This window comes from Blastococcus sp. SYSU D00820 (genome assembly GCF_054050695.1).
Window position 1 is genome coordinate 1 of the sequence record NZ_JBJGZW010000004.1, and the last position, 56,015, is coordinate 56,015.

The 56,015-nt window shown below is 75.1% G+C and carries 55 protein-coding genes (1 of these 55 running past the window's edge); 39 read left to right on the plus strand and 16 right to left on the minus strand.

Annotated elements, in window-relative coordinates; translation table 11 throughout:
* Positions 1-176 precede the first annotated feature (176 nt).
* The 3 genes from ACI79R_RS06790 to ACI79R_RS06800 are packed head-to-tail and all read right to left on the minus strand — an operon-like array spanning position 177 to position 2,256.
* Entirely contained in the window at positions 177-596 is a 420-nt protein-coding gene (locus tag ACI79R_RS06790) for a nuclear transport factor 2 family protein (RefSeq protein WP_456572828.1), read from the minus strand.
* Positions 593-1,390, minus strand: a complete 798-nt coding sequence (locus ACI79R_RS06795) for an SDR family NAD(P)-dependent oxidoreductase (RefSeq protein WP_456572829.1) — start codon at positions 1,388-1,390, stop codon at positions 593-595. The genes ACI79R_RS06790 and ACI79R_RS06795 overlap by 4 nt, the downstream gene beginning before the upstream one ends.
* Positions 1,387-2,256, minus strand: coding sequence for a TIGR03619 family F420-dependent LLM class oxidoreductase (locus tag ACI79R_RS06800; protein WP_456572830.1), 870 nt, complete (start codon positions 2,254-2,256; stop codon positions 1,387-1,389). The genes ACI79R_RS06795 and ACI79R_RS06800 overlap by 4 nt, the downstream gene beginning before the upstream one ends.
* Before the next feature lie 215 nt (positions 2,257-2,471).
* Between ACI79R_RS06800 and ACI79R_RS06805 the strand changes: the two genes are divergently transcribed.
* A complete protein-coding gene (locus ACI79R_RS06805) occupies positions 2,472-3,383 on the plus strand; it encodes an IclR family transcriptional regulator (protein WP_456572831.1) in 912 nt (303 codons plus the stop codon).
* Between the two features lie 30 nt (positions 3,384-3,413).
* On the opposite strand, the gene ACI79R_RS06810 is transcribed toward ACI79R_RS06805, so the two are convergent.
* Positions 3,414-3,971, minus strand: a complete 558-nt coding sequence (locus ACI79R_RS06810) for a flavin reductase family protein (protein ID WP_456572832.1) — start codon at positions 3,969-3,971, stop codon at positions 3,414-3,416.
* 258 nt (positions 3,972-4,229) lie between these two features.
* Between ACI79R_RS06810 and ACI79R_RS06815 the strand changes: the two genes are divergently transcribed.
* The 10 genes from ACI79R_RS06815 (at position 4,230) to ACI79R_RS06860 (ending at position 16,054) form a co-directional block, all read left to right on the plus strand.
* The gene (locus ACI79R_RS06815) at positions 4,230-5,132 is read left to right on the plus strand and encodes an alpha/beta fold hydrolase (RefSeq protein ID WP_456572833.1); all 903 of its coding nucleotides are present in this window, start codon (positions 4,230-4,232) and stop codon (positions 5,130-5,132) included.
* On the plus strand, positions 5,129-6,823 hold the full coding sequence (locus tag ACI79R_RS06820; protein ID WP_456572834.1) for an FAD-binding protein: 1,695 nt from the start codon (positions 5,129-5,131) through the stop codon (positions 6,821-6,823). Before ACI79R_RS06815 ends, ACI79R_RS06820 begins: the two co-directional genes overlap by 4 nt.
* A 19-nt stretch (positions 6,824-6,842) precedes the next feature.
* Positions 6,843-7,892 carry a 2Fe-2S iron-sulfur cluster-binding protein gene (locus ACI79R_RS06825; protein ID WP_456572835.1) on the plus strand — a complete coding sequence of 350 codons (1,050 nt, stop codon included), beginning with the start codon at positions 6,843-6,845 and terminating at the stop codon, positions 7,890-7,892.
* Positions 7,893-8,129: 237 nt separating this feature from the next.
* Positions 8,130-9,059, plus strand: coding sequence for an acetaldehyde dehydrogenase (acetylating) (locus tag ACI79R_RS06830; RefSeq protein WP_456572836.1), 930 nt, complete (start codon positions 8,130-8,132; stop codon positions 9,057-9,059).
* Positions 9,060-9,088: 29 nt separating this feature from the next.
* Positions 9,089-10,144, plus strand: coding sequence for a 4-hydroxy-2-oxovalerate aldolase (dmpG, locus tag ACI79R_RS06835; protein WP_456572837.1), 1,056 nt, complete (start codon positions 9,089-9,091; stop codon positions 10,142-10,144).
* A gap of 8 nt (positions 10,145-10,152) precedes the next feature.
* Positions 10,153-11,337: an acyl-CoA dehydrogenase family protein gene (locus tag ACI79R_RS06840; protein WP_456572838.1), complete on the plus strand. Its 1,185-nt coding sequence runs from the start codon at positions 10,153-10,155 to the stop codon at positions 11,335-11,337.
* A 41-nt stretch (positions 11,338-11,378) separates the two neighbouring features.
* A complete protein-coding gene (locus ACI79R_RS06845) occupies positions 11,379-12,299 on the plus strand; it encodes a VOC family protein (RefSeq protein ID WP_456572839.1) in 921 nt (306 codons plus the stop codon).
* On the plus strand, positions 12,296-13,762 hold the full coding sequence (locus tag ACI79R_RS06850) for an FAD-dependent oxidoreductase (protein ID WP_456572840.1): 1,467 nt from the start codon (positions 12,296-12,298) through the stop codon (positions 13,760-13,762). The genes ACI79R_RS06845 and ACI79R_RS06850 overlap by 4 nt, the downstream gene beginning before the upstream one ends.
* Entirely contained in the window at positions 13,759-14,511 is a 753-nt protein-coding gene (locus tag ACI79R_RS06855) for an SDR family NAD(P)-dependent oxidoreductase (RefSeq protein ID WP_456572841.1), read from the plus strand. Before ACI79R_RS06850 ends, ACI79R_RS06855 begins: the two co-directional genes overlap by 4 nt.
* A 4-nt stretch (positions 14,512-14,515) precedes the next feature.
* Complete coding sequence (locus ACI79R_RS06860) at positions 14,516-16,054, plus strand: FAD-binding protein (RefSeq protein WP_456572842.1); 1,539 nt, start codon at positions 14,516-14,518, stop codon at positions 16,052-16,054.
* A gap of 58 nt (positions 16,055-16,112) precedes the next feature.
* Here ACI79R_RS06860 and ACI79R_RS06865 read toward each other — a convergent pair whose 3' ends face one another.
* From ACI79R_RS06865 to ACI79R_RS06875, 3 genes are all read right to left on the minus strand, one after another.
* Positions 16,113-16,901, minus strand: coding sequence for an SDR family NAD(P)-dependent oxidoreductase (locus ACI79R_RS06865; protein ID WP_456572843.1), 789 nt, complete (start codon positions 16,899-16,901; stop codon positions 16,113-16,115).
* A 78-nt stretch (positions 16,902-16,979) separates the two neighbouring features.
* Positions 16,980-17,258, minus strand: a complete 279-nt coding sequence (locus tag ACI79R_RS06870) for a hypothetical protein (RefSeq protein WP_456572844.1) — start codon at positions 17,256-17,258, stop codon at positions 16,980-16,982.
* Positions 17,258-18,415, minus strand: coding sequence for a Rieske 2Fe-2S domain-containing protein (locus tag ACI79R_RS06875; protein WP_456572845.1), 1,158 nt, complete (start codon positions 18,413-18,415; stop codon positions 17,258-17,260). The genes ACI79R_RS06870 and ACI79R_RS06875 overlap by 1 nt, the downstream gene beginning before the upstream one ends.
* 264 nt (positions 18,416-18,679) lie before the next feature.
* On the opposite strand from ACI79R_RS06875, the gene ACI79R_RS06880 reads away from it, so the two are divergent.
* Both ACI79R_RS06880 and hsaA read left to right on the plus strand, forming a co-directional pair.
* Positions 18,680-19,516, plus strand: a complete 837-nt coding sequence (locus tag ACI79R_RS06880) for a mycofactocin-coupled SDR family oxidoreductase (protein ID WP_456572846.1) — start codon at positions 18,680-18,682, stop codon at positions 19,514-19,516.
* A gap of 167 nt (positions 19,517-19,683) precedes the next feature.
* Positions 19,684-20,850, plus strand: a complete 1,167-nt coding sequence (gene hsaA, locus ACI79R_RS06885; RefSeq protein ID WP_456572847.1) for a 3-hydroxy-9,10-secoandrosta-1,3,5(10)-triene-9,17-dione monooxygenase oxygenase subunit — start codon at positions 19,684-19,686, stop codon at positions 20,848-20,850.
* Between the two features lie 462 nt (positions 20,851-21,312).
* Here hsaA and ACI79R_RS06890 read toward each other — a convergent pair whose 3' ends face one another.
* The gene (locus ACI79R_RS06890; protein WP_456572848.1) at positions 21,313-22,902 is read right to left on the minus strand and encodes an FAD-dependent oxidoreductase; all 1,590 of its coding nucleotides are present in this window, start codon (positions 22,900-22,902) and stop codon (positions 21,313-21,315) included.
* A 167-nt stretch (positions 22,903-23,069) separates the two neighbouring features.
* Between ACI79R_RS06890 and ACI79R_RS06895 the strand changes: the two genes are divergently transcribed.
* Positions 23,070-23,738 carry a TetR family transcriptional regulator gene (locus ACI79R_RS06895; RefSeq protein WP_456572849.1) on the plus strand — a complete coding sequence of 223 codons (669 nt, stop codon included), beginning with the start codon at positions 23,070-23,072 and terminating at the stop codon, positions 23,736-23,738.
* A gap of 52 nt (positions 23,739-23,790) precedes the next feature.
* Positions 23,791-24,567, plus strand: a complete 777-nt coding sequence (locus ACI79R_RS06900; protein WP_456572850.1) for an SDR family oxidoreductase — start codon at positions 23,791-23,793, stop codon at positions 24,565-24,567.
* A gap of 58 nt (positions 24,568-24,625) precedes the next feature.
* On the opposite strand, the gene ACI79R_RS06905 is transcribed toward ACI79R_RS06900, so the two are convergent.
* Positions 24,626-25,552, minus strand: a complete 927-nt coding sequence (locus tag ACI79R_RS06905) for a 3-oxoacyl-ACP reductase (protein ID WP_456572851.1) — start codon at positions 25,550-25,552, stop codon at positions 24,626-24,628.
* Between the two features lie 200 nt (positions 25,553-25,752).
* On the opposite strand from ACI79R_RS06905, the gene ACI79R_RS06910 reads away from it, so the two are divergent.
* The 4 genes from ACI79R_RS06910 to ACI79R_RS06925 all read left to right on the plus strand — a co-directional run bounded on the left by ACI79R_RS06910 (position 25,753) and on the right by ACI79R_RS06925 (position 29,468).
* A complete protein-coding gene (locus tag ACI79R_RS06910; protein ID WP_456572852.1) occupies positions 25,753-26,913 on the plus strand; it encodes a steroid 3-ketoacyl-CoA thiolase in 1,161 nt (386 codons plus the stop codon).
* Between the two features lie 33 nt (positions 26,914-26,946).
* Positions 26,947-27,069, plus strand: a complete 123-nt coding sequence (locus ACI79R_RS06915) for a hypothetical protein (protein ID WP_456572853.1) — start codon at positions 26,947-26,949, stop codon at positions 27,067-27,069.
* A gap of 267 nt (positions 27,070-27,336) precedes the next feature.
* Positions 27,337-28,743 carry an amidase gene (locus ACI79R_RS06920; protein WP_456572854.1) on the plus strand — a complete coding sequence of 469 codons (1,407 nt, stop codon included), beginning with the start codon at positions 27,337-27,339 and terminating at the stop codon, positions 28,741-28,743.
* Entirely contained in the window at positions 28,740-29,468 is a 729-nt protein-coding gene (locus ACI79R_RS06925) for a sulfite exporter TauE/SafE family protein (protein ID WP_456572855.1), read from the plus strand. The genes ACI79R_RS06920 and ACI79R_RS06925 overlap by 4 nt, the downstream gene beginning before the upstream one ends.
* Before the next feature lie 67 nt (positions 29,469-29,535).
* Here the strand turns inward: ACI79R_RS06925 and ACI79R_RS06930 are convergent, their stop codons facing one another.
* Entirely contained in the window at positions 29,536-31,179 is a 1,644-nt protein-coding gene (locus ACI79R_RS06930; RefSeq protein ID WP_456572856.1) for a class I adenylate-forming enzyme family protein, read from the minus strand.
* 243 nt (positions 31,180-31,422) lie between these two features.
* Here ACI79R_RS06930 and ACI79R_RS06935 point away from each other — a divergent pair, with 243 nt between their 5' ends.
* The 7 genes from ACI79R_RS06935 to ACI79R_RS06965 are packed head-to-tail and all read left to right on the plus strand — an operon-like array spanning position 31,423 to position 38,451.
* Complete coding sequence (locus tag ACI79R_RS06935; protein ID WP_456572857.1) at positions 31,423-32,727, plus strand: NADH:flavin oxidoreductase; 1,305 nt, start codon at positions 31,423-31,425, stop codon at positions 32,725-32,727.
* Positions 32,728-32,765: 38 nt separating this feature from the next.
* Complete coding sequence (locus ACI79R_RS06940; protein WP_456572858.1) at positions 32,766-33,932, plus strand: acyl-CoA dehydrogenase family protein; 1,167 nt, start codon at positions 32,766-32,768, stop codon at positions 33,930-33,932.
* Positions 33,929-34,909, plus strand: coding sequence for a bifunctional MaoC family dehydratase N-terminal/OB-fold nucleic acid binding domain-containing protein (locus tag ACI79R_RS06945; protein WP_456572859.1), 981 nt, complete (start codon positions 33,929-33,931; stop codon positions 34,907-34,909). Before ACI79R_RS06940 ends, ACI79R_RS06945 begins: the two co-directional genes overlap by 4 nt.
* Positions 34,909-36,036: an acyl-CoA dehydrogenase family protein gene (locus tag ACI79R_RS06950; RefSeq protein ID WP_456572860.1), complete on the plus strand. Its 1,128-nt coding sequence runs from the start codon at positions 34,909-34,911 to the stop codon at positions 36,034-36,036. Before ACI79R_RS06945 ends, ACI79R_RS06950 begins: the two co-directional genes overlap by 1 nt.
* On the plus strand, positions 36,033-36,467 hold the full coding sequence (locus ACI79R_RS06955; protein ID WP_456572861.1) for a hypothetical protein: 435 nt from the start codon (positions 36,033-36,035) through the stop codon (positions 36,465-36,467). Before ACI79R_RS06950 ends, ACI79R_RS06955 begins: the two co-directional genes overlap by 4 nt.
* Positions 36,464-37,639, plus strand: coding sequence for a lipid-transfer protein (locus tag ACI79R_RS06960; RefSeq protein ID WP_456572862.1), 1,176 nt, complete (start codon positions 36,464-36,466; stop codon positions 37,637-37,639). The genes ACI79R_RS06955 and ACI79R_RS06960 overlap by 4 nt, the downstream gene beginning before the upstream one ends.
* On the plus strand, positions 37,636-38,451 hold the full coding sequence (locus ACI79R_RS06965; RefSeq protein ID WP_456572863.1) for a MaoC/PaaZ C-terminal domain-containing protein: 816 nt from the start codon (positions 37,636-37,638) through the stop codon (positions 38,449-38,451). Before ACI79R_RS06960 ends, ACI79R_RS06965 begins: the two co-directional genes overlap by 4 nt.
* A 33-nt stretch (positions 38,452-38,484) precedes the next feature.
* On the opposite strand, the gene ACI79R_RS06970 is transcribed toward ACI79R_RS06965, so the two are convergent.
* A complete protein-coding gene (locus tag ACI79R_RS06970; RefSeq protein ID WP_456572864.1) occupies positions 38,485-39,255 on the minus strand; it encodes an SDR family oxidoreductase in 771 nt (256 codons plus the stop codon).
* A gap of 419 nt (positions 39,256-39,674) precedes the next feature.
* Here ACI79R_RS06970 and ACI79R_RS06975 point away from each other — a divergent pair, with 419 nt between their 5' ends.
* The 6 genes from ACI79R_RS06975 (at position 39,675) to ACI79R_RS07000 (ending at position 45,679) form a co-directional block, all read left to right on the plus strand.
* Positions 39,675-40,991 (plus strand): ABC transporter substrate-binding protein, encoded by a 1,317-nt coding sequence (locus tag ACI79R_RS06975; protein WP_456572865.1) that lies wholly within the window; start codon positions 39,675-39,677, stop codon positions 40,989-40,991.
* Positions 40,992-41,109: 118 nt separating this feature from the next.
* Positions 41,110-43,416: a branched-chain amino acid ABC transporter permease gene (locus ACI79R_RS06980; protein WP_456572866.1), complete on the plus strand. Its 2,307-nt coding sequence runs from the start codon at positions 41,110-41,112 to the stop codon at positions 43,414-43,416.
* Complete coding sequence (locus ACI79R_RS06985) at positions 43,403-44,134, plus strand: ABC transporter ATP-binding protein (protein WP_456572867.1); 732 nt, start codon at positions 43,403-43,405, stop codon at positions 44,132-44,134. Before ACI79R_RS06980 ends, ACI79R_RS06985 begins: the two co-directional genes overlap by 14 nt.
* Positions 44,131-44,874 carry an ABC transporter ATP-binding protein gene (locus tag ACI79R_RS06990; protein WP_456572868.1) on the plus strand — a complete coding sequence of 248 codons (744 nt, stop codon included), beginning with the start codon at positions 44,131-44,133 and terminating at the stop codon, positions 44,872-44,874. The genes ACI79R_RS06985 and ACI79R_RS06990 overlap by 4 nt, the downstream gene beginning before the upstream one ends.
* Before the next feature lie 5 nt (positions 44,875-44,879).
* Positions 44,880-45,236: a hypothetical protein gene (locus ACI79R_RS06995; RefSeq protein WP_456572869.1), complete on the plus strand. Its 357-nt coding sequence runs from the start codon at positions 44,880-44,882 to the stop codon at positions 45,234-45,236.
* A gap of 92 nt (positions 45,237-45,328) precedes the next feature.
* On the plus strand, positions 45,329-45,679 hold the full coding sequence (locus ACI79R_RS07000) for a TFIIB-type zinc ribbon-containing protein (protein WP_456572870.1): 351 nt from the start codon (positions 45,329-45,331) through the stop codon (positions 45,677-45,679).
* Here ACI79R_RS07000 and ACI79R_RS07005 read toward each other — a convergent pair.
* Together ACI79R_RS07005 and ACI79R_RS07010 are read right to left on the minus strand one after the other, a co-directional pair.
* Positions 45,660-46,853 carry a cation:proton antiporter gene (locus ACI79R_RS07005; RefSeq protein ID WP_456572871.1) on the minus strand — a complete coding sequence of 398 codons (1,194 nt, stop codon included), beginning with the start codon at positions 46,851-46,853 and terminating at the stop codon, positions 45,660-45,662. The genes ACI79R_RS07000 and ACI79R_RS07005 overlap by 20 nt on opposite strands.
* A 13-nt stretch (positions 46,854-46,866) precedes the next feature.
* On the minus strand, positions 46,867-47,349 hold the full coding sequence (locus ACI79R_RS07010; RefSeq protein WP_456572872.1) for a cation:proton antiporter regulatory subunit: 483 nt from the start codon (positions 47,347-47,349) through the stop codon (positions 46,867-46,869).
* A 79-nt stretch (positions 47,350-47,428) separates the two neighbouring features.
* Between ACI79R_RS07010 and ACI79R_RS07015 the strand changes: the two genes are divergently transcribed.
* The gene (locus ACI79R_RS07015) at positions 47,429-48,268 is read left to right on the plus strand and encodes a hypothetical protein (protein ID WP_456572873.1); all 840 of its coding nucleotides are present in this window, start codon (positions 47,429-47,431) and stop codon (positions 48,266-48,268) included.
* 6 nt (positions 48,269-48,274) lie between these two features.
* Here the strand turns inward: ACI79R_RS07015 and ACI79R_RS07020 are convergent, their stop codons facing one another.
* The 3 genes from ACI79R_RS07020 to ACI79R_RS07030 all read right to left on the minus strand — a co-directional run bounded on the left by ACI79R_RS07020 (position 48,275) and on the right by ACI79R_RS07030 (position 51,677).
* Positions 48,275-49,672 (minus strand): MFS transporter, encoded by a 1,398-nt coding sequence (locus tag ACI79R_RS07020; protein ID WP_456572874.1) that lies wholly within the window; start codon positions 49,670-49,672, stop codon positions 48,275-48,277.
* A complete protein-coding gene (locus tag ACI79R_RS07025; RefSeq protein WP_456572875.1) occupies positions 49,669-50,841 on the minus strand; it encodes a 4-hydroxybenzoate 3-monooxygenase in 1,173 nt (390 codons plus the stop codon). Before ACI79R_RS07025 ends, ACI79R_RS07020 begins: the two co-directional genes overlap by 4 nt.
* 62 nt (positions 50,842-50,903) lie before the next feature.
* On the minus strand, positions 50,904-51,677 hold the full coding sequence (locus tag ACI79R_RS07030) for an IclR family transcriptional regulator (protein WP_456572876.1): 774 nt from the start codon (positions 51,675-51,677) through the stop codon (positions 50,904-50,906).
* A gap of 68 nt (positions 51,678-51,745) precedes the next feature.
* Here ACI79R_RS07030 and pcaH point away from each other — a divergent pair, with 68 nt between their 5' ends.
* From pcaH to ACI79R_RS07060, 6 genes are all read left to right on the plus strand, one after another.
* Positions 51,746-52,492 carry a protocatechuate 3,4-dioxygenase subunit beta gene (gene pcaH, locus ACI79R_RS07035; protein ID WP_456572877.1) on the plus strand — a complete coding sequence of 249 codons (747 nt, stop codon included), beginning with the start codon at positions 51,746-51,748 and terminating at the stop codon, positions 52,490-52,492.
* Positions 52,492-53,160 carry a protocatechuate 3,4-dioxygenase subunit alpha gene (pcaG, locus tag ACI79R_RS07040; protein WP_456572878.1) on the plus strand — a complete coding sequence of 223 codons (669 nt, stop codon included), beginning with the start codon at positions 52,492-52,494 and terminating at the stop codon, positions 53,158-53,160. Before pcaH ends, pcaG begins: the two co-directional genes overlap by 1 nt.
* Positions 53,161-53,182: 22 nt before the next feature.
* A complete protein-coding gene (gene pcaB / locus ACI79R_RS07045) occupies positions 53,183-54,511 on the plus strand; it encodes a 3-carboxy-cis,cis-muconate cycloisomerase (RefSeq protein ID WP_456572879.1) in 1,329 nt (442 codons plus the stop codon).
* Positions 54,508-55,281, plus strand: coding sequence for a 3-oxoadipate enol-lactonase (pcaD, locus tag ACI79R_RS07050; protein WP_456572880.1), 774 nt, complete (start codon positions 54,508-54,510; stop codon positions 55,279-55,281). Before pcaB ends, pcaD begins: the two co-directional genes overlap by 4 nt.
* Complete coding sequence (gene pcaC, locus ACI79R_RS07055) at positions 55,278-55,688, plus strand: 4-carboxymuconolactone decarboxylase (protein WP_456572881.1); 411 nt, start codon at positions 55,278-55,280, stop codon at positions 55,686-55,688. Before pcaD ends, pcaC begins: the two co-directional genes overlap by 4 nt.
* A 78-nt stretch (positions 55,689-55,766) precedes the next feature.
* Positions 55,767-56,015, plus strand: partial view of a benzaldehyde dehydrogenase gene (locus tag ACI79R_RS07060; RefSeq protein WP_456572882.1) — the start only. It continues 1,212 nt past the right edge of the window; the window shows 249 of its 1,461 coding nt (coding positions 1-249); it begins with the start codon at positions 55,767-55,769; the stop codon falls past the right edge of the window.

Genomic DNA, 56,015 nt, shown 5'->3' on the forward strand with positions numbered 1-56,015 from the left:
CATACAATCGATGTATGACTTACCGCTCTCGCGTGCTAGACGGGATGACGTCTGTGATGAAACGTCACCGCTGGGGCGGGCATGGGGGCGGGGGGGGGCGGCGCCCCCCCCCCCCCCCCCCCCCCCCCCCCCCCCCCCCCCCCCCGCCGCCACCTGTGCCGATGCGGCGGGGAAGCTCAGCCGGGCTGGAGGACGGCGAAGTCGCCGAGGCCGATCTGCAGGTCGAACACCCGCCGGGTCAGCCGCCAGCCCTCGGCGGTGCGCACCCAGCGGTCGTCGTACTCGCCCATGCACTCGAAGAACCGGCCGGCCTGCGCGCCGGCGCCCTGGTGGTACACGCGGGCGTAGGTGAGCGTGCGGGCGGTGTCGCCATCGACCTGCACGCGGACGTTGCCGAGCAGGTGCTGGGAGGGCCCGCAGCCGCCGAGGTGGGCGCGGGTCCGCGCGACGATCGCTTCCCGGCCGTGCGCGCCGTAGCCGACGGCGTCGGGGGCGAAGGCCGCGCCGATCGCCGTCCAGTCCCGCCGGTCCAGCGCCGAGGCCAGCTCCGCGAGGGCGGTGGCCAGTACCCGGTGGTCGCTCGTGCCGTCGCTCATGCCGTCGCGTCCAGGTCCGGCACCCAGGAGACCCCGTTGACGTGCGCGCCGCCGTCGACGAACAGCGTGTTGCCGGTCAGGTAGCGGCAGTCCTCGCTGGACAGGAACACCACCACCGGGGCGATGTCGGCCTCGGGGTCGCCCATCCGGCCCATCGGGTTGGCCTGCTCGGCGGCCGCGGTGAGCTGGGGGTGGGCGGCCGTCATCCGCTCGAACGCGGCGCTGCGGGCCCCGGGGCAGACGGCGTTGACCACGACGCCGGTCGGGGCCCACTCGCGGGCCGCGGTGCGGGTCAGCGTGCGCAGCGCCTCCTTGGCGGCGTTGTACTCCAGCGTGCCCATGTGCGCGTTGACGCCGTTGAGCGAGCACATGTTCACCACCCGGCCCCAGCCGGTGGCGGCCATGTGCGGGAACGCCGCCCGCATGGCCCAGAACGGCCCGTAGAAGCCGGTGCGCAGCCCGCGGTCGAGCTGCTCGTCGGTCTTGCGCTCCACGCGGCCGACGGTGCCCGCGCCCCAGGCGTTGTTGACCAGCACGTCGATCCGGTCCCAGGTGTCCACGGCCGCGGCGACCATCCCCTCGACCTGCTCCCGGTCGGAGACGTCGACCGGCAGGAACCGGGCGTCGGCGCCGGCGGCGGTCAGCTCGTCGGCCGCGGCCTGCCCGGTGACCGGGTCGAGCTCGGCGACCAGCACCCGCGCGCCCTCGGCGCCGAACCGGCGCACCACCCCGCGGCCGATCCCGGCTCCGCCGCCGGTCACGACGGCGACCCGGCCGGCCATCCGGCCGCTCACGCCGCGCCCGTCCGCACGCGGTCGCCCAGCTCGGCCAGCGCGGCCAGCTGCTCGCAGTAGTGCGTCACCGACTCGGCGGCGAGGTGGGCGTTGACCGTCGTCGCGCCGGCGTCGCGGGCCCGCCGCAGCGCGGTCGCTGCGGCCTCGGGGTCGCCGGCGGGGTCGAGGGGGCGGCCGGCGGAGAGCACCACCTCGAAGCCCTCGGGCACGTCGGCGTCGGCGAGCATCGCAGCCATCTCGGCGAAGGACAGGCCGAAGGGCACCCAGCCGTCGGCCAGCGTGGTCGCCCGGCGCAGCGAGCGGCGGGTCCGCCCGCCGATCCACAGCGGCACCCGGGGTTGCACGGCGTGCGGCTCGACGACGAAGCCGGAGTACTCGTAGAACGGCCCGGACCAGGCCGGCTCGCGCTGCCCGAGCGAGGCGCGCAGGGCGGCCAGCGCGTCGTCGGCCCGGGCACCGCGGTCGCGGAACGGCGCGTCCAGGAGCGCGAACTCCTCCTCGAGCGTGCCCACCCCCAGCCCCAGGGTCAGCCGGCCTCCGCTGATCCGGTCGAGGGTGCCGTAGCGCTTGGCGATCGCCAGCGGATGGTGGTAGCCGAGCACCAGCACCTGGGTCACGAAGCGCAGCCGCGTGGTGCGCGCGGCCAGGTAGCCGAAGGTGGCCAGCGGATCCCAGTAGGTGCCGCCGCGCTGCTCGGCGACCGGCACCGGCACCGCCACGTGCTCGCTGCAGGTCAGGTGGGCGAAGCCGAGCCGGTCGGCCACCTCGGCCACCTGCCCCAGCTCCTCGATGCCGGCGGAGCGTTCCCAGGGCGAGAAGCTGCCCGGGAGCGCCACGACGACCGGGCTGACGATCCCGATCTGCACGCGTCCTCCTCGACGGTGTCGGCGCCGGGCTCCGGCGCCGTCCGGGGACGTTGCTAGCCCAGCGGCGGGAGCGGTCGCGAACTCCTCCCGATGACCGGGAGGGCGACACGACGCGGCAGCGGGTGCACACGGACGGTGGTTCCGTGTGACGCAGGTCGCTGGTACCGTCGCACTCGAACAAGAATTCATTGCAGTTCTGTCCGGGACGGAGTCCAATGTCCGTACTCACCGTCGCCCCCGAGACCGCGTCCGCCGACCGCCGCGAGCGGCCCGAGCTGCCGCCCTCGATGGTCGAGCGGATGACGCTCATCCTCGATGCCTTCGACGGCCGGTCGACCCGGCTGACCCTCGAGGACGTCGCCCGCCGCACCCACCTGCCCCGGTCCACCGCGCACCGCATCCTCGACCAGCTGGTGCGGCTGAACTGGCTGGAGCACACGCCCTTCGGCTACCGGCTCGGCCAGCGGGCGCTGGGCCTGGGCGGCCGGGACGGCGGCTACGAGGAGATCCGGGTGGCCGCGGCCCCGCTGCTGCACGAGCTGCAGATCAAGACCGGGATGGTCGTGCACCTCGCCGTCCTCGACGGGGCGGAGGTCTACTACCTCGACAAGGTCGGCGGCCGCTTCGCCGCGGCGGTGCCCTCCCGGGTCGGCGGCCGGGCCCCCGCGCACTCCACGGCGCTCGGCAAGGCGATGCTGGCCTGGCTGCCGCCGGAGCAGGTCGACGTCCAGGTCGGCCGGGCCATCGGCCGGATGACCAGCCGCACCATCGCCGACCTGAACACGCTGCACCAGGAGCTCAACCGCATCCGCCAGCGCCGCGGCCTGGCCTTCGAGCGGGGCGAGTGCGTCGCGCAGATCGCCTGCGTCGCCGCCGCGATCCGCGGCCCGGAGGGCCCGCTGGCCAGCATCTCCCTGGTCGGCGACATCACCATGCAGCTGGAGAAGGTGGCCCCGCTCGTGGTCGACGCGGCCCGCCAGGTCTCGCTGACCCTGCACCCCAACCTCGAGGCGCCCCGGCGGGTGCGCACCGGCCCGGCCGCCCCGGCGGCCGCCGCCGACCCGACGTGGTCGCCGCAGACGCTGAACCGGCTCATGGCCGTGGGGCAGGACGGCGGCTGGCTCTGACCCGACGCCGGCCGGCGGCCGCTGGGGGGCTCACCCCCAGCGGTCGCCCCGGGCCCACGGGTCCGGAGCCGGCGCGGCCGGCTCGGGGTCGACGCCGAACCGGCCGCGGAAGAACACCATGGGACGCCGGTCGGCGACGGTCTCCAGCTCCAGCACCCGGCCGATGACGACGTCGTGGTCGCCGGCGACGTGCACCGCCGCCACCTCGGCGTGCACCCGCAGCAGCACGTCGTCCAGGACCGGGACGCCCCAGGCCGAGCGTCCGTGGGCCAGCCCCTCGTACTTCAGCCCGCGGGACGAGCCGAACCGGTTGCAGACGTCGATCTGGTCCTCGGCCAGCACGTTGACGCAGAACCGCCCCGACCGGCGGATCCGCGGCCAGGCCCGGCCCCGGTGGTCGGCGCAGAACAGCACCAGCGGCGGGTCGAGGGACACCGACGCGAACGACTGGCAGGCGAAGCCGAGCGGCTCGCCGCCGTCGGTGCCGGTCACCACGGTCACCCCGCTGGCGAAGGCGCCGATCGCGGCGCGCATCTCGGCCGGCGTCGGCGGGGCCGGCTGCCCGGTCAGCGGCTGGGTCATGGTCATGGCCGGACGGTAGGAGCGCCGGCGGTCGCCGGCCGTCGCGCACTCCCGGTCACCGGCACGGCCGGGCGCGGACGCGGCGCCGGCGTCCGGGACCGGGCGCCCGCTGCACCTCGTCCCGCTGTCCGGGACGCCGCCTCCGGCGGCCCGACCCCCGCTGCCTACGGTGCCCCGGCGCCGTCGGGCGCCGCCCGTCCCGCGCGCCCGCGCGATCCCGATCCGCCGTCCACCACCCCCTCCGCGCTGGGAGAGATGCACGCGATGAGCGACCTGACCTACGAGTCCACGCTGCGGGAGCTGCCGACCGAGCAGGGGGTGCTGCGCTACCACGAGGCCGGCGAGGGCCCCCCGCTGCTGATGCTGCACGGCTCCGGCCCCGGCGTGACCGGGTGGCGCAACTACCGGGGCAACCTCGCCCGGTTCGCCGAGCACTTCCGCTGCCTGGTGCTGGAGTTCCCCGGCTTCGGCGTCTCCGACCCGACCGAGGCCCACCCGATGCAGGCCGCGCCGGCCTCGGTGACGCGCTTCCTCGACGGCCTGGGCCTCGAGCGGGTCGACGTCATCGGCAACTCCATGGGCGGCATCGTGGCGGCCAACGTGGCGATCGCCGCGCCCGACCGGATCCGCCGGCTGGTCACCATCGGCGGCATCGGCCGGAACGTCTTCTCGCCCAGCCCGGGGGAGGGGATCGAGCTGCTCATGCAGTTCACCGACGACCCCACCCGCGAGCGGCTGGTCGCCTGGCTGCACTCCATGGTCTACGACCGCCGGCTGGTCACCGAGGAGCTCATCGAGGAGCGGTGGACCCAGGCCACCGACCCCGAGACGCTGGCCGCGGCCCGCCGCATGTACAGCCGGGCCGCGATGACCGCCTCCTTCCGGGCCGCCGCGGCCTCGGACGCCCCGCCGTACTGGGCGATGCTGCACAAGATCAAGGCCCGCACGCTGATCACCTGGGGCCGCGACGACCGCGTCTCCCCGGTGGACATGGCGCTGCTGCCGATGCGCACCATCCCCGACGTCGAGCTGCACGTGTTCCCCAACTGCGGGCACTGGGCGATGATCGAGGCCAAGGAGGCCTGGGAGTCCGCGGTCCTGGCCTTCCTCACCCGCGAGGACACCGAGGGGGCCACCGACGGGGCCACCACCGGGGCCACCGCGTGACCGCCGCCGAGCAGTCCTGGGACGAGGAGTACGACTTCGTCGTCGTCGGCTCGGGGGGCGGCGGCATGGCCGCCGCGCTCACCGCCGCCGACGCCGGCCTGTCGGTGCTCGTCGTCGAGAAGGGCAAGAAGTTCGGGGGCAGCACCGCGATCTCCGGCGGCGGCATCTGGATCCCCAACAACCCGACCCTGCGCGCCGAGGGCCACGACGACAGCCGCGAGTCCATCCGCCGCTACCTCGACCTGCTCACCGAGGGCCGGGTGCCGGCCGCGCGGCTGGACGCCTTCGTCGACAACGGCGAGCCGGCCATGGAGCTGCTGTGCCGCAGCCGGTGGATGCGGTTCAGCTGGACCAAGGGCTACGCCGACTACCACCCCGAGCTCGAGGGCGGCCGCCCGCTGGGCCGGTCGATCGAGGCCAAGCCGTTCGACACCCGCAAGCTCGGCGACGACGAGAAGTACCAGCGGCCCAACAGCATGAAGGGCCCGCTGGGTCTGTGGGTGACCGCGAAGGACTACCACGACCTCGCGATGGTCAAGCGGACGTGGCGCGGCCGGTGGGCCTCGGTGATCGCGGCCTGGCGGGTGTCGTCCAACGTCGTCCGGCGGCGGCACATGGCCACCGGCGGGCGCGCGCTGGTCGCCCGGATGCGGATGGCCCTCAAGGACGCCGGCATCCCGCTGTGGCTGAAAAGCCCGGTGACCCGGCTGGTCACCGACGCCGCGGGCGCGGTCCGCGGCGTCGAGGTCGACCGCGCCGGCACCCCGGTGCGGGTCGGCGCGCGGCTCGGCGTCCTGCTGGCCACCGGCGGCTTCGACCACGACCCGGAGATGCGCGCCCGGTACCTGCCCGAGGGCGGGCAGGCCGACTTCAGCGCCGGGGCCCGCGAGAACGTCGGCGACGGCATCCGCATGGGCCAGCAGCTGGGCGCCGCCGTCGACCTCATGGACGACGCCTGGTGGATGCCCTCGGTCCGCCACCCGCTCGGCGCGGTCATCCCGCTGGTCTCCGAGCGGTGCATCCCGCCGTCGGTGATCGTCGGTGCCGACGGCCGGCGGTTCACCAACGAGTCGGCGCCCTACGTCAACTTCGTGCACGACCAGCTGGCCGGCGGGCACGTGCCGGCCTGGTTCGTCATGGACGCCAAGGCCCGGTCGCGGTACCCGTTCGCCCAGATCCTCCCGGGGATGCCGATCCCCAAGGAGTTCTACGAGCAGGGCATCGCCTTCCGCGCCGACACCCTCGGGGAGCTGGCGGGCCGGATCGGCGTCCCCGCCGACGCGCTGACCGCGACGGTCGAGCGGTTCAACGGGTTCGCCCGCGCAGGGAAGGACGCCGACTTCGGCCGGGGCGACTCCGCCTACGACCGGTACTACGGCGACCCGACGCTGCAGAACCCCAACCTCGACGTCATCGACAAGGCGCCCTACTACGCCTTCCGCATCGAGGCCGGCGACCTCGGCACCAAGGGCGGTCTCGTCTGCGACGAGGCCAGCCGGGTGCTGCGGGCCGACGGCAGCGCCATCCCCGGGCTGTACGCCACCGGCAACACCTCGGCCTCGGTCATGGGCAACGAGTACGCCGGTCCCGGCGCGACCATCGGCCCCTCGATCGTCTTCGGCTACATCGCCGCCCGGCACGCCGCCGAGCAGGCGAGGACGGCCCGCACCGCCCTCGCCCCCTCGGCCTGACCGCACAGGAGCTCCACCCATGTCCCAGCCGGGTCCCCAGCAGGTCCGGGTCGTCGAGGTGGTCCGGGAGACCGCCGACGCGCACTCGCTGGTGCTCGAACCGGTCGACCCGAGCGCCTTCCGCTACCGGCCGGGGCAGTTCCTCACCGTCCGGGTCCCCACCGACCGTCCGGGAGGTGCGGCGCGCTGCTACTCGCTGGCCAGCTCGCCGCACCTCGAGGAGCGGCTGAAGGTCACCGTCAAGCGCACCGCCGGGGGCTACGGCTCCAACTGGCTGTGCGACAACGTCACCGAGGGGGCCACCCTCGACGTGCTGCGGCCGGCGGGGACGTTCACCCCCCGGTCGCTGGACGACGACGTCCTGCTCGCCGCCGGCGGCAGCGGCATCACCCCGGTGATGTCGATCCTCAAGTCGGTGCTGGCGGCCGGCACCGGCCGGGTGACGCTGATCTACGCCAACCGCGACGAGTCGTCGGTCATCTTCCGCGACGAGCTGCTCACCCTCACCAAGGAGCACCCCGACCGGCTGGTCGTCCTGCACTGGCTGGAGTCGGTGCAGGGCCTGCCGACGGCCGCGGCCCTCCGGGCGCTGGCCGCCCCGTGCCTGGACCGCCAGGTGTTCGTCTGCGGGCCCGGCCCGTTCATGGACCTCGTCCAGACCACGCTGGCCGAGGCCGGGGTCCCGCGCGACCACCTGCACGTCGAGCGGTTCACCTCGCTCACCAGCGACCCCTTCGCCGAGGTCGTCGAGGTCGAGGTGGTCGCCGAGGCGCTCGGCGAGGACGGGTCGCCCCCGGCCGAGGTCGAGGTCGAGCTGGACGGCGAGCGGCGCACCGTGCCCTGGCCGCGGACGCAGAAGCTGCTCGACGCGCTGCGGGCGGCCGGCCTCGACGCGCCGTTCTCCTGCCGCGAGGGCTCCTGCAGCGCGTGCGCCTGCGTCGTCCTCGAGGGCGAGGTGACCATGGAGCACAACGAGGTCCTGGACGCCACCGACCTCGCCGACGGCCTGGTCCTGGCCTGCCAGGCGCTCCCGGTCAGCGACCGGTTCTCGGTCACCTACGAGGCCTGATCCGGGCGCCCGGACGGCCCCTCCCACTCACCGGGAAGCACTCCCCGGGGCGCGTCCGGCGGGTGCGACGGTTCCCCCGTCCCACCCGCCGTACGCACGACGAGAGGCCCGGATGCCCAGCCCCAGCGACCGCCAGGCAGGCGCCGACCGGCCGGAGGCCGCGGGTGCCGGCGTGCCCGGTCGCGAGGCGGTCGGCTCCTCGTCCCCGTCCTTCTCCTCCTCTGGGGGTTCCGCCTCGTGACCACCACCACCGGCCGGGCGACCGCCGCCATCGTCGGCTCCGGCAACATCGGCACCGACCTGATGTACAAGCTGCTGCGCTCGGAGGTCATCGAGCCGCGCTGGATGGTCGGCGTCGACCCGGCGAGCGAGGGCCTGGCCCGCGCCGCCGACCACGGGCTGGTCGCCTCCGCCGACGGCGTGGACTGGCTGCTGGCCCAGGACGAGCGGCCCGACCTGGTCTTCGAGGCCACCAGCGCCTACGTGCACCGCGCCAACGCCCCCCGCTACGCAGAGCTCGGCATCCAGGCCGTCGACCTCACCCCGGCCGGCATCGGCCCGGCGGTGGTGCCGGCGGTCAACCTCGGCGCCCACCTCGACGCCCCGAACGTCAGCCTGATCACCTGCGGCGGCCAGGCCACGATCCCGATCGTCGCCGCGGTCTCCCGCGTCTGCGAGGTCCCCTACGCCGAGATCGTGGCCAGCGTCGCCTCGCCGTCGGCCGGCCCGGGCACCCGCGCCAACATCGACGAGTTCACCAAGGCCACCTCGCGCGGCATCGAGGTGATCGGCGGCGCCGCCCGCGGCAAGGCGATCATCATCCTCAACCCGGCCGAGCCGCCGATGCTCATGCAGGACACCGTCTTCTGCGCCATCCCGCTCGACGCCGACCGCGACGCGATCGCCGACTCGGTCCAGCGGATGGCCGCCGACGTCGCCGGCTACGTGCCCGGCTACCGGCTGCGGACCGAGCCCCAGTTCGACGACCCGACCCCGATGAGCGGCGGGATGGCCCGCGTCGCGGTGTTCATCGAGGTCGAGGGCGCCGGCGACTTCCTGCCGCCCTACAGCGGCAACCTCGACATCATGACCGCCGCCGCGACGGCCGTGGGCGAGGGCTTCGCCACGCGGCTGCTGGCCGGGCGCGTCCCCGAGCCGGCGCTGTAGCGCCGGCGTCCAGGAGAGAAGGACCCGCGATGACCGCCTCCGACCCGATGAGCTCGGCCCAGCCCTACAGCGCCGACCTCGACATCCGCATCACCGACTCCTCGCTGCGCGACGGCTCGCACGCCAAGCGGCACCAGTTCACCGTCGAGCACGTCGAGTCGATCGTCGCCGCCCTCGACGACGCCGGCGTCCCGGTCATCGAGGTGACCCACGGCGACGGCCTGGGCGGCTCCTCGTTCAACTACGGCTTCAGCCACACCCCCGAGCAGGAGCTGATCAAGGCCGCGGTGAAGACCGCGCGGCGGGCGCGGATCGCCTTCCTCATGCTGCCGGGGCTCGGCGTCCAGGACGACATCCGCGAGGCCGCCGGCAACGGCGCGTCGATCTGCCGGATCGCCACGCACTGCACCGAGGCCGACATCTCCGTCCAGCACTTCGGGCTGGCCCGGGAGCTGGGCCTGGAGACCGTGGGCTTCCTGATGATGAGCCACAGCCAGCCGCCGGAGGTGCTGGCGGCGCAGGCGCGGATGATGGCCGACGCCGGCTGCCAGTGCGTCTACGTCGTGGACTCGGCGGGCGCGCTGATCATGGAGCAGACCAGCGACCGCATCGCCGCGCTCGTCGCCGAGCTCGGGGACGACGCGCAGGTCGGCTTCCACGGCCACGAGAACCTCGGTCTGGGGGTGGCCAACTCCGTGCTCGCGGTGCGGGCCGGGGCCCAGCAGATCGACGGATCCACCCGGCGCTTCGGCGCCGGGGCGGGCAACACCCCGGTCGAGGCCTTCGTGGCGGTCGCCGAGAAGCTCGGCATCCGCACCGGCGTCGACACGCTGAAGATCATCGATGCCGCCGAGGACGTCGTCCGCCCGGTGATGGACGGGGAGTGCCTGCTCGACCGGCTCTCGCTGACCATGGGCTACGCCGGGGTCTACTCCTCCTTCCTCAAGCACGCCGACCGCCAGGCCCAGCGCTACGGCGTCTCCGGCGCGGAGATCCTCATCGAGGCCGGGCGACGCAAGCTCGTCGGCGGCCAGGAGGACCAGCTCATCGACATCGCCGTGGCACTGGCCGCGGGGAAGAACTGAGGTCTGACATGTCGTCCAACCCCGTCCTCGACCGCATCCAGGAGCAGGCCGAGGCGATCGCCGCCCAGGGCCCGACCAACGAGAAGCTCGGCAAGCTCAGCGACGACGCCGCCAAGGCGCTGCGCGAGTCCGGCGTGATCCGGATGCTGCAGCCGGCCACCCACGGTGGCCTCGAGACGCACCCCCGCGACTTCGCCGAGGTGGTCATGGCCACCGCGGCCCTCGACGGCTCCAGCGGATGGGTCGCCGGCATCGTCGGCATCCACCCGTGGGAGATGGCGATGGCCGACCCCCGCGTGCAGGAGGAGATCTGGGGCGAGGACCAGGACACCTGGATCGCCTCGCCGTACGCACCGATGGGCATCCTGCGCCCGGTCGACGGCGGCTGGATCTTCAACGGCCGGTGGCAGTTCTCCTCCGGCACCGACCACTGCGACTGGATCTTCCTGGGCGGCTTCCTCGGCGACGAGCAGGGCCAGATGCTCATGCCGCCGCAGAGCTACCACGTGATCCTGCCGCGGTCGGACTACACCATCGTCGAGGACAGCTGGGACGTCGTGGGCCTCCGGGGCACCGGCTCCAAGGACATCGTCGTCCAGGACGCCTTCATCCCCGAGTACCGGGTGATCCCCTTCGCCGACGTCATCGACGGCTCGGCCTACAAGCGGGCCGGGCTGACCAACCCGATCTACCACGTGCCGTTCTCCGCGGCCTTCCCACTGGGCATCACCTCGGCGGTCATCGGCATCGCCGAGGGGGCGCTGGCCCACCACATGGCCTACCAGCGCACCCGCGTCCAGGTGACCGGCACGAAGATCAAGGACGACCCGTACGCCCTCTACGCGATCAGCGAGGCCGCCGGCGAGATCGCCGCCTCCCGCGCCGCGCTGCTGGACAACATCACCCGGATGTACGACCTCGCCGCCGCCGGGCACGAGTTCACCCTCACCGAGCGGGCCGTCGGCCGGCGCACCCAGACCCAGGCCGCCTGGCGCGCGGTGCGCGCCGTCGACGAGATCCTCGCCCGCTCGGGCGGCAACGGGCTGCGGATGGACAACCCTCTGCAGCGGTTCTGGCGGGACGCGCACATGGGCCTGGTGCACGCCATCCACTCGCCCGGCACGGTCTACCACGCCTCGGCGCTGAGCGAGCTCGACGTCGAACCGCCCGCCTCGCTGCTCGTCATGATCTGACGCCCGTCCCGACGCCCCCCGACCACGAGATTGGACAGAGGATGACCACCGAACTCCGCGGCCTCGGCTACGTCGAGGTCCAGACCACCGACATCGACCGGTGGCGCGAGCTCACCGTCGAGGCCCTCGGCTTCGGCGTCGGCACCGGTCCCAACCCCGACGCCCTCTACCTGCGGATGGACGAGCGGCGGGCCCGGATCATCGTCCGCCCGGCCGACGTCGACCGCGTCGTCGCCGTGGGCTGGGAGGTCCGCGACCAGTTCGCCCTGGCCCGCGTGGCCGCGGCGGTCGAGGCCGCGGGCGTCGGCGTCAAGCAGCTCACCCCCGAGCAGTGCGACGACCGCGGCGTCGAGGCCGGCATCACCTTCGACGACCCGGCCGGCATGCCCGTCGAGGTCTTCTTCGGGCCGATCCTCGACCACAGCCCCTTCCCGACCGTGCACGGGCAGAAGTTCGTGACCGGGGAGCAGGGCCTGGGCCACGTCGTCCTCCCGACGACCGACCAGGAGGCCACGGTCCGCTTCTACACCGAGGTGCTGGGCTTCCTGCCCCGCGGTGCGATGCGCATGGGCGGCCCGAAGTCGCCGATCCGCATCCGGTTCATGGGCATCAACAAGCGCCACCACAGCCTCGCGGTCGCCCCGGCGCCGCACGGCGAGGCCCCCGGCGTCATCCACATCATGGTCGAGGTCGACAGCCTCGACGCCGTCGGCCGGGCGCTGGACGCCGTCCACGAGCACGGGTTCTCGCTGTCGTCGACCCTGGGCCGGCACACCAACGACAAGATGGTGTCCTTCTACGTCCGCGCCCCCGGCGGCTGGGACATCGAGTACGGCACCGAGGGGATGCTCGTGGACGAGTCGCACTACACCGCCGAGGAGATCACCGCGGACAGCTACTGGGGCCACGACTGGTCCGGTGCCGAGCCCCTGGCGGCGTTCGTGCCGCGCGCCGGCGCGTGACGCGCTCGTTCGCCCCGGTCGCCGCCTCGGCCATCGGGGAGTTCGACGTCGAGACCGACGTGCTGGTCGTCGGCCTCGGCTGCGCGGGCGGGGCGGCGGCCCTGGAGGCGGCCGCCGCCGGCGCCGAGGTCGTCGTCCTGGAGCGGGCGTCGGGCCCGGGCGGGTCGTCGGCGCAGTCCGGCGGCGAGCTGTACCTGGGCGGCGGCACCTCGGTGCAGCGGGCCTGCGGCTTCGAGGACGACGCGGACAACATGTTCGCCTACCTCCGCGTCGCGCTCGGCCCGCACGCCGACGAGGAGAAGCTGCGGCTGTACTGCGACGGCAGCGTCGAGCACTTCGAGTGGTTCCAGAAGCTCGGCATCACCTTCAACGAGTCGCTGTTCGACGCACCGACCTGGATGCCGCTGACCCGCGACGGGCTGATGTGGCTGGGCGAGAACGCCTGGCCCTACGACACCGTCGCGCGGCCGGTCCCGCGGGGCCACCGGCCGGCGACCGAGGGCTTCGCCGGCTGGACGATCATGGAGAAGCTGGTCGCCGCGGTGCGCGAGGCCGGCGTCCGGATCGACACCGACACCCTCGCCGGCTCGCTCGTCGTCGAGGACGGCCGGGTGGTCGGGGTGACCGCCCGCCGCTTCGGCGAGCCGGTGACCTACCGCGCCCGCCGCGGCGTCGTCCTCACCACCGGCGGGTTCGTCGACGACGAGGAGATGCTGGCCGCGCACGCCCCGGTGCTGCTCGGGCACGGCAAGGTCAGCGACGGCCTCGACGACGGCAGCGGCATCCGCATGGCCGCCGCGCTCGGCGCGGCGACCCGGCGGATGGCCTCGGTGGAGGTCGCCATGACCGCCCTCCCGATCGCCATGGTGCACGGGATGATGGTCAACGGCCTGGGCCAGCGGTTCATCAACGAGGACGTCTACCCCGGCCTGTTCAGCCACGCGGCCGTCCTGCACCAGCCCGGTCCGCACTGGGTGATCGTCGACGAGGCCGGCTGGGAGTCGATCCCGGAGATGGAGCGGTGGGGGGTGCGGCCGCAGTACGCCGCGGAGACCCTCGCCGAGCTCGAGCAGGAGCTCGGCCTGCCGACGGGCTCGCTCGAGACGACGGTGGCCACCTACAACCGGCACGCCGCCGAGGGCGAGGACCCGTACTTCCACAAGAACGCCCGGTGGCTGCGGCCGCTGGAGCCGCCGTTCGCGGCGCTCGACCCGCGGCTGGGGTTCGCCGGCGACGGCAGCGTCAAGAAGGGGCAGGGCACCGGGGTCAACGGGTTCACCCTCGGCGGGCTGCACACCACGGTGGACGGTGCGGTGCTCGACGTCTCCGGTGCCCGGATCCCCGGGCTGTTCGCCGCGGGGCGGGCCAGTGCCGGCATCCACGGCGAGGGCTACATCAGCGGCACCTCGCTGGGTGACGGCACCTTCTTCGGCCGCCGGGCCGGGCGCGCGGTCGCCTCGTGAACCGCTACGAGGGCAAGCGGGTCGTCCTCACCGGCGCCGGCTCGGGGATCGGCCGGGCCACCGCGGTCCGGCTGGTCGCCGAGGGCGCGACGGTGTTCGCCGTCGACCGGAGCGGGCCGGGCCTGGAGGAGACCGCCGAGCTGGTCGAGGACGCCGGGCGGTTCCTGCCGCACGAGCAGGACCTCGGCACCGAGGCGGGCGCCGCCGGTGCGGCGGCCGCGGCCGTCGAGGCCCTCGGCGGGACGGTCGACGTCCTGGTCAACGGGGCCGGCACCATCCGGACGACGCCGATGACGTCGCTGGACCTCGCCGACTGGTCGGCGCTGCTGGCCACCAACCTGCTCGCGCCGGTGGTGCTGTGCCGGGAGCTGCTGCCGGTGATCCCCGACGGCACGGGCGTCATCGTCACCATCACGTCGACGGCGGCCACCAAGGCGCATCCGGGGATGACCGGCTACGCCGCGTCCAAGGGGGCGCTGCTGTCGTTCTGCGTCAGCCTGGCCGCCGAGCTCGCGCCGCGGCGGATCCGGGTGGTGCCGGTGTCGCCCGGCGGGGTGGCCACCCCGCTGATGCAGAACAAGGACACCTACGCCGGCATCGACACCAGCTGGTACCGGCGCACGTACCCGCTGTGGGGCGAGCCCGGCCGGCCCGAGGACCTCGCGGCGGCGATCGCCTTCGCGGGATCCGCGGACGGGGCCTACCTCAACGGCGTCGAGCTCCGCGTCGACGGCGGCTCGCACAGCTGACCGCATGACCGGCTGGGACGACGCGTGCGACGTGCTCGTCGCGGGCAGCGGTGGGGGCGCCCTGACCGGCGCCCTCACCGCGGCCCGCGAGGGGCTGTCGGTGCTGGTGGTCGAGGCGACCGACCGCTTCGGCGGCACCACCGCCTACTCCGGCGGCGGCATGTGGTTCCCCTGCAACCCGGTGCTGCGCCGGGCGGGTGACGACGACACGGTCGAGGACGCGCTCACCTACTTCGCCGCGGTGGTGGGCGACCGCACGCCGCGGGAGCTGCAGGAGGCGTTCGTCCGCGGGGGCGCCCCGCTGGTCGAGTACCTCGAACGGGACCCGGCGCTGGCCTTCGCCGTCCTGCCGTGGCCCGACTACTTCGGCGCCGCCCCCGGCGCCCGGGCGCAGGGCCGGCACATCGTGCCCGCACCGCTGCCGGCCGCCGCGCTGGGGGAGCGGCGGGCGCACCTGCGCCCGCCGCTGGCCGTCGAGCGCGCCGGCGCACCGCTGCCGGCGGAGCTGACCGGCGGGCAGGCCCTGATCGGCCGGCTGCTGCTGGCCCTGGACGCCGCGGGTGCCGACCTGCGCCGCTCGGCCGCGCTCACCGGCCTGGTGCGCGACGGCGACCGGGTGGTCGGTGCCCGCGTGCGCACGCCGGACGGCGTCCGCGCCGTCCGGGCGCGGCGCGGCGTCCTGCTCGCCGCCGGCGGGTTCGAGCGGAACGCCGGGCTCCGCGCCCGGTACGGCGTCCCGGGCTCGGTCCGCGACACCATGGGCGCGCCGGGCAACACCGGTGCGGCCCTGGAGGCGGCGCTCGCCATCGGTGCCGACGTCGACCTCGTGGACCAGGCCTGGTGGTCGCCGGGGGTCACCCATCCCGACGGCAGCTCGACCTTCTCGCTGTGGTTCACCGGCGGCGTGCTCGTCGACGACGCGGGGGAGCGGTTCACCAACGAGTCGGCGCCCTACGACCGGATCGGCCGGGAGGTGCTGCGCGCCGTCGACGAGGGCCGGGTCACGCTGCCGTACTGGCTGGTCTTCGACGACCGGGACGGCGGCGCCCCGCCGGTGCGGGTGACCAGCGTGCCGATGGCGCCGGTCGCGGAGCAGACCGCCGCGGGCCTGCGCCACACCGCCGGCACGCTCGAGGAGCTGGCCGCGCTGATCGGCGTCCCGCCCGGTGCCCTGGTCGCCACCGTCGAGCGGTTCAACCGGGCCGCCGCCGCGGGGGCCGACCCCGACCTCGGCCGGGGCGACGAGCCCTACGACCGCTCGTTCGCCGGCGGCGGCTCGCCGCTGGTGCCGATCGAGCGGCCGCCGTTCTCCGCGGTCGCCTTCGGGGTCTCCGACCTCGGCACCAAGGGCGGGCTGCGCACCGACGCGCGCGCCCGCGTGCTGGACCGGTCGGGCGCGGTGATCCCCGGGCTGTACGCCGCCGGCAACACGATGGCCGCCGTCAGCGGCACCACCTATCCGGCCGGCGGCAACCCGATCGGCGCCTGCATGGTGTTCGGCCACCTCGCCGCCCTGGACATGGCCGGCGGCCCCGCGCACTGACCGACGGCGGACGGCCCCGGACCCCGCGCGGGGGTCCGGGGCCGTCCACCGGTGGAGCTCAGCGCCCCATGAGCTTGCGCGACATCTCGTGGGCACCGAGCACCATGCCGGCGCGGTCCATGCCGCTGCGCTTCTCGGCGGTGCGGGCGTTGCCGCCGGCGATCCACACCGGGCCGTCGGCGAGGTGCTCGAGGCCCTCCCGGGCGACGTCCTCGGGCTCGGCGACGTTGAGGCCCGGCAGCGAGAAGTCCAGGCCGGCCCGCTCCATCGCCGGGGTGCGGGTCACGCCGAGCACCAGCTCGAGCACGTGCACGCCGTACTCGCGCAGCTCCAGCCACAGGCCCTCGGCGAACACCCGGCTGAACGCCTTGACCGCGCAGTAGATGCTCATGTCGGCCTGGCCCATGTACCCGGCCAGCGAGCCGACCAGGACGATGCCGCCGCGGCCGCGCTCCTTCATGCGCGCGCCGAAGTGGTGCGCCATCGCCAGCTGCGACGTGATGTTGAGGTCGATGACGCCCTGCACGCGCTGCAGGTCGGAGGTGACGAACTCGTGGCCGTAGCTGTTGGCGCCGGCGTTGAAGATGAGCAGCCCCACCTCGAGCCCGTCGGTCACCTCGCGGACGGCGGCCAGCGCGCCGGGGTCGAGCAGGTCGAGCTCGAGCGTGCGCACCTCGACGCCGCGCTCCTTGACCGCGGCGGCGGTCTCGGCGAGCGGGCCGGGCTTGCGGGCGATGAGCACCAGGTTGATGCCGGCGTCGGCGAGCTGGGTGGCGAACGCCGAGCCGACGCCCTCCGACCCGCCGGCGATGACGGCCCACGGGCCGTACTGGGAGCTGTCGATCATGCGGTCCTCCAGGGTGCGGGCAGGCTCCCGCGCGGAAGAGCACGGGGCTCTCCCGCGCGGGAGGGGTGTTGCGTCGGCTCAGTAGCCGTCGTCGGGCACCGGGACGATGCCGCCCAGGGCGGCGTCCCGGATCGACTCCTGCAGCGAGGCGCAGGCGATGAAGAACTCGCCGTTGGGGCCGTCCGACCGCCGCGCGGCGGTGCGCCGCTCCTCGCAGGCGGCCATGGCGGCGGTGTCCCACTGGACGCTGGTCTGCTGCCAGCTGCTCTTGCGCACCTGCACCCGGGCGGAGCACCGCCGGCACACGACGTCCCGCATGGGGGCGTCGAGCAGCCGGTTGTCGGGGCGGACCGCCATCAGGCCGGCTGCGTGGTCGCCGCGGCGCGCCGGGCGAGGTTCTCCTCGACCTCCTTGCGCCACGCCTCGTTGGGCCGGGTGGTGTCGAGCTCGTACTCGAACCGCTCGGTCATCTCCGGGGTGACGTCGGCGACGTCCACGTAGAACTGCTCGTACCAGCGGCGCAGCTGGTAGACCGGGCCGTCCTCCTCGCACAGCAGCGGGTTGTCGATCCGGGTCTTGTTCTTCCAGATCTGGACGTCCTGCTCGAAGCCCAGGCGGATGAAGTCGCCGCTGGCGATCGCCATCTTCTCGGCCGCGTCACCGGGCAGGGCGGGGGAGCGCTTGACGATGATGCCGTACTGCAGCACGAAGGAGTTGGCGTCGATCGGGTAGTGGCAGTTGATCAGCACCGACTCGAGGTCGAAGCCCTCGAAGTGGTAGATCAGCTCGTCGATCATGAACGAGGGGCCGTGGTATGAGGCCACCGAGGTGTTGCCGAGGGACTTGGGCTGGCCGTCCGTGGCCGGGGGCCGGATGTCGTCGCGGCTGATGCCGTTCATGTACTGGGTGGCCGTGTGACCCTCGAAGATGTTCTTGAAGTAGGTCGGGAACGACCCGTGCACGTAGAAGAAGTGCGCCATGTCGACGACGTTGTCGATGACCTCGCGGGCGTTGGTGTGCACCGTCGTGGCGTACCAGCGCCAGTCGGTCCACTCGTCGCTGGTGGCGCCGGGGATGCGGGGGATGGTGACGTCGGCCGGCGGGGGGTTGCCCTCGGGGTCGTTCCAGACGAAGAGCATCCCGTCCTGCTCGAGCGTCGGCCACGCCGCGGTGCGCGCCCGCAGCGGCACCCGCCGGCTGTAGGGGATCTGCTTGCAGCGGCCGTCGCCGCCCCAGCGCCAGTCGTGGAACGGGCAGGCGATCTCGTCGCCCTTGACCTCGCCCTGGGAGAGGTCGCCGCCCATGTGCCGGCAGTAGGCGTCGAGCACGTTGAGCGAGCCGTTGGCCCCGCGGAAGACGACCAGCTTCTGGCCGAACGCCTGGATCGAGTGCGGCTTGCCGTCCCCGAGGTCGCGCACCAGCCCGAGGCAGTGCCAGCCGCGGGCGAAGCGCGTGGGTGCCGCTTCGAACTCGATCCGACGGATCTCGTCGTTGTCCGACTGCACAGTGGTCATCTCCGACCGTCCCCTCGACGCCTGCCGTCCGGTCGGCGCGCGCCGGCCGGTCCACCCGTGGGGTCCCGGCCTGGCGGCGGGACCTGCGCTCGAAGCTAGGTCGGACCCTCGCCGGTCCGCGGGCAGGTCCCACTGACCGGAACGGCCGTGGCGGCCCCTCCGGTCTCCCACTGATCGGGAGGCGCGGCCGCCCCTCCGGGGGCCGGGTGCGACCGTGCGCGCGCCCCGCGGCAGAGGGCACCGAGCGGTACGGGAAGGCAGCAGATGCGGACACTCGAGGGCCAGGTCGTCGTCATCACCGGGGGCGCGCGGGGGATGGGGCGCTCGCACGCCCTGGCCGCCGCCGAGCGCGGCGCGCGGGTCGCGCTGCTCGACCGCTGCGCGGACAGCCCCCACGTCGGCTATCCCCTGGCCACCGAGGCCGATCTGCGGGAGACCGAGCAGCTGGTCGCCGAGCGCGGCGGCGAGGCGCTCGGCCTGGTCTGCGACGTCGGCGACAGCGCCGCCACCGAGGCCGCCGTCGCCCGGGTGCTGGAGACCTTCGGCCGGGTCGACGTCCTGGTCGCCAACGCCGGGGTGAGCTCCGGCGGCTCGATCCAGGACGTCGACCGCGGCGTCTGGGACGAGACGCTGTCGACCAACCTGACCGGCGTCATGACCAGCATGCGCGCGGTGGCGCCGCACATGATCGCCCAGGGCTCCGGCCGGATCGTGGCGATCGCGTCGATGATGGGGCGTACGGCGACGCCGGGCTCCATCCCCTACAACGTCTCCAAGTGGGGCGTCATCGGACTGGTGAAGTCCGCCGCCCAGGACCTCGCGCCGTGGGGCATCACGGTCAACGCCGTCGCGCCGGGCAACATCTCGACGCCGATGGTGCACAACGAGGCGCTCTACCGCCGGCTGCGGCCGGACCTGGCCGACCCACAGTGGGACGACGTGGCACCGGTGCTCCAGCGGGTGCACGTGCTGCCGGTCGCGGTGCTGGACCCGCAGGAGATCACCTCGGCGGTCATGTACCTCGTCGGGCCCGAGGCCCGGTACGTCAGCGGCGCGGTGCTCGACGTCAGCGGCGGGGCGAGCGCGCGCCAGCTGGGCTGAGGTGCCGGCCGGTCCCGTCCCGTCTGGCGGGCGGGGCGCGGCCGCGCGCGCCGTCCGCGTCCCGCGCGGCGCGCGGCGGTCCCACTGACCGGTACCCCCGGGAAGCGGCGCGCGGGACCCTCGCACCATCGGTCGGCCACGGGGCGGAACGGATCGAGGGGGCGGCGATGGAGCCGGTGCTGTCGAGGGTGCGGGACCTGCTGCCCGGGATCGCCGGGCGGTCGGTGGAGGCCGAGGAGCAGCGGCGGGTGCCGGCCGCGACGATCGCCGAGCTCGCCGACGCCGGCGTCTTCCGGATGCTGCAGCCCAAGCGGTACGGCGGCGCCGAGGCCGAGCCGACCGCGTTCTTCGAGGTGGTCCGGGCCGTGGCCGGCGCCTGCGGCTCCACCGGCTGGGTCACCTCGGTGCTCGGCGTCCACCCGTGGCAGCTGGGGCTTTTCCCCGAGGCCGCGCAGGACGACGTCTGGGGCGCCGACCCGGACACGCTGGTCGCGTCCTCCTACGCGCCCGTCGGCCGGCTCACCCGGGTGGAGGGCGGCTACCGGCTGAGCGGGCGCTGGAGCTTCGCCTCGGGCGTGGACCACGCCGGCTGGGCGCTGCTCGGCGGGCTGGTCGTGGAGGGCAGCGCCGGCCGGCCGGTGGACCTCCTCACCGTCGCCGTCCCGCGGGCGGACTTCCGCGTCGAGGCGGTCTGGGACGTCGTCGGGCTGCAGGGCACCGGCAGCAACGACGTGGTCGTGCAGCACGCGTTCGTGCCCGAGCACCGGGTGCTGCGCAACTTCGAGCACTCGCAGCTGCGCGGCCCGGGGCAGCAGGTCAACCCGGGCGCGCTGTACCGGATGCCGTTCGGCGCGGTGTTCACGGCGGCGGTGACCATGCCGCTGCTCGGCGCGGTGGAAGGGTGCTACGCCACCTACCTGGACTCGATGCGCGACCGGGTGCGGCTGAGCCTCGGGGGTGGCCGGTTCGCCGAGGACGCCTTCGCGCAGGCCGCGGTCGGCCGGGTCGCCTCGGAGATCGACGCCGCCGTGCTCCAGACGGAGCGCAACCTCGGCGAGCTGTACCGACTGGCCGCCGCCGGCGGCGAGGTGCCCGTGGAGCTGCGGCTGCGCACCCGCCGCGACCAGGTGCGCGCCACCGAGCGGGCGGTGTTCGCCGTCGACCTGCTGTTCAAGACCGCCGGTGGCAACTCCCTGCACCGCGGCAACCCGATCGAGCGGGCCTGGCGCGACGTGCACGCCGGGAGCGTGCACGTGGCCAACGACGCCGAGCGCACCCTCGCGCTGTACGGCCGCGGCGCCTTCGGCCTCCCCGTGGAGGACAACCTCATCTGACGCTGCGGCAGCGCCGTCAGGCCCCGGCCGCCGACCCTCCGGCGGACGACCGCGGCAGCGGGCGGCGCGGCTCGCGGGTGCCGCTGCCCTCCGCGGCCACGTCACGACCACCGACCCCCAGCGGCGCACGGGGGTGCCCGCGGGCGGCTCCTGGGCGAGCACCGTCGCCGCCACCCGCCAGGTCAGCGCGGCGAGCGGCGGCCCGTCGGGGTCGGCCTGGGCGAGCACGACGCCCGCGTCCCGGGCGACCGCCTGCGCCCGCTCCATCGGCAGCCTGACGACGTGCGGCGCCACCACGGTGGCAGGAGGCAGCAGCGGGTCCGGGCCCATGCGGCACATCGTGGACGCCCGGCCGGATCCGTGCCAGGGGCCCTGGCCGGGTGACTCCGGACGGGGGGCTCCGGACGGGGGGCTCCGGACGGGCGGAGGGGCCCGGCCGGGCCCCTCCGCCGTGCGGGGCGATCAGGCGGGCAGCAGGTCCTCGGCCATGTCCTGGACGGCGATGGAGCTGAACGCCATGGCGGTGCCGATCGGCACGCCCGGGCCCGGGTAGACCGGCCCGGCCAGCGACGCGCTGCTGTTGCCGGCGGCGTACAGGCCGCGGATCGGGGTGCCGTCGGCGCGCAGCACGCGGGCGCGCGCGTCGGTGACCAGCCCGCCCTTGGTGCCCAGGTCGCTGAGCACGACGCGGGCGGCGGTGAACGGCCCCTGCTCGAGCGGCACCAGGCACGGGTTGGGGCCCTGCCCGGCGGCGAAGAACCGGTCGTAGGGGTCCTCGCCCCGGCCGAAGTCGGCGTCGACGCCCTCGGCGGCGAAACCGTTGAACCGCTCGACGGTGGCGGTCAGCGCCCCGGCCGGGACGCCGATCAGCCCGGCGAGCTCCGCCACGGTGTCGGCGGTGACCCAGGTGCCGGCGGCGAGGTGCTCCTCGCGGGGCAGCGTCGGGATCGAGATCGCCGGCAGCCGGCCGCCCTCGCGGGAGTCGAAGACCAGCCAGGCGGGCACCCGCTCCGGCGCCTTCGCCATCTCCCGGCCCATCCGGTCGTAGGGCAGGCACTCGTTGGCGAAGCGGTTGCCCGTCGCGTCGACCAGCACGCCGCCGCGGAGGCCGAGGGTGAACGCCGCGCCGCCGTCGGGCTGGGCCAGGCCGGGGCAGAACCAGCCCTCGCCGAGCAGGTCGGTGGCCGCGCCGATCGCCTCCGCCGCCGCGATCGCCTCGCCGGTGTTGGTGCCGGCCGGTGCCATCGACCACTCGGCGGCACCCGGCACCCCGTGCTCGGCGCGCCGCGCGGCGTTGCGCTCGAACCCGCCGGCGGCCAGGAGCACGCCGCCGCGGGCGCGGATGCGCACCGTGCCCTCGGCGGTCTCCGCGGTCACGCCGACCACCCGGTCGGCGTCGACGACCAGGCCGGTGACGCGGGTGCCGGTGCGGACCGCCCCGTTGCCGGTGCGGGTGTAGGCCAGCAGCAGCCGGCCGATGAGCGCCCGTCCCTGCACCAGCGGCGCGGGCGCGTGGTCGGCGCCCACCCGGTCGCGGTCGACCGGCGGCCGCACCAGGGCGGCCAGCTCGCCGATCTCCTCGGCGGGGAGGTCGACCGGGATGAACGACCGGCCCTGGTCGAGGCGGCCCGGCGCGTCGAAGTAGTCGGGGAAGGCCTGGAAGCGGAACTCGATGACCGGGTCGCGCTCGAGCAGCTCGACCAGCCGCGGCGCCTGCTCGAGGAAGGCGTCCTGGCGGTCGGCGGTGCCCTCGCCCAGCAGCGCCCGCAGGTACGTGCGCGCGCCCTCGGTGGAGTCCTCCAGGCCCGCCCGCTGCTGCACCTGGGTCCCGGGCAGCCAGCAGGCCGCGCCGGAGTAGGCCGACGTCCCGCCGAGGCGGTCGGTCGCCTCCAGGACGACGGTCGAGCGGCCCCCCGCCGCGGCCACGTAGGCGCCGGTCAGCGCCCCGGCCCCCGATCCGACGACCACGACGTCGTACTCGGCGTCGAAGTCCCCTCCCGCCGGCGGGCCCTGTGCCGTCGTGCCCTGTGCCGCGGTGCCCTGCTCGTCCACGCGTTCCTCCTCCGGTCCGATGGGCGGCAACCCAACCGGCCGGGGGACACTGGGGGCCAGGGCCGATCCCGGTGAGCGGTACGGGCGCGCAGCGGCGCGCGCCCGGCCGGGGAGCATGGCCCCCGCGCCACCGAGACCAGCAGTACCGGAACCCCGAGAAGGACGCCGTGCCCAGGATCGCCGAGCCTCGCGAGGCCGCCGCCCCCAGCTCGCCGAGCCAGAAGGCGCGCTACCGGCGCATCCTGCGCGTGGCCGAGGACCTCGCGGCGGACAAGGGGCTCGAGGGCGTCCAGATGCACGAGATCGCCAAGGACGCCGGCGTCGCCATCGGCACGCTGTACCGGTACTTCCCCTCCAAGACCAACCTCTTCACCGCGGTCATGGCCGAGCACGTCGACGCCCTCGCCGAGCGCACCACCGCTCCGCGGCCGGGGCAGAGCAAGGAGGAAGGCGTCTACGAGCTGCTGGTGACCGCCGGCCGGCAGCTGCTGCGCCGGCCCCGGCTGGGCCAGGCGCTGCTGCACTCCAACAGCGCGGCGCACGCGGCCAAGGTCCCCGACGCCGCGCGCAGCGACGCCGCCTTCCGCGCGCTGCTCCTGCGGGTGATGGGTGCCGAACCGCCCACCTCCCAGGACGTCACCGCGGTGTGGCTGCTGATGCAGTGCTGGTACGGGCTGCTGATCTCCGCGCTCAACGGCCGCACGTCGATGCAGGACGCCGAGGCCGACCTGCGGGTCGCCTGCCGGCTGCTGCTCGCCGGCTGCACCGCGGCGCGCGCCGACGCCGAGCTCCCGGTCGGCGAGCGGGCCCCGGTCCCCACCGAGCTCGCCGGTTAGCGTCCGGCCCCCGTCGTCCGGGCGGGGGAGTGGTGAGCTCCCAGGAGGAGACATGTCCCGCCGCATCGCCGTCACCGGTGCCGCCTCCGGCATCGGCCGGGCGCTGACCGAGCTGCTCACCGCGCGCGGGGAGACGGTGACCGGGGTCGACCTGGCCGGCACCGACGTCGCCGCCGACCTGGGCACCCCGGACGGGCGGGCCGCGGCGGTGGCCGCCGTGCTGGACCGGACCGGCGGGGTGCTGGACGCGCTGGTCGCCTGCGCTGGCACCAGCGTTCCCGGCGTTCCGCTGGTGAGCGTCAACTTCTTCGGCGTCACCGAGGTCGCCGAGGGGCTGCGCCCCGCGCTGGCCGCCGCGCCGGCGCCCCGGGTCGCGGTCGTCGGCTCGATCTCCGGCACCCAGCCCACCGACCCCGCCGTCGTGGCCGCCTGCCTGGCCGGCGACGAGCCGGCCGCGCGGGCCGCGGCGCAGGCGGTGCTCGACCGCGGGCTGGGCAACCAGCTGTACCCGTCGTCGAAGGCCGCCCTGGCCCGGTGGGTGCGCCGTACGTGCGTGGCCCCGGGCTGGGCCGACGCGGGGATCGCGCTCAACGCGGTCGCGCCGGGCGTGGTGCTGACCCCGATGACCGAGCCGCTGCTCGCCGACGAGCGGATGAGGGCGGTCATGGACCGGGCCGTGCCGATGCCGCTCAACGGCCACGCCTCCGCCGAGGTGCCGGCGCGGGCGCTGGCCTGGCTGACCAGCGAGGAGAACTCCCACGTCACCGGCCAGGTCCTCTACCTGGACGGCGGGGCGGAGGTCACCCTGCGCGGCGCCGGGGTCTTCTGATCCCGCCACGCGGCGAGGGCCCCTGCCGCGACCGGCAGGGGCCCTCGCGCGGACCGGGTCAGCGCTTGGCCGCGAGGTTCTCGACGCCCGTGGTGTCCAGCTGCGCGACGCTGTACGCGGCGAAGGTCTGGTACGGGCTGCGGCCGGTGAAGTAGCCGGTGAGCTGGTCGTCGAGCTCCTCGACGGTGAAGGTGCCGCCGGCGGCGGTGAACTTCTTCTCCACGGTGGGCGCGGCCATGAGGGCCACGAAGTCGCCGTAGACGACGAAGACCTGGCCGTTGATCTCCTCCGAGGCCGGGGAGGCGAGGTAGGCCACGAAGGTGGCGACGCGCTCGGGGGCCAGGATGTCCAGGCCCTCGCCGCCGCCGTCGCCGAACACGTGCGCGGTCATGCCGGTGCGGGCGCGCGGGGCGATGGCGTTGGCCCGCACGCCGTAGCGGGACAGGCCCTGGGCGGTCGACAGGGTCAGCGCGGTGATGCCCGCCTTCGCCGCCGAGTAGTTCGGCTGCCCGGCGCTGCCGAACAGGAAGGCCTCGGAGGTGGTGTTGACGACGCGGCCGTAGACGGGGCCGCCGGCGGCCTTGCTGGCGGCGCGCCAGTGGACGGCGGCGGCGCGGGAGACGGCGGCGTGGCCCTTGAGGTGGACCCGGATGACGTCGTCCCACTGCTGCTCGGTGAGGTTGAACAGCATGGTGTCGCGCAGCACGCCGGCGTTGTTGACGACGACGTCGAGGCTGCCGAACGTGTCGACGGCGGTCTGCACCAGCCGCTCGCCCATGGCCCACTCGCCCACGTCGCCGACGACCGCGATGCCCCGGGCTCCGAGCGCCTCGACCTCGGCCACGACCTCCTCGGCCGCCGGGCCGACGTCGTTGACCACCACGCTCGCGCCGCGCGCGGCCAGCGCCAGCACCTCGGCGCGGCCCAGGCCACTGCCGGCTCCGGTGACGACCGCGGTGCGGCCCTCCAGACTCGTCTCGCTCACGTGCTGCTCCCGTCCTGCCGCGTGCTGGTCGACGCGGAAACTAGTATTCGTTCCAGTGCGAGACCGCGGCGGTCCCGCTGACCGGAGCGCCGGCGCCCGGGTCTCGTTCGCCGAGACGGCGCCACCCCGGCCCGGACGGCGGTCCTACCGTTCCCCGCCCGCCGGCTCCCGGCGGGCGCCCCGATCCAGGAAGGACCCCCATGGCCGAGGCCGTGATCGTCGACGCCGTCCGCACCCCCGTGGGACGGCGGTACGGCACCCTCTCCGGGCTGCACCCGGCCGAGCTGCTCGGCACGGCGCAGGCCGCGCTGCTCACCCGCAACGGCCTGGACGGCGCCGACGTCGAGCAGGTGATCGGCGGCTGCGTCACCCAGGCCGGCGAGCAGGCGAACAACATCACCCGAACCGCCTGGCTGCACGCCGGGCTGCCGTACCGCACGGCCTGCACCTCGATCGACTGCGCCTGCGGCTCGGGCCAGCAGTCGGTGCACCTGGTCGCGGGACTGATCGCCTCCGGCGCGATCGACGTCGGCATCGGCTGCGGTGTGGAGTCGATGAGCCGGGTCTTCCTCGGCGGCGCGCTGACCCCGGACAACGGCAGCCCGGTGCCCGACAGCTGGTCGATCGACATGCCCGACCAGTTCACCGCCGCCGAGCGGATCGCCGCCAAGCGCGGCATCACCCGCGAGGAGGCCGACGCGTTCGGCCTGGCGTCGCAGCAGAAGGCCGCCCGCGCCTGGGCCGAGGGCCGGTTCGCCGCCACCGTGGTGCCGGTGACCGCGCCGGTGATGGGCACGGAGGGTCCGACGGGGGAGACCGCGGTGGTCGACCGCGACCAGGGCCTGCGCGAGACCTCGCCGGAGAAGCTGGCCGCGCTGAGCCCGGTGCTGCCCGACGGCATCCACACCGCCGGCAACTCCTCGCAGATCAGCGACGGCGCCGCCGCGGTGCTGCTCATGAGCGCCGAGCGGGCGGCGGCTCTCGGGCTGCGGCCACGGGCGCGGATCGTCGCCTCAGGCATGGTCGGCTCCGACCCCTACTACCACCTGGACGGGCCGGTGGAGGCCACCGAGCACGTGCTCCGCCGGGCCGGCATGACCCTCGCCGACATCGACCTGGTCGAGATCAACGAGGCCTTCGCCTCCGTCGTCCTCTCCTGGGCGCAGGCGCACTCGGCCGATCTGGACCGGGTCAACGTCAACGGCGGCGCGATCGCGCTCGGCCACGCGGTCGGCTCCACCGGTTCCCGGCTGATCGCCCAGGCGGTGCACGAGATGGAGCGCGCGGACAGGTCCACTGCGCTGGTCACGATGTGCGCCGGCGGGGCGCACGCCACCGGCACCGTCCTCGAGCGGATCTGACGTGACGAGCTGATCGGCGTCGAGCACATCTGGATGTTCCTCAGCTCGCGCTGCCTGTCGATCGCCGGCGGCACGACCGACGTCCAGCTCACCATCATCGGCGAGCGGCTGCTGGGCCTCCCGCGCGATCCCGAGCCCGTCCCCTCCCGCTCCTGATCCGGAGCTCGCCACCGGTCGCCGAGCGCGATGCCGACGCTCTCGTCGAGCTGCCGGGTCCACTCGCGGCGGCGGCCGTACCGCTCGGCCGGCAGCGACTCCGGGACGGCGGCGAGGGCCTCGGTCCGGAGCGCGAGCCGAGTCGCCCGGTCCGCTCCGTCCGGACCCGGCCCGGGCCGTGGGCGTCCCGGCCATCGGGAGGGCGCGCCCGGAGCGCGGGCGGCGCTCCCTAGCCTGCGCCGACCACGGACGGAGAGGTGGGAGCAGATGGCCGAGGGCCTGAGCGACGCGACGGGCACGGCGGCGGCGATCCGGGCGGGGGAGGTGTCCGCGCGCGAGGTCGTCGAGGCGGCGATCACCCGCATCGAGAAGCGCCCGGAGCTCAACGCCCTGGTGCACCCCCGGTTCGACGAGGCCCTCGCCGAGGTCGACGCCGGGCTGCCCGACGGCCCGCTGACCGGCGTCCCGTTCCTGGTCAAGGACCTCGGCACGGCGGTCGCCGGCCTGCCCGCCACCGGCGGCAGCCGGCTGTTCGCCGAGGGGCGCGCGGCCCGCGACAGCGAGCTCGTCGCGCGCTACCGGCGGGCCGGCCTGGTCGTGCTGGGCACCACCAACACCCCGGAACTGGGCTTCAACGGCAGCACCGAACCGCTGATGACCGGGCCCACCGCCAATCCCTGGGCACCCGGGCGCTCACCGGGCGGGTCCAGCGGGGGCTCCGCGGCCGCGGTGTCGGCCGGCCTGGTGCCGGCCGCGCACGCCAGCGACGGCGGTGGCTCCATCCGCATCCCGGCGTCGATGTGCGGGCTGTTCGGCCTCAAGCCCAGCCGCGGGCGGGTGCCCCTCGCGCCGTCGCCGCGGACGCTGGCCGTGCCCATGTCGGTGCACCACGCGCTGACCACGACCGTCCGCGACAGCGCCCTGCTGCTCGACGTCGCCGCCGGCCCGCTGCCCGGCGACGCGCTCGGGGTCCCCGCTCCCGAGCGGCCCTTCGCCGAGGAGGTCGGCCGGAACCCCGGCCGGCTGCGGATCGGCCTGGTCGGCAACGTGCCGGCGCCGGTCCACCCGGACGTCGCCGCCGCGGTGCGCCGGACTGCCGACGTCCTGACCGGCCTGGGCCACGAGGTCGTCGACGTCCAGCTCGGCCACGACCCGGGCGCGGTCATGGCCGCCTCGGGCACCCTCATGGCCGCCGGCCTGGTCGGCACGGTCGACCAGCGGCTGCGGCAGCTGGGCCGCGACCTGCGCGACGACGACCTGGAGCCGTTCACCCGGGTGCTGCTCGAGCACGGCCGGACCCTCACCGGCGCCCAGGTGATCGCGGCCCTGGAGGCGGCGCAGACGGCCGGCTGGGCCGTCGGGCGCTCCTTGACGGAGGTCGACGTCCTGCTGCTGCCGACGCTGGCGCAGCCGGTGCCGCCGCTGGGCCTGCTGGACACCTCGCGGCCCGAGACCCTCTACGAGCACGGCACCACCTACTCGATCTGCACCAGCCTGTTCAACGTGACCGGCTCCCCGGCGATGAGCGTGCCGTCGGGCACCGACGCCGACGGGCTGCCGGTGGGCGTGCAGTTCGCCGCCGACCTCGGCCGGGAGGGGCTGCTGCTGCGCCTGGCCGGGCAGCTGGAGCAGGCCGCGCCCTGGCCGCGGCACGCGCCCGGCACCGCCGGGTGACCCTGCCCGCGGTCGCCGCGGTCGCGCTCGCGGTCTTCACGCTCGCCTCGGCCGCGCAGGCCGTGACCGGCTTCGGCCTGGCGCTGGTCGCGGTGCCGCTGCTGGCGCTGGTGCTCGACCCGGTCCCGGCGGTGGTGGCCAGCACGATGGTCGGCACGGTGCTCACCGGGTACGCGACGGTCCGGGAACGCCGGCACGTCGAGGGGCGGCTGGTCGCGCGCTACACCGCCGCGGCCCTGCTGGGCATGCCGGCCGGGCTGGCGCTGCTCGGCGGGCTGGACGAGCGGGCGCTGGGGACGGTCATCACCGCCGGGATGCTGCTGGTCGTCGTCCTGCTGGCGCTGGACGTCCGGCTCCCCGCCGGGCGCGGCACGCAGTACGGCGCGGGTCTGCTCAGCGGCGCGCTGCTCACCTCCACCGGCATGAACGGCCCCCCGGTGGTGCTGAGCCTGTCGGCCCTCGGGCTGCCGCCGCCCCGGGCGCGCGGCACGCTGCAGGCGGCGTTCCTCGCCCAGGACCTCGTGGCCGCGGCGGCGTTCGCCGTGCTCGGGCACGTCGACCCCGCCGCCGCCGTCGCGGCCCTGGCCGGCGCCCTCGGCGTCCCGGGCGGCTGGTGGCTGGGCGACCGGGTGTTCCGGCGGCTGCGCCCCGAGCGCTTCCGGGCGGTCGTGCTCGGCACGCTCGCGGTCACCGGCCTGGTGTCGCTGACCAGCGCGGTCGGCTGACCGGTCCTCCCGACGGCAGCGCCGGCCGGCTCCCGGGGGAGCCGGCGGCCCCGCCGTCCGCGAGGGATCAGAGCGTGACGCGGGTGCGCATGACCTTCCCCGTCGCGTTGCGGGGCAGCGGCTCGCCGGTGAGGCGCCAGACCGTGGGCACCTTGTAGTAGGCCAGCCGGTCGCCCAGCCACGCGCTCAGCTCGTCGGGGCTCGCCGTCGCCCCGGGCTCCAGGACGACGACGGCGGCCACCTCCTGGCCGAGCTCCTCGTGCGGACGGCCCAGGACGATCGCCTCCGCGACCGCGGGGTGCTCGAGCAGGGCGTGCTCGACCTCGGCGGGGTAGACGTTCTCCCCGCCGCGGATCACCAGGTCCGACCGGCGGGCCGACAGCCGCAGCCGGCCGGCGGTGACCGTGCCGATGTCGCCGGTGTGCAGCCAGCGGTCCGTCGTGATGGCCCGCGCGGTCGCGTCGGGGTCGTTCCAGTAGCCCAGCATGTTGTACGGGCTGCGCACGCAGATCTCGCCCTCGACGCCCTCGGGCACCGGGCGGCCGGCCTCGTCGCGGATCTCGAGCTCGACGGTGACCACCGGCCGCCCGAGGGTGTCCGGGTCGACGGCGAGGTCCATGGCCGTGGCCACCGTGACGCCGGTGCAGGACTCGGTGAGCCCGTAGCTGTTGGCCAGCGCGCGCTGCGCCGCGGGCAGGGCCTGCCGCAGCCGCTCGTGGAACTCCGGCGAGGACGGCGCCGAGGCCAGCGCGAAGGCGGTGAGCGAGGAGAGGTCGTAGGCCGACAGGTCGCCGTGCCGCAGCAGCCGGTGCGCCATCGTGGGCACCGCGCCCCAGTTGGTGACCCGCTGCTGCTCGATCAGCCGCAGCACCCGGTCGACGTCGAAGGCGCCCTCGTGCACCACGGCGGTGCTGCCCGTGGCCAGCCGGGGGACGGCGAGGTTGTGCAGCGAGCCGATGTGGAACAGCGGCATGCACAGCAGGTAGCGGCGGTCCCGCGGGTCGGTGGGGTCGCCGAAGGCCCGGGCCAGCGCGTCGTTCATGCGGTGGTACTCGATGACCGAGCACAGGTTCCGGTGGGTGTGCACCGCGCCCTTCGGCCGGCCGGACGTGCCGCTGGTGTAGAGGATGACGGCCGGGTCGTCCTCGGCCACCTCGGCGGGGGAGAGCACCTCGTCGGGGTGGGCGGTCATCATCCGCGGGAGGTCCTCCTCCACGCTGACCACCCGCGCGTCGGTGTCGCCGATCAGCGCCCGCCGCTTGGCGTCGGCGACGACCACCGTGGGGGTGGTGTGCCTGAGGCCGTAGGCGATCTCGTCGCGCGACCACCAGGAGTTGTAGCCGACCGCGATCGCGCCGAGCGACACCGTCGCCCAGAAGGCGGTGATCCACTCCGGGCTGTTGGCGGCGAGGATGCCCACCCGGTCGCCCGGGCGCACCCCGTGCTCCTCCCGCAGGGCGCGCGCGAGGGAGGCCGCGTGGCCGGCGTGCTCGGCGAAGGAGATCCGGCGGTCGGCGGTCACCAGGTAGGGGCGGTCGCCGTGCAGCTGCGAGGCGGCGAGCACCTCCCCGAGGGAGCGCGCCCGGTTCCGGAAGACCGTCATCGGCACGCCGAGGACGTCCTCGCGGGCCAGCTCGAAGGGTCCCCCGGGGCCGGTGAGGCCGGTCATGACCGCGAGCGCGGCCGCCTGGGGGTCGGTGGAGGTCGTCATCGTCGCTCCAGAGGTCACACCGGTGGACATGCGTCAGGGCGGTCCATCCTGGCCGCCGTCCGGGCGGTGTGAGAACGGCTCCCGGCCAGCGGGATGCCGGGGCCGGGGCACCCTCCCGGTCACCGGGACGTCCTTCGGTGCCCCGGGGGGCCGTGGTTAGCGTCGCGGAGCCGGGTCCGGGCCTGTCGGGGCCCCCCGGGCAGCGCGCCCGACCGGGCGGCGCACCAGGTGAGAGGAACGACCGTGACCATTCCGTCCCTGCCGCGGACCGACGTCCCCGACGTCTTCGCCCCCGCCCGGCTCGGTCCCCTGACGCTGCGGAACCGGACCATCAAGGCCGCCACCTTCGAGGGCCTGAGCCGCGACGGCCTGGTCACCGATCCGCTCATCGACTTCCACACGACGGTCGCCGCCGGCGGCGTCGGCATGACCACGCTGTCCTTCGTCGCCGTGGCGCCGGAGGCCTGCCAGGCCAGGGGCCAGATCGTCTGGCGCCCCGAGGCCGTCCCGGGCCTGCGCCGGCTGACCGACGCGGTGCACGCCGAGGGCGCGGCGGTCTCGGTGCAGGTGGGGCACGCCGGTGCGGTGGCCAATCCCAAGGCCACCGGCATGGACGCGCTGGCCCCCAGCCGGCACTTCCACAAGACGACGCTGAGCTTCGCCAAGCCGGCCACCAAGGAGCAGCTGGCGCGCATCGTCGAGGACTTCCGCACCGCCGGCCGGCTGGCCGTCGAGTCCGGCTTCGACGCCATCGAGGTGCACCTCGGGCACAACTACCTGCCCAGCTCGTTCCTCAGCCGGAAGGTCAACCACCGCACCGACGAGTACGGCGGCAGCCTGGCCAACCGGGCCCGCCTCTCGCTGGAGATCATGCGGGCCGTCCGCGAGGCGGTCGGCGACCGGCTGGCCATCCTCGCCAAGCTCAACATGGACGACGGCGTGCCCGGCGGCTTCTGGCTGGACGAGGCGATCTCCGTCGCCCAGTGGCTGGAGGCCAGCGGGGACGTCGACGCGCTGGAGATGACCGCCGGCAGCTCGCTGCTCAACCCGATGTACCTGTTCAAGGGCGGCGCGCCGCTGCGCGAGTTCTCCGCGGTCATGCCCGAGCCGTTCAAGACCGGCATCCGCCTGGTCGGCTCCAAGGTGCTGCGCGAGTACCCCTACGAGGACGGCTACCTCCTGGAGGACGCCAAGCAGATCCGCGCCGCGATCGACCTGCCCATGGTGCTGCTGGGCGGCGTCACCAACCGGTCGATCATGGACAAGGCCATGGAGGAGGGCTTCGAGTTCGTCGCCATGGGCCGCGCGCTGCTCCGCGAGCCGGACCTGGTCAACCGGATCCAGGCCGAGCCGCGCACCCGGTCGCTGTGCAACCACAACAACATCTGCATGACGACGATCTACCGCGGCACCCGCTGCGTCCTGGCGCCCGAGCGCACCCCCGGGCCGCTGGCGACCGAGGCCCCGCTGCAGCGGGCCGCCGCGGCCGGCGGCTCTCCGGTGGCCCCCGCGGTCGAGGCCGCGTCCGCCGTCGAGACCAGCGCCTGACCGTTCCCGAGCCATCCGAGCACCCAGGAGAGCACCGCATGGACCTGCGGGAGACCCCCGCCCAGCGCGAGCTGCGAGCCGAGCTGCGCGCCTACTTCTCCAGCCTGTTCACCGAGGAGGAGCGGCGCCAGGTCGGCGAGCAGGGCGTCGGCGGCCCCCGCTTCCGCGAGGTCGTCAAGCGCCTGGGCGAGGACGGCTGGCTGGGCATCGGCTGGCCGACCGAGTACGGCGGCCAGGGCCGCTCGGTCGAGGACCAGTACGTGTTCTTCGACGAGGTGCAGCGCGCCGGGCTGCCCTTCCCGTTCGTCACGGTCAACACCGTCGGGCCGACGCTGATGGCCTACGGCACGGAGGAGCAGAAGCAGCGCTACCTGCCCGGCATGCTGGCCGGCGACGTCGTCTTCGCCATCGGCTACACCGAGCCCGGCGCCGGCACCGACCTCGCGTCGCTGACCACGCGGGCGGTGCGGGACGGCGACGAGTTCGTCGTCGACGGCAGCAAGATCTTCACCAGCGGCGCGAACACCGCCGACTTCGTCTGGCTGGCCTGCCGCACGAACCCCGACGTCCCGAAGCACCAGGGGATCTCGATCCTCATCGTGCCGACCGACGACCCGGGCTTCTCGTGGAGCCCGATCCAGGCCGTCGGCGGGCTGATGGTGACCGCCACGTACTACAGCGGCATCCGGGTGCCGGCCGGCGAGGTCGTCGGCGAGGTGGACGGCGGCTGGCGGCTGCTGACCACCCAGCTCAACCACGAGCGGATCGGCCTGGCCGCCCTCGGCGGGCGGATGATCGCGCTGTGGGAGCAGGTCGTCGACTGGGCCCGCGACAACGGCGCCATCGAGCTGCCGTGGGTCCAGGCCGACCTGGCCCGCACGCACGCGAAGCTCGAGGCGATGCGGCTGATGAACTGGAAGATGACCAGCGCCGTGGCGGCGGGCACGCTGACCGGCGCCGAGGCCGGGGCGGCGAAGGCCTACGGCACCGAGACCCACATCGACGTCCAGCGGACCCTGACCGCGATCCTCGGCGCGGCCGGCCGGATCCGGCCGGAGTCGCCCGGCGCCGCGCTGGCCGGGCAGGTCGAGCAGCTGTCGCGGCAGGGGATCGTCAACACCTTCGGCGGCGGGGTCAACGAGGTGCTCCGCGACATGGTCGCCACCCAGGGCCTGGGCCTGCCGCGGCCCCGGCGCGGGCAGTGACCGCGGTCGAGGACGCCCCGGCCGGCACCACCGCGGCGTACGAGGAGCGGGTGCAGGCCTTCGTCGGCACGGTGCTCGTCGCCCGCCGGCGGGGGCCGGACCCGGTGAACCGGCCGATGGTGCGGCACTGGGTGGAGGCGATGGGGGAGACCGATCCGGTCTTCCTCGACGACGACGCCGCCCGCGCCACCGGCCGCGCCGGCGCCGTCGCCCCCGCCTCGATGGTGCAGGCCTGGACGATGCGCGGATACGCCGCCTCGGTCGCCGGCCCGGCCGAGCGCTCCCCGTTCGACGAGCTGGTCGACCTGCTCGCCGAGGGCGGGTACACCTCGGTGGTCGCCACCGACTCCGAGTTCGCCTTCGCCCGCGAGCTGGTGCCCGGCGACGAGGTCTCCGTCGAGGAGGTCGTGGAGTCCATCGGCCCGGAGAAGCGGACCGGGCTGGGCGCCGGCCGGTTCGTCACGACGGTCAAGACCTACCGGGACGCCGACGGGGAGGTGGTGGCCACGCAGCGCTGGCGGACGCTGCGCTTCCGCCCCGCGGACCCGGCTCCCGCGCCGGCCGAGCGCGCGCTGCGCCCCCGCCCGGCGATCAACCGGGACAACGCGTTCTGGTTCGACGCCGCCCGCGAGCACCGGCTGCTCGTGCAGCGCTGCGCCGGGTGCGGCACCCTGCGCCACCCGCCGGGTCCGTGCTGCCCGGATTGCGGCTCGTTCGACTGGGACACCGTCGAGGCCTGCGGCCGCGGCACCGTCCACAGCTACGTGGTCAACCACCACCCTCGGCACCCGGCCTTCGACGTCCCCCTCGTCGTCGCGGTCGTCGCGCTGGCCGAGGGCACCCGCCTGATCACCAACCTCGTCGGCATCGCTCCCGAGGACGTCGAGATCGACCTGCCCGTGGTCCTCGACTGGCTGGACGCCGACGCCGAGCTGTCGCTGCCGGTGTTCCGGCCCGCGACGGAGGAGGACACCTGATGGACTTCACCCTGGACGAGGACCTCACCGCCGTCCGCGACCTGGCCCGGGAGATCCTCACCGACCGGGTGACGCCCGCGCGGCTGCGCGCCGTCGAGACCAGCGAGAGCCGGGTCGACGAGGAGCTGTGGACCGAGCTGGCCAAGGCCGGCCTCACCGGCATCGCGCTGCCCGAGGACGACGGCGGCGCCGGCCTGGGCCTGGCCGCGCTGTGCGTGCTGCTGGTCGAGCAGGGCCGCACCGTGGCCCCGGTGCCCCTGTGGCCGGCCGCGGTCGCCGGGCTGGCGGTCGCCGGCGCCGGCACCGCGGAGCAGCGCGCCGAGCACCTGCCCGGCGCCTCCGACGGCACCAGCCGGCTGACCGTCGCGCTGGAGGAGTTCGGCCCCGCCGACCCGGCCGCGCCCACCTGCACCGCGGTCGCCGACGGCGACCGGTGGCGGCTGACCGGGCTCAAGGCCGCCGTCCCCGCCCCGGCCGGCGCCACCGCCGTGCTGGTCGCGGCCACCACCGACGCCGGGCCCGGGCTGTTCCTCGTCGCGGCCGGTGCCGAGGGCGTGCGCTGGGAGGCCGCCGAGACGACGACCCACGACCGCGCCGGCCACCTGCACCTCGACCGCGCCCCCGCCGAGGCCCTGGGCACGCCCGGGGACGGCGGCCTGGCCCGGGTGCTCGCCGACGCGACCGTGGCCACCGCCGCCGTGCAGCTCGGCGTCGCCGAGGGCGCGCTGGCCCACGCCGCCTCCTACGTGAGCGAGCGCGAGCAGTTCGGGCGGCCGCTGGGCACCTTCCAGGCCGTCGCCCACCAGCTCGCCGACTGCTACATCGCGATCGACGCGCTGCGGGTGACCCTCTGGCAGGCCGTGGCCGACCTGGAGGACGCCGCGCCCGGCACCGTGCCGGCCGAGGCCGCAGCGTCGGTGCAGGTCGTCGCCTGGTGGGCCCGCGAGGGCGGGCTCGACGTCGTCCACCGGGTGCAGCACGTGCACGGCGGTATCGGCGTGGACACCGACTACCCGGTGCACCGGCACTTCCTGTGGGGCAAGCAGCTGTCCACCACCCTGGGCGGCGCGAGCGCCGTGCTGGCGCGGCTCGGCACGCTGGTGGCCGCCGGCCCGGTGACGCGGTGACCGCACCCGCCGCGGTGCGCCCGGCTCCCGCGGCCGTCGCCGTCGGCGACGAGCTGCCCGAGCTGGCCGTTCCGCTGACCCGCACGCTGATCGTCGCCACCGCGATCGCCAGCCGCGACTACCAGGACGTGCACCACGACCCCGGCCTGGCCGTCGAGCGCGGCGCCCGGGACGTGTTCATGAACATCCTGACCTCGAACGGGATGGTGGAGCGGTTCGTCCGCGCCTGGGCGGGTTCGGCCGCCGTCGTCACCGGGATCCGGATCCGGCTCGGCGTCCCCAACCACCCGGGCGACACCATGGTGCTGCGCGGCTCGGTCACCGCCGTGGACGGCGACGAGGTCACCGTGGCGGTGCGCGGCGAGAACGCCCTCGGCCCGCACGTCACCGGCACCGTCACCGTGCGGCTGCCCGGGACGGCGGCCGCGTGAGCGGGCTGTCCGGCGCCACGGCGATCGCCGGCATCGGCGCCACCGAGTTCTCCAAGGACTCCGGGCGCAGCGAGCTGCAGCTGGCCTGCGAGGCGGTACTGGCCGCGGTCGCCGACGCCGGGCTGACCCCCGCCGACGTCGACGGGCTGGTCACCTTCACCGCCGACACCAACAGCGAGATCCACGTCGCCCGCAGCACCGGCATGGGGGAGCTCACGCACTTCTCCCGGGTCGGCTACGGCGGTGGCGCGGCCTGCGGCACCGTCGCGCAGGGCGCGATGGCCATCGCCGCCGGCCTGGCGCAGGTCGTCGTCTGCTACCGGGCGTTCAACGAGCGGTCCGGGGTGCGCTACGGCCTCGGCCAGGCCGACCGGCCGATGGACACCGGGGCCGACCGCGCCGCCTACTCGTGGATGACCCCGTTCGGGCTCAGCACCCCGGCGCAGTGGGTGGCGATGTTCGCCCGCCGGTACATGCACGACTTCGGCGCCACGAGCGAGGACTTCGGCCGGGTCGCCGTCGTCGACCGGGCGCACGCGGCCACCAACCCGGCGGCGTGGTTCTACCAGCGGCCGATCACCCTGGAGGAGCACCAGGCCTCGCGGTGGATCGCCGAGCCGCTGCACCTGCTCGACTGCTGCCAGGAGACCGACGGCGGCCAGGCGGTCGTGCTGGTGTCGGCCGAGCGGGCCCGCGACCTGCCCCACCCGCCGGTGACCGTGCTGGGCGCGGCGCAGGGCTCGGGCGCCGACCAGCACATGATGACCAGCTACTACCGGCCCGAGATCTCGGGCATCCCGGAGATGGGGCTGGTCGGCCGCCAGCTGTGGGCGCAGAGCGGCCTGGGCCCGGCCGACGTCGACGCCGCCGTCCTCTACGACCACTTCACCCCGCTGGTGCTGCCGCAGCTGGAGGAGCTCGGCTTCTGCGCCCGCGGCGAGGCGGCCGGCTTCGTCGCCGACGGCAACCTGGAGCTGACCGGCTCCCTGCCGACCAACACCCACGGCGGCCAGCTGGGCGAGGCCTACCTGCACGGCATGAACGGCATCGCCGAGGCGGTGCGGCTGGTCCGGGGCACCTCGGTCCACCAGCCCGGCGACGTCACGAACGTGGTGGTCACCGCCGGCACCGGGGTGCCCACCAGCGGGCTGGTCCTGGGAGGGGCGCGATGACGGCGACGGACGCACGGACGGCGGGGGAGTGGCGCGGGCAGGCGCTGGGCAGCCGCGTGGTCGAGTGGGAGGAGCGCGACGCGATCCTCTACGCGCTCGCCGTGGGCGCGACCGCCGACGAGCTGGACCTGGTCTTCGAGGAGCGGCTGCGGGTGCTGCCCACCTTCGCCCTCACCCTCGCCCAGTGGGCGCCGGACTCCCTGGGCGGCGCCGGCGCCTTCGACACCACCACGGCGGTGCACGGCAGCCAGCGGCTGACCGTCCGCGCGCCGCTGCCCCGGGCCGGCCGCCTGGAGCTCGTGGCCCGCGTCGGCGAGGTGTGGGACAAGGGCGCGGCCGCCGTCTTCGAGGTGGTGGTCGAGAGCGAGGCGTTCGTCGCCACCTGGTCGCTGTTCGCCCCGGGCTGCGGCGGCTTCGGCGGCGAGCGCGGGCCGTCGGCCCCGCCCCGGCCGGACGGGGCGCCGTCCGTGACCGCCGAGGTGGCCACGTTCCCGACCCAGGCGGCGCTCTACCGGCTGCTGGGCGACCGGCACCACATGCACGTCGACCCCGCCGCGGCGCGGGCGGCCGGGCAGCCCCGCCCGTTCCTGCACGGGCTGTGCACGCTGGCGCACGGCACGCTGGTGCTGGCCCGGGCGCTGGGCGTCCACCCGGCCGACCTCACCGAGCTCGACGGCCGCTTCAGCGCCCCGGTCTTCCCGGGGGCCCGGCTGCCCGTGGCGGCCTGGGCAGGCGCGAACGGCGTGCTCGCCTTCGAGATCACCGACGGGGAGCGCCCCGTGGTCTCCGGCGGCCGGCTCGCCTTCGGCTGAGCCGGCCGCGCGGGCCGGCCGGGGGAGCGCCGGTCAGTGGGTCGCGACGTACCGCGCCGGGTACTCGCCGCCGCCGTGGACGGCGAGGTCCGCGCCGGTCACGTACTCCGAGAGGTCGCTGCCCAGGTACAGGACCGCGCGGGCGACGTCGGCCGGCACCGCCATCCGCTGCATCGGGATGATCGCCGCCACCGCGGCGCCGCCGTCGTCGCCGTAGATGGAGGCGGCCGCCTCGGTGCGGATCAGCCCCGTGGTGATGTGGTTGACCCGCACCTTCGGCGCCCACTCCAGGGCCAGCGCGCGGCTGAACACCAGCAGGCCGGCCTTGGCCGCCGAGTACGCCGCCGTGCCCGGCTGCGGATCGCTGCCGGAGACGCTGCCGATGTTGACGATCGAGCCGCCGGTCTCCTGCTGCTGCATGACCGCGTTCGCCGCCTGCGCCACGTAGAACGGCGCGAGCATGTTCAGCTGCACGATCTTCTCGACGAACCGCGGGGACACCGTGGCGGCGTCGGCGTCCGGCGAGCCGCCGGCGTTGTTGACCAGGACGTCGAGCCGGCCGGTGCGCGCCACCGTCCCGGCCACCAGCGCCTGGGCCTGCGCGGGGTCGCGGACGTCGGCAGCGGAGAAGGTGGCCGCCCGCCCGTCGCGCTCGGGAGGGGTCTCGGGCGCCGAGCGGCCGCAGACCACGACGTCGGCGCCGGCGGCCAGGAACGTCTCGGCGATCTCGCGGCCGATCCCCTTGGTGCCCCCGGTGACCAGCACCGTGCGCCCGGTGAAGTCCACGGCCACGCTCGCACTCATCCCGGAACTGTCCCCTCGTCGGCGGCGGCGCCCGGACGGTCGCCGGGCGGAGGTTAGGCACCTGATCGGCGGGCCCCGGGCACCGTACCGGTGATCGGGACGGGCCCCGTGCGGCTCCCGGGGACACGGCCGGCACCGGTTCCGCGACTTGCTCCCGGTCACCGGGACGGCGCTCGTGGGGTGTGCCGGGTCACAACACCATGGCCGACCAACGAGGCGGGCTGCCTCGCTGCGCGGGGGCCGTGCACACCGCACCGACCCCGTTCTGCACCACCGCGTCACAGCTGCCGCCGTCGGGGCGTCAGCGAGGAGGAAGGAACGCGATGAAGCGTATGAAGGCCGCCCGCGTGGGCGTGGCGACCTTGGCCCTCGCCCTGGTCACGTCTGCCTGTGCCGGGGAGCGGTCGGGTTCGGACGGGGTGACCGACAGCGCTTCCGGCGGCGGCGGTTCGTCGTCGGACGGCGAGTCGTTCGGCACCCTGGAGAGCCCCTGCGGCGAGGGGGACGCCTCAGGCGCCACCGACCAGGGCGTCACCGACGACTCGATCACCATCGGCTACGGCGACGACCGTGGCTTCAGTGCGTCCCCCGGCCTGAGCAAGGAGATGGGCGACGCCGTCAGCGCCATGATCGACTGGTGCAACGAGCAGGGCGGCATCAACGGGCGCGAGATCATCGGCAACCAGTACGACGCCGCCTACACCCAGGCCGCCACCGTCGTCCAGCAGGCCTGTGCCACCGACTTCATGCTCGTCGGCCAGGGCTTCGCCGGCGACGAGGCCGCCGAGCCGGTGCGCGTCGGCTGCAACCTGCCCACGGTCGCCGGCTTCACCGTCGGCCCGAACGCCTCCATGGGCCCGATGAAGTTCGAGTCGGTGCCCTACCCGGTCGACCGGTACAACACCGCCCCGCTGCAGCTGGCCATCCAGGAGTTCCCGGAGTTCTCCGAGAACATGGACTTCCTGAACAGCAGCTCGCCGGCGGCCGTGGTGGGCAACGCCAAGGTCGGGCGGGTGCTCGAGCAGCTCGGCATCACGCCGAAGGACTGCGGCGTGACCCTCTCGGCACAGGGTGACCCGAGCTACGTGCCCTTCGCCGAGCGCTACCAGGACTGCGGGGTGGGCGCGCTGTTCACCTCCACCAGCCCGGGGGCGGTCCAGTTCGGCATGCTCGAGGCCATGAGCCGGGTCGGCATCGAGCCGGTCCTCATGTTCGAGGCCACCTGGTACAGCGAGGCGGTCGCGGAGTGGAACGCCACCAGCGGTGCGGGTGACAACCTGTACACCGGCCTGGCCTTCCAGCCGTTCGAGAACGCCGACGAGGTGCCCGCCGTCCAGCAGTACCTCGACATCGTCGGCGGGGCCGGCGGCAAGACGGCGCTGCTCGGCATGCAGGCCACCTCGGCCTTCCTGCTGTGGGCGACCGTCGCCAAGGACTGCGGCTCGGACCTGACCCGTCAGTGCATGATCGACGGGCTCTCCCAGGTCACCGAGTGGACCGGTGGCGGCCTGCACGCGCCCAGCAACCCGGGTGAGAACCTCCCCGCGAGCTGCGCCCTCCTGCTCGACCTCGAGGGCGGCGAGTACGCGCAGGTCGTCCCCGAGACCCGCGGCGAGTTCGAGTGCAACGACGACTGGGCCATCGAGACCGACCCGGCCCTGGCCGGTGTCGAGCTCAACGAGGACCGCATCTCCACGAAGTTCCTCACCGACGACGTGCTGACGCCGTCCAGCTGATCCACCACGCGGACCGGCCGGCCCCGGACGACGTCCGGGGCCGGCCGGCCCCCGCAGCCGGGGCCGGGTACCGGCCGGCTCCCCACCACTCCTCCCCAGACCGCCAGGGATGCATTCGATGGAGACCTTCCTGACGTTCACCGTGCTCGGGCTCGTGCTCGGCGCGGTGTACGCGATCGCCGCCTCCGGGTTGGTGCTCACCTACAACACCTCGGGCGTCTTCAACTTCGCCCACGGCGCGCAGGCCATGCTCGGCGCCTTCACCTACTGGCAGCTGACCGTGGGCTGGGGCCTGCCGGTCTGGTTGTCCGTGGTGATCGTGCTGGGCGTCCTCGGCCCGCTCGTGGGCGCCGGCCTCTACACCCTGATCATGAAGGGCCTGCGCGGCACCGCCGACGTCACGAAGATCGTCGTCACCGTCGCCGTGCTGCTCGGGTTCGTGTACCTCTCGCAGTGGCTGTGGGCGCCCGAAGAGGCCCGCATCCTCCCGCTGTTCTTCGGCGTGAACACCTCCGTCGAGGTCCTCGGCGTCTCCATCCGCGCGCACGAGATCATCTGCCTCGTCCTCGCCGTCGCCATCGCCGTCGGGCTGCGGATCATGTTCACCCGCACCCGGATGGGCGTGACGATGCGCGGCGTCGTCGACGACCCCGACCTGCTGCAGCTGTCGGGGCACGACCCGGACCGCGCCGCGCTGCTCTCCTGGATCATGGGGTCGGTGCTCGCCGTCCTGGCCGGCATCCTCATCACCCCGATCGGCGGCGGCGCGCTCGAGGCCAACGCCCTCACCCTGCTGGTGATCGACGCGTTCGCCGCGGCGATGTTCGGCCGGCTGCGCAGCATCCCGCGCACCTTCGTCGGCGCCATCGTGCTCGGCATGGCCGGCACCTACCTGGTCGGCTACGCCCCGGTGGAGTGGACCTGGGTCGCCAACGTGCGGGTCGCCCTGCCGATGATCGTGCTCTTCGTCGTCCTGCTCCTGCTGCCGCAGGACCGGCTGCGCGGCGCGGCCACCCGCACCCGCGAGCGCTACTCGGTGCCCACGGTCAAGCGGGCCGCCATCTGGGGCGTGGCGCTCGTGGTCATCGTCTGGCTCATCGGCCTGCTGATGGTGCCCTCGTCGGTCACCACGCTGGCGACCGGCATGACCTTCGCGATCATCGCGCTGTCGCTGACCCTGCTCACCGGCTACGCCGGCGAGATGAACCTGGCGCCCCTGGCGCTGGGGGCGATCGGCACGATCATCGCCTTCCACGTGGGGATCGTCGGCGCCGGCCTGGGCGCCCGGCTCACCTGGTGGGGCGTCCTCGTCGGCACGCTCGGCACGGCGGTCATCGGCGGCCTGGTCGCGCTGCCGGCGCTGCGCCTGCGCGGGCTCTACCTGGCCCTGTCGACGCTGGCCTTCGGCGGCATCGTCGCCCTGGTCGTGCTGCGCGACATCGACGACCGCGGCCTGTTCGGCGGGATCTTCCCCAACGGCTCGCTCATCGTCCCGCCGGTGCAGGTGGGCCCGCTGGACCTCGGCGACCCCACGACCCGGCTGCTCACCGTCACGGCCGTGTTCGCCGTCCTGGGCGTCGGGGTGGTGGCGCTGCGGCGCAGCGGCTACGGGCGCCGGCTCGCGGCCATGAAGGACAGCCCGGCGGCCTCGGCGATGCTCGGCCAGAGCCTGGTGAAGCTCAAGCTCAGCGTCTTCATGATCTCCTCGGGCATCGCCGGCCTGGGCGGCATCCTGATGTCCAGCGCCATGGGCTCGGTGTCGGGGGAGACCTTCACGATCGTCGGCAGCCTCTCGCTGCTGATGCTGACCGTCGTCTTCGGCATCGGCTACGTCAGCGGCGCGCTGTTCGGCGGGCTGATGGCCGGCGCGGGGTTCGTGGTCATCGTCGGCACGTTCAACGGCCTGGCCCGGGACTCGGTCGCGCTGGAGAACGTGTACACGACGCTGGCCAGCGTCTTCGTCGTCCTGACCGCCCTGATCGGCATGGGCGTGGGGGAGAACCCCAGCGGCCGGGCGCACCTGGTGGTGCAGGACTACCGGAACCTGAGCAAGGCGCCGAAGGTGCTCGTCGGCGGCGCCGTCGTCGAGGTCGTGCTGTACCTGCTGGCCTTCTTCGACGTCATCGACAACTGGTGGTTCGCCATCGGCACGGTGCTGCTGTTCTCCCTGCTGCCGGGGATCGGCAAGCGGCTGGCCCCCGAGCTGCTGCTCACGCCGGAGGAGCGGGCCGCCGGAGCCAGGACCCCGCCGGAGCTCGTCGGGCTGGAGGCGCCGTTCACCGCCGCCGAGCGCGACGAGGTGGACCGGGCCCTCGGGCTGCCGATCCACGCGCCGCTGCCACCGCTGGTCCCGGCCGTCGCGGCCGCGCTGCCCGTCCCCGCCCCGGTCCCTTCTCCCGAGGATCCCGCCCATGTCTCTGCTTGAGGTCCGCGAGGTGACCGTCCGCTTCGGTGGCAACACCGCGGTGGACGACGTCAGCCTGGCCGTCGAGCCCGGCACGATCACCGGCCTCATCGGCCCGAACGGCGCCGGCAAGACGACGCTGTTCAACACCGTCACCGGCCTGCAGAAGCCGACGAAGGGGCGGGTGCTCCTCGACGGGGAGGACATCACCCGGCTCTCTCCGGCCAAGCGGGCACGCAAGGGCATGGCCCGCACCTTCCAGCGGCTGGAGCTGTTCCTCTCGCTGTCGGTGCGGGACAACGTGCGGGTGGCCGGCGACATCCTGCGGGCCAACACCCACCACCGGCCGGACGTCGACGCCGAGACCGACCGCGTGCTGGAGCTGACCGGGCTGACCGACGTCGCCGACAAGGACGTCTCGGACATCCCGACCGGCCGGGCACGGGTGGTCGAGGTGGCCCGGGCGCTGATGTCCTCGCCGCGGCTGCTGCTGCTCGACGAGCCCGCCTCCGGCCAGACCGAGCACGAGACCGAGGCGTTCGCCGAGATGCTCAGCGGGCTGGCCGCCGGCGGCCTCGGCATCTGCCTGGTCGAGCACGACCTGCCGCTGGTCATGAAGCTCTGCTCGGTGATCCACGTCCTCGACTACGGCGCGCTCATCGCCTCGGGGACGCCGCAGCAGATCCAGGCCGACCCCAAGGTCGTGGCCGCCTACATCGGGACGGAGACCGCGGCATGACGACGACGACCCCGGCCCCGGCGGCGGGCGTGGTGGCCCCGGTGCCGCCGATGCTCGAGCTGGCGGGCGTCAAGGCCGCCTACGGCGCCATCGAGGTGCTGCACGGCGTGGACCTCGTCCTGCCCCCCGGGCAGGTGCTGGCGCTGCTCGGCCCGAACGGCGGCGGCAAGTCCACCACGATGAAGATCTGCGCCGGGCTGCTCAGCCCCACCGCCGGTGAGCTGCGGATGGCCGGGCGCACGGTGAACGGCATCAGCGCCCAGGACGCCGCCCGGCTGGGGATCTGCTGCATTCCCGAGGGGCGCGGGGTGTTCGCCAACCTCTCGGTGCGGGAGAACCTGTGGCTGGCCGCCGGCACCCGCTCCACGCTGGCCCAGATGGAGGAGGCGGCCTACAGCCGGTTCCCCATCCTGGGCCAGCGCCGGTCGCAGCTGGCCGGCTCCATGTCCGGCGGCGAGCAGCAGATGCTCGCCCTCTCCCGGGCACTCGGCACCGACCCGGCGGTGCTGCTGCTGGACGAGCTCTCCATGGGCCTGGCGCCGATGATCGTGTCGCAGATGTACGACACGGTGGCGCAGCTGGTCGAGGAGGGCATCTCCGTCCTCGTGGCCGAGCAGTTCGCCCGGGTGGTGCTCCCCATCGCCGACTCTGCCGCGCTCATGCTGCAGGGCCGCATCGTCTCGGTCGGGCCCCCCGGCGAGATCGAGGAACAACTCTCGACCAGTTACCTAGGAGGCTGACAGCCGTGCTCACCGAACAGCGACGCGAACAGTTCACGACCGAGGTGGAGCAGGTGAAGCTCAAGGGCGACCAGTCCAAGGGCGACGCCCGGGCGCGGATCACCGGCATCGTGTTCATGGTCGTCGGCGTCATCGGGGCGTTCCTCTGCTACAACGCCTCGCTGAACATGGACGACCTGCGCGACGTCGGGTCCTACCAGACCCTCGCGGTGGCCATGACGGCGCTGACCGTCGCCGGCGCGGCCCTGTACCTGGCCGGGGCGGTGGCCAAGGTGCTGCGGCTGTGGCTGCTGCGCCAGCTCATGGACAACCAGACCCAGACCGACCGGATCGCGGCGGCCCTCGCCGACCGGCGGCTGTAGTCCTCCCCCCGGAGCCGGGGGCCCGCATCCCGCGGGTCCCCGGCTCCGTCGTCTCCGGGAACCCGGGACCGGAGCCCGTCCGTTGCGCTCGCGTGGACCTCACCTGCCCGAAGTGTCACGGCCCCATGCGCACCTACGAGCGCAACGGCGTGCACGTCGACCAGTGCACCGACTGCCGCGGCATCTTCCTCGACCGCGGCGAGCTCGAGCGGCTGATCGACGCCGAGAACGACTGGCACGACCGGCCCCGCGGGCCGCAGCAGCCCGCCGCCGGGCACGCCCCGGCCGGGCCGCAGGGTGCCGGCCTCGGCGCCGTCGTCGGCGAGGTGCTCAACCAGGTGCGCGGCGGGCACTCCTCCTCGTCGCACTCCTCCTACGGCTCCGGGTACGGCCAGCCGCGCCGCAAGAAGAAGGAGTCCTTCCTCAGCGACCTGTTCGGCTGACGCCGGGGGCCCGGCCGGCGGCGCGCAGCGCCAGCCGGCGGGCCAGCGGATCGGCCAGCCGGGGCGCCAGCGGGCCGAGCACCGCCAGCACGAGCACGTAGGCGGCGACCGTGGGGCCGAACGCCGCCGGGACGGCGCCGGCGACCAGCCCGGCGATGATGATCGAGAACTCGCCGCGGGCGACGAGCGCCGCACCGGCGCGCACGCGGCCGGCCGGGCCGATGCCCGCCCGCCGCCCGGCCACCCAGCCGGTGGCCACCTTGGTGAGCACGCCGACGGCGGCCAGCCCCACCGCCGGCAGGAGCACGCCGGGCAGCGCCCCCGGGTCGACCGACAGCCCGAAGAAGACGAAGAACACCGCGGCGAACAGGTCGCGCAGCGGCTGCAGCAGCGTGCGCAGCCGCTCGGCGACCTCGCCGGACAGCGCGATGCCCAGCAGGAACGCGCCGACGGCGGCCGAGACGTGCACGGCCTCGGCGCCGCCGGCGACCAGCAGCGCCAGGCCGACGACGCTGAGCAGCAGCACCTCGTCCGAGCCGCTGCCCACCGCCCGGGTCACCGCCTGCCCGTGCCGCAGCGCCACGGCGAGGACGACGGCGAGCACGGCCAGCGCCAGCCCGACCGACAGCGCCGCGGTCGCCCCGCCGGAGGCCGCGACCAGCGCGGTGAGCACCGGCAGGTAGGCGGCCATGGCGAGGTCCTCGACCACGAGGACGCCGAGCACCGCGGGGGTCTCCCGGTTGCCCAGCCGGCCGAGGTCGGTGAGCACCTTGGAGACGATCCCGGAGGAGCTGATCGCGGTGACCCCGGCGAGCGCGACCGCCGCGGTCGGGCCCCAGCCCAGCAGCAGCGCGAGCACGGCGCCGGGCAGGCCGTTGAGCACGAGGTCCAGCACGCCGACCGGCGCCTGCTGCCGCAGGCTGCCGACCAGCTCGGCGGAGGTGTACTCCAGGCCCAGCACCAGCAGCAGCAGGACCACCCCGACGTCGGCGCCGGTGCGGATGAACGCCTCCGGGGCGTCCAGCGGCAGCAGCCCGCCGGTGCCGAACCCGAGCCCGGCCAGCAGGTAGAACGGCACCGGCGACAGCCCCGTCCGTGCCGCCAGCCGGCCCACCACGCCGAGCGCCAGCACCACCGCGCCCAGCTCGACCAGCAGCCGCGCGGTGTCGCTCATCGGCGCGGCGCCGTCACGGCGCGGCGAGCAGCTGCCGCACCCGGGCCACGCCGTCCGCGGTGCCGACGACGATCAGCCGGTCGTCGGCCTGGAAGCGGAAGTCCGGCGTCGGGGAGGCGATCGCCACCCCGGCCCGCAGCACCGCCACGACCGACGCGCCGGTGCGGGTGCGCAGCGCCGTGTCGCCGAGGGTGGCGCCCACGTACGGGGAGCCGGGGACGATCGGCACTCCCTCGGTGGCCAGCCCCGAGACCTGCTCGCGCAGCCGCGACAGCCGCTCGGTGATGCGCGGGGCGCCGAGGAGCTCGGCGACCGCGTCGGCCTCCTCGGCGGTGAGCGCGATGCTGGCGGCGGTGGCGTCGGGGTCGACCTCGTCGTAGAGGACGACGTGCCGCGCGCCGCCGGCCATCGACACCACGCCGATCCGGCGGCCGCTGGCCGTGACCAGGTCGTGCCGCAGCCCGATCCCCGGCAGCCGGGTCTCCTCGACCTCCACCCGCACCTCCTCGTCCGGCGTCGCCAGCCTAGGGCGGGGGGCGTGGCCGGACCCCCCGGGGACGGGGGACCATGGCCGGGTGCCGTTCGACGTCGACTGGATGGGGCTGCTCACCCGCACGGTGCTGCGCGAGCGCACGCCCGCGCTGATCGCCGAGGCCTGCGCCTGGTGCGTCGGGCTGTCCGACCGGCCGCACCACCTGCGCCGGCGCGGCCGGCTGGTGGAGACCGGCGGCACGATGGGCGACCGCGCCACCTCGGGGCAGCCGCTGAGCGGCGAGGAGGACGGCCGGCTGGACCTCGGCGACGCCCGGCCCGGCAGCTTCGCCGACGCGCTGAACGCCGTGGGCCCGGACGGGGTGGTCTACGCCGACCGCTTCGACCGCGAGGTGATCGACCCGTTCGTCCTCGACACCTGCGTGCGCGCCGCGGCCCGCGCCCGCGACACCCGCCCCCGCGCCTGGGCCGACCTCCTCGACGACCTCGGGGAGGACGGCTCGGACCTCGCCGGGGTGGTGCGCGCGGGGGAGTGGGACGTGCCGCTGCGCCTGGAGGCCGAGCACCTGGTGCTCGCCGCGCTGGCCGACGTCCCGCTGCTGGAGGTGGAGGCCGAGGGGCTCCCGCTGTCGCTGGTGCGGGCCGCGGAGGCGGCGACCCGCGCGGCGGCGGCACCCGAGGAGCCGGCCGACGAGCTCCCGGCCGCCGACCCCGGGCTGGCCGGCGCGCTGTTCCTCGCCCGCGACGCCCTCGACCGTTCGGACCTCCCGCTGCCGGTGCCGCCCGACCGCGCCGACGACCTGCTGGTGCTCCTGGTCGAGCAGGGCCTGGAGCCCGACGAGGTGCCCGCGGTCGTGGCCCACCTGCCGGTGGAGCCGGCGACCGTCGACGCGGTCAGCGCGCTGGCCGCCGGCGGTGGGTGAGCCCGCTCAGGCCGCGGCGCGGCGCGGCGGCAGCACGCGGGTGAGCACGGCGGTGAGCACGCAGATGCCGCAGGCCAGCAGCGCCACCGCGGTGTAGCCGCCGGGGCCGGGCGCGGCGCTGCCGTCGGGGGTCGCGGCCTCCAGCAGGGTGGCGGTGGCGGCGCTGCCGGTGGCGAAGCCGACGTAGCGCAGCACCTGGTTGAGGCTCATCGCGCTGCCGGTCTCGGCCGGCGGCACCGCGGCGACGACCAGGGCCGGCAGCGCGGCGAAGCAGCCGCCCACGCCCAGCCCGGCGACCGCCATCACCCCGCAGAGCAGCCACAGGCTGCCGGGGGTCAGCGCGAACAGGCCGGCCGCGACGCCCAGCACCAGCGCGCCGGCCGGTAGGACGGCGGCCGGGCCGGCGCGGTCGGCCAGCAGCCGGGCCAGCCGGCCGGCGAGCACGCTGGCCGCGGAGAACGGCAGCAGCACCAGCCCGGCGACGACCACCGACGCGCCGAACCCGTAGCCGGCGGCCGGCTCGGTCTGGGCGGCGAGCGTCACCGAGGAGAGCAGCAGGTAGTTCGCCAGCCCGACCAGCAGCGCGGCCAGGTGCGCCGTGGCCGCCGTCCGCCCGCGGGCCAGGCGCAGGTCGACCAGCGGCGCGGCCGCCCGCAGCGACCACGCGACCCAGCCGGCCAGCGTGACGAGGCTGAGTGCGCCGAGGCCGAGCACGGCGGGCGACCGCCAGCCGAGCGTCTCGCCCTCGCCGAGGGCCAGCAGGGCCGCGCCCAGGCCGGTGCCCAGCAGCAGGGCGCCGGGCAGGTCGAGGGGGCGGGCCGGCCGGTCGGGGGACGGCGGCAGGGCGAGCGCGCCGGTCAGGAGGGCCAGCGCGCTGACCCCGGCGCCGAACCAGAACGCGGCGTGCACCCCGCCGAGGTCGGCGAGCAGGCCGGCCACGGGATAGCCCAGGCCGACGCCGGCGACCACGGTGATCGACAGCGCGGCGACCGTCGAGCGCGACCGCGCTCCGGCCAGCGCGTCGCGGGCGGTGGCGATGGCCAGCGGGGTCAGGCCCAGGCCGAAGCCCTGCAGCGCCCGCCCGGTCAGCAGGGCGGGGAAGCCGAGCGGCAGCGCGGCCAGGACGCTGCCGGCGACCACCAGGCCGAGCGCGCCGAGCATGACCGCCCGCCGGCGCGGGCCGTCGCCGAGCCGGCCGGCCACCGGGGTGGAGACCGCACCGACGACCAGCGTGATGGTCAGCGACCACTGCGCGTCGGCGAGGGGGACGTCGTGCGCGGCGGCGATCGCCGGCACCAGCGGCGCCCCCAGGCTGGAGATGACCGCCACGACGGTGCCGGTGAAGACCAGCACCGCCGGCAGCGCCCGGCGCGAGGTGTCCTGCGCGGCGGCCGGGCCGCTCACTCGATCGGCAGGCCGGTGTAGTTCTCCGCGAGCTCCCGCGCCGCCGCCTCGGAGGAGCAGACCCGCTGCAGCTGCGACAGCTGCAGCTGGGCGTCGAAGTCGTCGCCGGAGGTGTGCAGCATCGAGGTCATGTACCAGGAGAAGTGCGTGCACCGCCACACGCGGCGCAGGGCGGTGTCGGAGTAGGCGTCGACCAGGTCGCTCCGCCCCTCCTGCAGCAGCCGCACGAGCGCGGTGGCCAGCAGGGTCACGTCGGCGACGGCGAGGTTGAGGCCCTTGGCGCCGGTCGGCGGCACGATGTGCGCGGCGTCGCCGGCGAGGAACAGCCGGCCGCGGCGCATGGGCGCGCTGACGAACGAGCGCATCGGCAGCACCGACTTCTCGGTGATGGTGCCGGTGTTGATCTCCCAGCCCTCGAGCGCGAAGCGCTTGGCGAGGTTGTCCCAGATCCGGTCGTCGGACCAGTCGTCGATCTTCTCGTCGGGCGCGACCTGCAGGTACAGCCGGGAGACCTTCGGCGAGCGCATCGAGTAGAGCGCGAAGCCCTCCGGGTGCCAGGCGTAGATGAGCTCGTCGGTGGCCGGCGCGGCGTCGGCCAGGATGCCCAGCCACGCGTAGGGGTAGGTGCGCTCCCAGATCCGCTGGCCGGCGGCGCCCTGGGCGACCACCGGGCGGGAGACGCCGTAGGAGCCGTCGGTGCCGGCGACGACGTCGCACTCCAGCACCTGCGGGGTGCCGTCGGCGTCGGTGAACAGGATCCGCGGGGAGTCGGTGTCGACGTCCTCGACCCGGACGTCGGAGACCTCGAAGTGCAGCGGCGGGCCGCCGGCCAGCTGCTCCTTGATGAGGTCCTTGGTGACCTCGGTCTGGCCGTAGACCCACACCGTGCGCCCGCACAGCTCGGGGAAGTCCAGCTTGTGCCGGGTGCCCGGGTACTGCAGGTAGATGCCGCTGTGCTCCAGGCCTTCGCGGTGCAGCCGGTCGCCCACGCCGGCCGCGGTCAGCGTGTCGACCGTGTGCTGCTCGAGGATGCCGGCACGGATCCGGGCCTCGACGTAGTCCCGGGACCGGTTCTCCAGGACGACGGAGTCGATGCCCTGGAGGGTCAGCAACCGGGACAGGAGCAGGCCGGCCGGACCGGCACCGATGATCCCCACCTGAGTACGCACGGCCCGAGTGTGACCACGGACATGGCCCGGGGGACAGCCCGGGCTCCCGTCCAGTGGAAGCGTCAGGTGTCGTAGGCCCGGACGCGGGCCAGCTGGCGGCCGATGCCGCGGGCGGCGACCTCCAGCACCGGGGCCAGCCGCGTGACGTCGCGCCGCGAGCTCGGGACCACGATCCCGAGGGCCGCGACCACCCCGCCGCCGGGGCCCTCGACCCGCACCGGGACGGCGACCGAGTGCGTGCCCAGCGACATCTCCTCGGCGGTCCGGGCGTAGCCCCGCCGGCGCACCTCGGCCAGCTCCCGGCGCAGCCGGCCGGGCTCGACGACGGTGTGCCGGGTCTCCCGGGTCGGCGTCCGCAGCACCGACTCCACGATCTCGTCGGGCGCGGCGGCCAGCAGCACCTTGCCCACGCCGGTGGCGTGCAGCGGCAGCCGGCTGCCCACCTTGCTCACCACCGGCACCGACTCCCGGCCGGAGATCCGCTCGACGTACAGCGCGGTGCGCCCCTCGCGGACGGCGAGGTGCACGGTGTCGCGGGTCGCGGTGTGCACGTCGAGGAGGAAGGGGGCGGCCACGTGCCGCAGCTCCAGCTGAACCGGGGCCAGCAGGCCGAGGTCCCACAGCTTGCGGCCGATCTCGTAGCGGCCGTCGGCACGGCGGGCGAGGGCGCCCCACTCGGTGAGCTCGGCGACCAGCCGGTGCGTGGTCGACAGCGGGGTGTCCGACCGGGCGGCGATCTCGGTGAGGGTCAGCCGGGGCGCCGCAGGGCCGAACGCGTCGAGCACCGCCAGGGCGCGCGAGGTCACCGAGCGGCCCGTCGTCCCGCCTCCGGCCACGGCTCCTCCTTCCGTCCAGTGGGAGCCCGCGCTTGGGCAGCGTAGACGCCCGGCCGTACGGTCGCGGCATGACCGGCACCACATCCGACCGCGGGCTCCTGCTTCCGCGGTACCTGCGCGAGGAGGCGTCCGTCCGGACGCCGGTCGGCTATCCCGACTACAAGAGCACCGGCCTGCGCGCCCCCCTGCGCACCCCGGTCGACCTGCCGCACCGGCTCACCGAGGTCACCGGCCCGGTGCTCGGCGAGGACCGCGTGCAGGCCTCGGACGCCGACCTCACCTGGCGCAACGGCGGCGAGGCGCAGGGGCAGCGGATCATCGTCTACGGGCGCGTCCTCGACAGCGACGGCCGTCCGGTGCCCGACGCCCTGGTCGAGGTGTGGCAGGCCAACGCGGCCGGCCGCTACCGGCACGTCGTCGACAACTGGCCCGCGCCGCTGGACCCGCACTTCGACGGGCTCGGCCGGGTGGTCACCGACAGCCTGGGCCGCTACGAGTTCCTGACGATCCGGCCCGGCGCCTACCCGTGGGGCAACCACCACAACGCGTGGCGGCCGGCGCACATCCACTTCAGCCTGTTCGGCCGGGCCTTCACCCAGCGCCTGGTCACCCAGATGTACTTCCCGGGCGACCCGCTGTTCGGCCAGGACCCGATCTACAACGCGATCCCCGACGCCGCGCGGCACCGGGCGGTCAGCCGGTTCTCCCTCGAGCGCACCCAGGACAACTGGGCGCTGGCCTTCGAGTGGGACATCGTGCTGCGCGGGAGCGAGCAGACCCCGTTCGAGACCGAGGACGACGGAGACGTGGCGTGATGGCAGCCGGACCGATTCCCGATCCCCTGGACGTCCCGCCGGACCCGGCGGAGCCCTTCCAGCCCCGCTCCGGGCAGCGCGGCTCCGGCTGGCTGACCGGCCCGCTGCGGCTGGGCACCACCCCGAGCGCGACGGTCGGCCCGTACCTGGCCATCGGCCTGACCTGGGCCGACGGCGTGTGGGCCGCGGCCGAGGGCACCGAGGGCGGCATCTGGATCCGCGGCCGGGTGGTCGACGGTGCCGGGCAGGTCGTGCCCGACGCGATGATCGAGACCTGGCAGGCCGACCCCGACGGGCGCTTCCCGTCACCGGAGGACCCGCGCGGCGCGTCGTCCTACCCCGGCTTCCGCGGCTACGCCCGCGCCCAGACGATCCACCCCCCGGGCGAGTTCGGGATCTTCACGCTCAAGCCGGGCCGGGTACCCGACGGGGAGGGCGGGCTCCAGGCGCCGCACATCGACGTCTCGGTCTTCGCCCGCGGCCTGCTCGACCGCGTGGTCACCCGGATCTACTTCGCCGACGAGGCCGAGGCCAACGCCGAGGACGTCGTCCTGCGCACGGTGCCGGAGGACCGGCGGAGCACGCTGGTCGCGGAGCGGACCGAGGACGGCTACCGCTTCGACATCCACCTGCAGGGCGAGCGCGAGACGGTGTTCTTCGCCGTATGACCGGCTGCGGTAGGACTGCGGCGTGACCGGACTGTTCGACGCGACCTTCGCCCGCGGCGGCGCGGCGGCCGCCGTCTCCGACGACGCCTGGTTCCGCGCGCTGCTGGCCGTCGAGGCCGCGCTGGCCCGCGCCGCGGCCCGGGCCGGGCTGGTGCCGGCCACGGCGGCCGACGCGGTGACCGCGGCCTGCGCCGACCCCGCCGGGCTCGACCTCGCCACGGTCGTGGCGAGGTCGGCCGACGCGGGCAATCCGGTGCCGCCGCTGGTGCGCGCGCTGCAGGACGCGGTGGGCGAGCGCGACGCGGTGGCCGTGCACGTGGGCGGCACCAGCCAGGACGTGCTCGACACCGCGCTGGTGCTGCTCGCCCGCGACGCGGTCCGGGCGATCGACGCCGACCTCGCGGCCGCGGCGGAGGCGGCGGCGGAGCTGGCCCGGGCACACCGGGACGACGTCGTCATGGGCCGCACGCTCATGCAGCAGGCGCTGCCGACGACGTTCGGGCTCAAGGCGGCCGGCTGGCTGGCCGGCCTGGACGGCGCCCGGCTGCGGCTGGCCGAGGTCGTGGCCTCCCTGCCGGTGCAGTACGGCGGCGCGGTGGGCACGCTGGCGGCCTCCTCCGGCGCGGGGGTCGCGGTGCGCAGCGGGCTGGCCGAGGAGCTCGGGCTGGCCGACACCGCCGTGCCGTGGCACACCGTGCGGCTGCCGGTCGCCGACCTGGCCGGGGCGCTGGGCGCGGCGGCGGGCGTGGTGGCCACCGTCGCCGTCGACGTCGTCCTGCTGGCGCAGAGCGAGGTGGCCGAGGCCGCCGAGTCCGGCGCCGGCCGCGGGGGCTCGTCGGCGATGCCGCACAAGCGCAACCCGGTGGCCGCCATCTCCGCCCGGGCCTGCGCGCGGCGCGCTCCCGGCCTGGTCGCGACGCTGCTGGGCGCCATGGAGCAGGAGCACGAGCGCGCCGCGGGGGCCTGGCACAGCGAGTGGCCCACGCTGACCGGCCTGCTGGCGACGGTCGGCTCCGCGGCGGCCTGGCTGACCGAGAGCCTGACCGGGCTGCGGCCCGACGTCGAGCGGATGGCGGCGACCGCGGCCGCGGCGGCCGAGGGCCCGCTGGCCGGGGCGCTCGCCGACGCGCTGACGCCGTCCCTGGGCCGCGGCGCCGCGCACGACGCCGCCGCCGCGGCCACCCGCGAGGCCCGGGAGTCCGGCCGGCCGCTGGCCGAGGTGGTCGCCGCCCGCACCGACGTGGACGTCGCCGCGGTGCTCGCGGCCGCCGCGCCGGACGTGGGGGAGGCGGGGGCGCAGGTGGACGCGGCCCTGGCCGAGCACGAGCAGCTGGTGGAGGGGGCGCGGTGAGCGCGGTCGAGGTCAGCTACACCGACGACGGGCCGCGGGACGCGCCGGTCGTCGTCCTGTCCAACTCCCTGGGCTCCACCCGGGCGATGTGGGATCCGCAGGTGCCCGCGCTGGCCGAGCGGTACCGGGTGCTCACCTACGACATCCGCGGGCACGGGGAGTCCCCGGCGCCGGCGGGGCCGTACTCGCTCGACGACCTGGTCGACGACGTGCTGGCCCTGCTCGACCGGCTCGGCGTGGCGAAGGCGCACGTCGCGGGGGTGTCCCTGGGTGGGATGACCGCGCTGCGGATGGCCGCCCGCGAACCCGACCGCGTGGACCGGATCGCGGCGATGTTCACCTCGGCCAAGGTCGATCCGCAGGGCTTCCTGGACCGTGCCCGCGCGGTGCGGGAGCACGGCACCGCCCCGATCGCGCCGGCCGTCGTCAGCCGCTGGCTGACCCCCGCCCACGCCGCGCAGCACCCCGACCTCGTGACCCGCCTGGAGGCGATGATCGAGACGGCCGACGACGAGGGCTACGCCGCGTGCTGCGAGGTGGTCGCCGGGCTCGACCTGCGCGAGGACCTCGCCCGGATCACCGCCCCGACGCTCGTCGTCTCCGGCGCCGAGGACCTCGCGCTGCCGCCGGCGCACCAGCAGGCGATCGCCGACGGCATCGCCGGCGCGCAGTTCCTCTCGGTGAGCCCCGGCGCCCACCTGGCCAATCTCGAGCAGCCGCTGCAGGTCACCGGGGCACTGCTCGCCCACTTCGACGGAGGTCCGCGATGAGCGAGCCCGAGATGCCCGCCACCGACGCGGCCCGCCGCGAGGCGGGGATGCGCACCCGCCGCGAGGTCCTCGGCGACGAGTGGGTCGACCGCGCGGTCGCCGGCACCACGCCCTTCACCGCCGACTTCCAAGACTTCATCACCCGGGTCGCCTGGGGCGACCTGTGGCAGCGGCCCGGCCTGCCGCGCCGCGAGCGCAGCATCGCCACCCTGTCGATCACCATCGCGCTGCGGCACTGGGACGAGTTCGCGCTGCACGTGCGCGCGGCGGTGAACAACGGGCTGTCCGACGCCGACATCGCCGAGGTGATCCAGCACGCGGCGGTCTACGCCGGGGTGCCGGCGGCCAACCACGCGTTCAAGGTGGCCCGGCCGATCCTGGAGGAGCTGCGCAACGCTCAGGCCTGAGCCCCCCGCACGCCGCCGTCCGTCTCCGGCGGGCAGACTCGGAACTCCGAGGCAACGACCCAGGAGGGGACGACGAACATGGCACTGCTGGACGACGGCGCCTGGCACGGCAAGATCTGGACGGGCTCCTGGACCGACGGGTCCGGCGGCACCTACGACGCGGTGGAGCCGGCGACCGGCGACGTCATCGCCCCGGTGGGCAAGGCGACGCCGGAGGACGTGACCGCCGCCGCCGAGCGGGCGGTGGCCGCGCAGCGGGCGTGGGCCGCGGCTCCGTTCGAGGAGCGGGCGCGGGTGCTGCGCAAGGCCGGCGAGGTGATGGAGGCG

Coding starts and splice junctions, on each gene's coding strand:
- ACI79R_RS06790 (WP_456572828.1), bottom strand. CDS start 596: ATGAGCGACGGCACGAGCGACCACCGGGTACTGGCCACCGCCCTCGCG.
- ACI79R_RS06805 (WP_456572831.1), top strand. CDS start 2,472: ATGTCCGTACTCACCGTCGCCCCCGAGACCGCGTCCGCCGACCGCCGC.
- ACI79R_RS06810 (WP_456572832.1), bottom strand. CDS start 3,971: ATGACCATGACCCAGCCGCTGACCGGGCAGCCGGCCCCGCCGACGCCG.
- ACI79R_RS06815 (WP_456572833.1), top strand. CDS start 4,230: ATGAGCGACCTGACCTACGAGTCCACGCTGCGGGAGCTGCCGACCGAG.
- ACI79R_RS06825 (WP_456572835.1), top strand. CDS start 6,843: ATGTCCCAGCCGGGTCCCCAGCAGGTCCGGGTCGTCGAGGTGGTCCGG.
- dmpG (WP_456572837.1), top strand. CDS start 9,089: ATGACCGCCTCCGACCCGATGAGCTCGGCCCAGCCCTACAGCGCCGAC.
- ACI79R_RS06840 (WP_456572838.1), top strand. CDS start 10,153: ATGTCGTCCAACCCCGTCCTCGACCGCATCCAGGAGCAGGCCGAGGCG.
- ACI79R_RS06845 (WP_456572839.1), top strand. CDS start 11,379: ATGACCACCGAACTCCGCGGCCTCGGCTACGTCGAGGTCCAGACCACC.
- ACI79R_RS06860 (WP_456572842.1), top strand. CDS start 14,516: ATGACCGGCTGGGACGACGCGTGCGACGTGCTCGTCGCGGGCAGCGGT.
- ACI79R_RS06865 (WP_456572843.1), bottom strand. CDS start 16,901: ATGATCGACAGCTCCCAGTACGGCCCGTGGGCCGTCATCGCCGGCGGG.
- ACI79R_RS06870 (WP_456572844.1), bottom strand. CDS start 17,258: ATGGCGGTCCGCCCCGACAACCGGCTGCTCGACGCCCCCATGCGGGAC.
- ACI79R_RS06875 (WP_456572845.1), bottom strand. CDS start 18,415: ATGACCACTGTGCAGTCGGACAACGACGAGATCCGTCGGATCGAGTTC.
- ACI79R_RS06880 (WP_456572846.1), top strand. CDS start 18,680: ATGCGGACACTCGAGGGCCAGGTCGTCGTCATCACCGGGGGCGCGCGG.
- hsaA (WP_456572847.1), top strand. CDS start 19,684: ATGGAGCCGGTGCTGTCGAGGGTGCGGGACCTGCTGCCCGGGATCGCC.
- ACI79R_RS06900 (WP_456572850.1), top strand. CDS start 23,791: ATGTCCCGCCGCATCGCCGTCACCGGTGCCGCCTCCGGCATCGGCCGG.
- ACI79R_RS06910 (WP_456572852.1), top strand. CDS start 25,753: ATGGCCGAGGCCGTGATCGTCGACGCCGTCCGCACCCCCGTGGGACGG.
- ACI79R_RS06915 (WP_456572853.1), top strand. CDS start 26,947: ATGTTCCTCAGCTCGCGCTGCCTGTCGATCGCCGGCGGCACGACCGAC.
- ACI79R_RS06920 (WP_456572854.1), top strand. CDS start 27,337: ATGGCCGAGGGCCTGAGCGACGCGACGGGCACGGCGGCGGCGATCCGG.
- ACI79R_RS06930 (WP_456572856.1), bottom strand. CDS start 31,179: ATGACGACCTCCACCGACCCCCAGGCGGCCGCGCTCGCGGTCATGACC.
- ACI79R_RS06940 (WP_456572858.1), top strand. CDS start 32,766: ATGGACCTGCGGGAGACCCCCGCCCAGCGCGAGCTGCGAGCCGAGCTG.
- ACI79R_RS06950 (WP_456572860.1), top strand. CDS start 34,909: ATGGACTTCACCCTGGACGAGGACCTCACCGCCGTCCGCGACCTGGCC.
- ACI79R_RS06965 (WP_456572863.1), top strand. CDS start 37,636: ATGACGGCGACGGACGCACGGACGGCGGGGGAGTGGCGCGGGCAGGCG.
- ACI79R_RS06970 (WP_456572864.1), bottom strand. CDS start 39,255: ATGAGTGCGAGCGTGGCCGTGGACTTCACCGGGCGCACGGTGCTGGTC.
- ACI79R_RS06980 (WP_456572866.1), top strand. CDS start 41,110: ATGGAGACCTTCCTGACGTTCACCGTGCTCGGGCTCGTGCTCGGCGCG.
- ACI79R_RS06985 (WP_456572867.1), top strand. CDS start 43,403: ATGTCTCTGCTTGAGGTCCGCGAGGTGACCGTCCGCTTCGGTGGCAAC.
- ACI79R_RS06990 (WP_456572868.1), top strand. CDS start 44,131: ATGACGACGACGACCCCGGCCCCGGCGGCGGGCGTGGTGGCCCCGGTG.
- ACI79R_RS07005 (WP_456572871.1), bottom strand. CDS start 46,853: ATGAGCGACACCGCGCGGCTGCTGGTCGAGCTGGGCGCGGTGGTGCTG.
- pcaH (WP_456572877.1), top strand. CDS start 51,746: ATGACCGGCACCACATCCGACCGCGGGCTCCTGCTTCCGCGGTACCTG.
- pcaG (WP_456572878.1), top strand. CDS start 52,492: ATGGCAGCCGGACCGATTCCCGATCCCCTGGACGTCCCGCCGGACCCG.
- pcaC (WP_456572881.1), top strand. CDS start 55,278: ATGAGCGAGCCCGAGATGCCCGCCACCGACGCGGCCCGCCGCGAGGCG.